The sequence below is a fragment of the Paenibacillus yanchengensis genome, assembly GCF_042684845.1.
GTDB classification, from domain to species: domain Bacteria; phylum Bacillota; class Bacilli; order Paenibacillales; family Paenibacillaceae; genus Pristimantibacillus; species Pristimantibacillus yanchengensis.
The window spans coordinates 115,343-173,013 of the sequence record NZ_JBHUMH010000016.1; the positions used below are offsets into that span (position 1 = coordinate 115,343).

The 57,671-nt window shown below is 39.0% G+C and carries 51 protein-coding genes (2 of these 51 running past the window's edge); 45 read left to right on the top strand and 6 right to left on the bottom strand.

Features of this window, described 5'->3' with window-relative positions:
- The 13 genes from ACFSTH_RS07680 to yajC all read left to right on the top strand — a co-directional run.
- Window positions 1-1,096, top strand: partial view of a homoserine dehydrogenase gene (locus tag ACFSTH_RS07680; RefSeq protein WP_377772649.1) — the 3' portion only. 191 nt of this gene lie to the left of the window's left edge; only the last 1,096 of its 1,287 coding nucleotides appear in the window; its start codon lies beyond the left edge, outside the window; it ends in the stop codon at window positions 1,094-1,096.
- A 3-nt stretch (window positions 1,097-1,099) separates the two neighbouring features.
- Window positions 1,100-2,092 (top strand): homoserine kinase, encoded by a 993-nt coding sequence (gene thrB, locus ACFSTH_RS07685; RefSeq protein WP_377772645.1) that lies wholly within the window; start codon window positions 1,100-1,102, stop codon window positions 2,090-2,092.
- On the top strand, window positions 2,089-2,964 hold the full coding sequence (gene pheA / locus ACFSTH_RS07690) for a prephenate dehydratase (protein WP_377772643.1): 876 nt from the start codon (window positions 2,089-2,091) through the stop codon (window positions 2,962-2,964). Before thrB ends, pheA begins: the two co-directional genes overlap by 4 nt.
- A gap of 52 nt (window positions 2,965-3,016) precedes the next feature.
- Window positions 3,017-3,898 carry a branched-chain-amino-acid transaminase gene (gene ilvE, locus ACFSTH_RS07695; RefSeq protein WP_377772641.1) on the top strand — a complete coding sequence of 294 codons (882 nt, stop codon included), beginning with the start codon at window positions 3,017-3,019 and terminating at the stop codon, window positions 3,896-3,898.
- Window positions 3,899-4,125: 227 nt separating this feature from the next.
- Window positions 4,126-6,414 carry a LysM peptidoglycan-binding domain-containing protein gene (locus tag ACFSTH_RS07700; protein ID WP_377772639.1) on the top strand — a complete coding sequence of 763 codons (2,289 nt, stop codon included), beginning with the start codon at window positions 4,126-4,128 and terminating at the stop codon, window positions 6,412-6,414.
- Window positions 6,415-6,527: 113 nt separating this feature from the next.
- The gene (locus tag ACFSTH_RS07705) at window positions 6,528-7,205 is read left to right on the top strand and encodes a BofC C-terminal domain-containing protein (protein ID WP_377772637.1); all 678 of its coding nucleotides are present in this window, start codon (window positions 6,528-6,530) and stop codon (window positions 7,203-7,205) included.
- A 197-nt stretch (window positions 7,206-7,402) separates the two neighbouring features.
- The gene (gene ruvC / locus ACFSTH_RS07710) at window positions 7,403-7,906 is read left to right on the top strand and encodes a crossover junction endodeoxyribonuclease RuvC (protein WP_377772635.1); all 504 of its coding nucleotides are present in this window, start codon (window positions 7,403-7,405) and stop codon (window positions 7,904-7,906) included.
- Window positions 7,903-8,532, top strand: a complete 630-nt coding sequence (gene ruvA / locus ACFSTH_RS07715; RefSeq protein WP_377772633.1) for a Holliday junction branch migration protein RuvA — start codon at window positions 7,903-7,905, stop codon at window positions 8,530-8,532. The genes ruvC and ruvA overlap by 4 nt, the downstream gene beginning before the upstream one ends.
- A gap of 18 nt (window positions 8,533-8,550) precedes the next feature.
- Window positions 8,551-9,555: a Holliday junction branch migration DNA helicase RuvB gene (gene ruvB, locus ACFSTH_RS07720; RefSeq protein ID WP_377772630.1), complete on the top strand. Its 1,005-nt coding sequence runs from the start codon at window positions 8,551-8,553 to the stop codon at window positions 9,553-9,555.
- Window positions 9,556-9,601: 46 nt separating this feature from the next.
- Complete coding sequence (locus ACFSTH_RS07725) at window positions 9,602-11,800, top strand: SpoIID/LytB domain-containing protein (protein ID WP_377772628.1); 2,199 nt, start codon at window positions 9,602-9,604, stop codon at window positions 11,798-11,800.
- A 9-nt stretch (window positions 11,801-11,809) separates the two neighbouring features.
- Entirely contained in the window at window positions 11,810-12,865 is a 1,056-nt protein-coding gene (gene queA / locus ACFSTH_RS07730) for a tRNA preQ1(34) S-adenosylmethionine ribosyltransferase-isomerase QueA (protein ID WP_377772626.1), read from the top strand.
- Between the two features lie 82 nt (window positions 12,866-12,947).
- Complete coding sequence (gene tgt, locus ACFSTH_RS07735; protein ID WP_377772889.1) at window positions 12,948-14,084, top strand: tRNA guanosine(34) transglycosylase Tgt; 1,137 nt, start codon at window positions 12,948-12,950, stop codon at window positions 14,082-14,084.
- 14 nt (window positions 14,085-14,098) lie between these two features.
- Complete coding sequence (yajC, locus tag ACFSTH_RS07740; RefSeq protein WP_377772624.1) at window positions 14,099-14,416, top strand: preprotein translocase subunit YajC; 318 nt, start codon at window positions 14,099-14,101, stop codon at window positions 14,414-14,416.
- A 57-nt stretch (window positions 14,417-14,473) separates the two neighbouring features.
- On the opposite strand, the gene ACFSTH_RS07745 is transcribed toward yajC, so the two are convergent.
- The gene (locus tag ACFSTH_RS07745; RefSeq protein ID WP_377772887.1) at window positions 14,474-14,860 is read right to left on the bottom strand and encodes a TIGR04086 family membrane protein; all 387 of its coding nucleotides are present in this window, start codon (window positions 14,858-14,860) and stop codon (window positions 14,474-14,476) included.
- 209 nt (window positions 14,861-15,069) lie between these two features.
- On the opposite strand from ACFSTH_RS07745, the gene ACFSTH_RS07750 reads away from it, so the two are divergent.
- Window positions 15,070-15,792: a DUF421 domain-containing protein gene (locus ACFSTH_RS07750; protein ID WP_377772622.1), complete on the top strand. Its 723-nt coding sequence runs from the start codon at window positions 15,070-15,072 to the stop codon at window positions 15,790-15,792.
- Here ACFSTH_RS07750 and spoVB read toward each other — a convergent pair.
- Entirely contained in the window at window positions 15,769-17,370 is a 1,602-nt protein-coding gene (gene spoVB, locus ACFSTH_RS07755; RefSeq protein ID WP_377772620.1) for a stage V sporulation protein B, read from the bottom strand. The genes ACFSTH_RS07750 and spoVB overlap by 24 nt on opposite strands.
- 25 nt (window positions 17,371-17,395) lie before the next feature.
- Between spoVB and ACFSTH_RS07760 the strand changes: the two genes are divergently transcribed.
- The 13 genes from ACFSTH_RS07760 to ACFSTH_RS07820 all read left to right on the top strand — a co-directional run bounded on the left by ACFSTH_RS07760 (window position 17,396) and on the right by ACFSTH_RS07820 (window position 32,843).
- Complete coding sequence (locus ACFSTH_RS07760; RefSeq protein WP_377772618.1) at window positions 17,396-17,836, top strand: post-transcriptional regulator; 441 nt, start codon at window positions 17,396-17,398, stop codon at window positions 17,834-17,836.
- 140 nt (window positions 17,837-17,976) lie between these two features.
- Window positions 17,977-19,224: a protein translocase subunit SecD gene (secD, locus tag ACFSTH_RS07765; protein ID WP_377772616.1), complete on the top strand. Its 1,248-nt coding sequence runs from the start codon at window positions 17,977-17,979 to the stop codon at window positions 19,222-19,224.
- A complete protein-coding gene (secF, locus tag ACFSTH_RS07770; RefSeq protein ID WP_377772614.1) occupies window positions 19,214-20,134 on the top strand; it encodes a protein translocase subunit SecF in 921 nt (306 codons plus the stop codon). The genes secD and secF overlap by 11 nt, the downstream gene beginning before the upstream one ends.
- Window positions 20,135-20,167: 33 nt before the next feature.
- A complete protein-coding gene (locus ACFSTH_RS07775) occupies window positions 20,168-20,542 on the top strand; it encodes a cation transporter dimerization domain-containing protein (RefSeq protein WP_377772612.1) in 375 nt (124 codons plus the stop codon).
- A gap of 25 nt (window positions 20,543-20,567) precedes the next feature.
- Window positions 20,568-22,550, top strand: a complete 1,983-nt coding sequence (gene recJ, locus ACFSTH_RS07780) for a single-stranded-DNA-specific exonuclease RecJ (RefSeq protein ID WP_377772610.1) — start codon at window positions 20,568-20,570, stop codon at window positions 22,548-22,550.
- A gap of 51 nt (window positions 22,551-22,601) precedes the next feature.
- Window positions 22,602-23,114, top strand: a complete 513-nt coding sequence (locus ACFSTH_RS07785) for an adenine phosphoribosyltransferase (RefSeq protein ID WP_377772885.1) — start codon at window positions 22,602-22,604, stop codon at window positions 23,112-23,114.
- 239 nt (window positions 23,115-23,353) lie between these two features.
- Window positions 23,354-25,537 carry a RelA/SpoT family protein gene (locus ACFSTH_RS07790; RefSeq protein WP_377772608.1) on the top strand — a complete coding sequence of 728 codons (2,184 nt, stop codon included), beginning with the start codon at window positions 23,354-23,356 and terminating at the stop codon, window positions 25,535-25,537.
- A gap of 42 nt (window positions 25,538-25,579) precedes the next feature.
- A complete protein-coding gene (dtd, locus tag ACFSTH_RS07795; protein ID WP_377772606.1) occupies window positions 25,580-26,026 on the top strand; it encodes a D-aminoacyl-tRNA deacylase in 447 nt (148 codons plus the stop codon).
- A 309-nt stretch (window positions 26,027-26,335) separates the two neighbouring features.
- Complete coding sequence (locus tag ACFSTH_RS07800; RefSeq protein WP_377772604.1) at window positions 26,336-27,112, top strand: MgtC/SapB family protein; 777 nt, start codon at window positions 26,336-26,338, stop codon at window positions 27,110-27,112.
- Window positions 27,113-27,534: 422 nt separating this feature from the next.
- On the top strand, window positions 27,535-28,791 hold the full coding sequence (hisS, locus tag ACFSTH_RS07805) for a histidine--tRNA ligase (RefSeq protein WP_377772602.1): 1,257 nt from the start codon (window positions 27,535-27,537) through the stop codon (window positions 28,789-28,791).
- A 45-nt stretch (window positions 28,792-28,836) separates the two neighbouring features.
- Entirely contained in the window at window positions 28,837-30,648 is a 1,812-nt protein-coding gene (gene aspS / locus ACFSTH_RS07810; protein ID WP_377772600.1) for an aspartate--tRNA ligase, read from the top strand.
- Between the two features lie 41 nt (window positions 30,649-30,689).
- Entirely contained in the window at window positions 30,690-31,427 is a 738-nt protein-coding gene (locus ACFSTH_RS07815; RefSeq protein ID WP_377772598.1) for a tRNA threonylcarbamoyladenosine dehydratase, read from the top strand.
- 105 nt (window positions 31,428-31,532) lie between these two features.
- On the top strand, window positions 31,533-32,843 hold the full coding sequence (locus ACFSTH_RS07820; RefSeq protein WP_377772596.1) for a replication-associated recombination protein A: 1,311 nt from the start codon (window positions 31,533-31,535) through the stop codon (window positions 32,841-32,843).
- A 22-nt stretch (window positions 32,844-32,865) separates the two neighbouring features.
- Here the strand turns inward: ACFSTH_RS07820 and ACFSTH_RS07825 are convergent, their stop codons facing one another.
- From ACFSTH_RS07825 to mnmA, 3 genes are all read right to left on the bottom strand, one after another.
- Window positions 32,866-33,951: a copper resistance D family protein gene (locus ACFSTH_RS07825; RefSeq protein ID WP_377772594.1), complete on the bottom strand. Its 1,086-nt coding sequence runs from the start codon at window positions 33,949-33,951 to the stop codon at window positions 32,866-32,868.
- Complete coding sequence (locus tag ACFSTH_RS07830; protein ID WP_377772592.1) at window positions 33,951-34,571, bottom strand: copper resistance CopC family protein; 621 nt, start codon at window positions 34,569-34,571, stop codon at window positions 33,951-33,953. The genes ACFSTH_RS07825 and ACFSTH_RS07830 overlap by 1 nt, the downstream gene beginning before the upstream one ends.
- A gap of 175 nt (window positions 34,572-34,746) precedes the next feature.
- Entirely contained in the window at window positions 34,747-35,868 is a 1,122-nt protein-coding gene (gene mnmA, locus ACFSTH_RS07835) for a tRNA 2-thiouridine(34) synthase MnmA (protein ID WP_377772590.1), read from the bottom strand.
- Window positions 35,869-36,024: 156 nt separating this feature from the next.
- Here mnmA and cymR point away from each other — a divergent pair, with 156 nt between their 5' ends.
- The 13 genes from cymR to ACFSTH_RS07900 all read left to right on the top strand — a co-directional run bounded on the left by cymR (window position 36,025) and on the right by ACFSTH_RS07900 (window position 49,666).
- Complete coding sequence (cymR, locus tag ACFSTH_RS07840) at window positions 36,025-36,444, top strand: cysteine metabolism transcriptional regulator CymR (protein ID WP_377772588.1); 420 nt, start codon at window positions 36,025-36,027, stop codon at window positions 36,442-36,444.
- A 26-nt stretch (window positions 36,445-36,470) separates the two neighbouring features.
- Complete coding sequence (locus ACFSTH_RS07845; protein ID WP_377772586.1) at window positions 36,471-37,625, top strand: cysteine desulfurase family protein; 1,155 nt, start codon at window positions 36,471-36,473, stop codon at window positions 37,623-37,625.
- Between the two features lie 21 nt (window positions 37,626-37,646).
- Window positions 37,647-38,189, top strand: a complete 543-nt coding sequence (locus ACFSTH_RS07850) for a PRC-barrel domain-containing protein (RefSeq protein ID WP_377772584.1) — start codon at window positions 37,647-37,649, stop codon at window positions 38,187-38,189.
- A 14-nt stretch (window positions 38,190-38,203) separates the two neighbouring features.
- Window positions 38,204-38,401 (top strand): hypothetical protein, encoded by a 198-nt coding sequence (locus ACFSTH_RS07855; RefSeq protein ID WP_377772883.1) that lies wholly within the window; start codon window positions 38,204-38,206, stop codon window positions 38,399-38,401.
- 183 nt (window positions 38,402-38,584) lie between these two features.
- Window positions 38,585-39,655 (top strand): AI-2E family transporter, encoded by a 1,071-nt coding sequence (locus ACFSTH_RS07860; RefSeq protein ID WP_377772582.1) that lies wholly within the window; start codon window positions 38,585-38,587, stop codon window positions 39,653-39,655.
- Window positions 39,656-40,009: 354 nt separating this feature from the next.
- Window positions 40,010-42,646, top strand: a complete 2,637-nt coding sequence (gene alaS, locus ACFSTH_RS07865; RefSeq protein ID WP_377772580.1) for an alanine--tRNA ligase — start codon at window positions 40,010-40,012, stop codon at window positions 42,644-42,646.
- Window positions 42,647-42,696: 50 nt separating this feature from the next.
- Window positions 42,697-42,960, top strand: coding sequence for an IreB family regulatory phosphoprotein (locus tag ACFSTH_RS07870; RefSeq protein ID WP_377772578.1), 264 nt, complete (start codon window positions 42,697-42,699; stop codon window positions 42,958-42,960).
- A gap of 25 nt (window positions 42,961-42,985) precedes the next feature.
- Window positions 42,986-43,402 carry a Holliday junction resolvase RuvX gene (gene ruvX, locus ACFSTH_RS07875; RefSeq protein WP_377772576.1) on the top strand — a complete coding sequence of 139 codons (417 nt, stop codon included), beginning with the start codon at window positions 42,986-42,988 and terminating at the stop codon, window positions 43,400-43,402.
- An 8-nt stretch (window positions 43,403-43,410) separates the two neighbouring features.
- Window positions 43,411-43,707 (top strand): DUF1292 domain-containing protein, encoded by a 297-nt coding sequence (locus ACFSTH_RS07880; protein ID WP_377772574.1) that lies wholly within the window; start codon window positions 43,411-43,413, stop codon window positions 43,705-43,707.
- 2 nt (window positions 43,708-43,709) lie between these two features.
- Window positions 43,710-44,021: a DUF1292 domain-containing protein gene (locus ACFSTH_RS07885; protein WP_377772572.1), complete on the top strand. Its 312-nt coding sequence runs from the start codon at window positions 43,710-43,712 to the stop codon at window positions 44,019-44,021.
- A gap of 98 nt (window positions 44,022-44,119) precedes the next feature.
- A complete protein-coding gene (gene mltG, locus ACFSTH_RS07890; protein WP_377772570.1) occupies window positions 44,120-45,229 on the top strand; it encodes an endolytic transglycosylase MltG in 1,110 nt (369 codons plus the stop codon).
- A gap of 238 nt (window positions 45,230-45,467) precedes the next feature.
- Window positions 45,468-47,600, top strand: a complete 2,133-nt coding sequence (locus tag ACFSTH_RS07895) for a methyl-accepting chemotaxis protein (RefSeq protein WP_377772568.1) — start codon at window positions 45,468-45,470, stop codon at window positions 47,598-47,600.
- A gap of 203 nt (window positions 47,601-47,803) precedes the next feature.
- Window positions 47,804-49,666 carry a peptidoglycan D,D-transpeptidase FtsI family protein gene (locus tag ACFSTH_RS07900; RefSeq protein ID WP_377772566.1) on the top strand — a complete coding sequence of 621 codons (1,863 nt, stop codon included), beginning with the start codon at window positions 47,804-47,806 and terminating at the stop codon, window positions 49,664-49,666.
- An 18-nt stretch (window positions 49,667-49,684) separates the two neighbouring features.
- Here the strand turns inward: ACFSTH_RS07900 and ACFSTH_RS07905 are convergent, their stop codons facing one another.
- Window positions 49,685-50,830 (bottom strand): AI-2E family transporter, encoded by a 1,146-nt coding sequence (locus ACFSTH_RS07905; protein WP_377772564.1) that lies wholly within the window; start codon window positions 50,828-50,830, stop codon window positions 49,685-49,687.
- Between the two features lie 238 nt (window positions 50,831-51,068).
- Between ACFSTH_RS07905 and ACFSTH_RS07910 the strand changes: the two genes are divergently transcribed.
- The 5 genes from ACFSTH_RS07910 to ACFSTH_RS07930 form a co-directional block, all read left to right on the top strand.
- Window positions 51,069-52,478, top strand: a complete 1,410-nt coding sequence (locus ACFSTH_RS07910) for a polysaccharide deacetylase family protein (RefSeq protein ID WP_377772562.1) — start codon at window positions 51,069-51,071, stop codon at window positions 52,476-52,478.
- Window positions 52,479-52,758: 280 nt separating this feature from the next.
- Window positions 52,759-54,105: an ABC transporter substrate-binding protein gene (locus tag ACFSTH_RS07915; RefSeq protein ID WP_377772560.1), complete on the top strand. Its 1,347-nt coding sequence runs from the start codon at window positions 52,759-52,761 to the stop codon at window positions 54,103-54,105.
- 197 nt (window positions 54,106-54,302) lie between these two features.
- Window positions 54,303-55,922, top strand: a complete 1,620-nt coding sequence (locus ACFSTH_RS07920; protein ID WP_377772557.1) for an arylsulfatase — start codon at window positions 54,303-54,305, stop codon at window positions 55,920-55,922.
- 128 nt (window positions 55,923-56,050) lie between these two features.
- Complete coding sequence (locus ACFSTH_RS07925; RefSeq protein ID WP_377772555.1) at window positions 56,051-57,400, top strand: ABC transporter substrate-binding protein; 1,350 nt, start codon at window positions 56,051-56,053, stop codon at window positions 57,398-57,400.
- 103 nt (window positions 57,401-57,503) lie between these two features.
- A protein-coding gene (locus ACFSTH_RS07930) for a hypothetical protein (protein WP_377772553.1) crosses the window boundary here: on the top strand, window positions 57,504-57,671 show its 5' end (the start). The gene runs 1,665 nt beyond the window's last position; the window shows 168 of its 1,833 coding nt (coding positions 1-168); its start codon is at window positions 57,504-57,506; the stop codon falls past the right edge of the window.

Consider the following 57,671-nt stretch of genomic DNA (forward strand, 5'->3'; position numbering starts at 1 on the left):
TTGGGAAGTTGTGCGCGATGCTGAAATTGATGTTGTCATAGAAGTAATGGGTGGAGTGGACCATACAAAGCAATATATTGAAGAAGCGTTACGTAGTGGGAAACATGTGGTAACTGCTAATAAAGATTTAATGGCGCTTCATGGACCAGAATTATTTGAAATTGCACGTCAACATGGTTGTGATATTTATTATGAAGCTAGTGTCGCTGGTGGAATACCGATTATTAGAACGTTATTAGATGGTTTTTCTTCCGATCGTTTAACGAAAATTATGGGTATCGTTAACGGTACTACAAATTATATTTTATCTAAGATGAGTCAAGAAGGTGCATCGTATAATGATGTGCTAGAAGAAGCACAACAGCTTGGATATGCGGAAGCAGATCCAACAGCGGATGTAGAAGGATTGGATGCCGCACGTAAAATGACAATTTTGGCATCACTCGGATTTAGATCACACTTTTCATTAGATAACGTACAAGTAAAAGGGATATCTAGCGTATCCAAAGAAGATATTGCTTATGCCAAAAAATTGGGTTACGAATTGAAATTGCTAGGTATTGCTGAACGAGAAGAAGATTTGATCAGTGTTAGCGTTCAACCAACAATGGTCAAACAAACTCATCCTATCGCTTCTGTTAACGGTGTGTTTAACGCTGTGTATGTATATGGCGAAGCGGTTGGCGAAACGATGTTCTATGGACCAGGAGCAGGTGAGCTTCCTACTGCGACTTCGATTGTAGCTGATTTAGTTGCTGTAGTGAAAAACATTAGACTTGGAGTATCAGGTAAACAAGCTAATTATGCCTACAAAGATATTAAATTGAAATCGGATGATCAAATTGTATCGCAATATTTTATGCTGCTAGAAGTAGCAGATAAAGCTGGCGTCTTGTCTAGCATATCGAAAGTATTTGGCGATTACGATGTTAGTTTGGATGCGGTATTACAACAGCCTAATCCAGCGTTACCAGAAGCGGAAATTATTATTATTACACATGATGCTAACAAAGCAGCAATCGACAAAGTATTAGATGTATTTACAACGATGGATGTTGTTCAAAAAGTCAAAAGTGTGTATCGAGTGGAAGGTTAAACGATGAAACAGATAAATCAAAATTCAGTATTAGTCAGAGTTCCAGCAAGTACAGCTAACTTAGGTCCAGGATTCGACACGCTCGGTATGGCGCTATCCTTATATGCTTGGTTAGAAATATCAGTAGCCGACACAACGACGTTCGAATTTTATGGAGAAGGTAATGAAGAACTGCCAAAAGATAAATCAAATTTAATTTATAAAGTAGCACAAATGGTGTTTTTGGAAGCTGGGGTAGCAGTTCCTGACTTGCACATCAAATTTTATAGTGATATTCCATTAACGAGAGGGCTTGGTAGTAGTGCAACGGCAATTATTGCCGCATTGATTGCTGCTAATGCCTTGATCGATTCGCCATTATCCGATAATCGCTTGTTTCAAATTGCGACTGCACTTGAAGGACATCCAGATAACGTAGGAGCATCTATGTTTGGTGGTATCGTGGTAGCGGCATGGGATGGCGAAAAAGCAGAGTATGTAAAATTAACGCCACCATCACAGTTAACGACTTTAGTTGTTATTCCTGAGTTTCATCTCGCTACCGAAAAAGCACGTCAGGTTATACCTGACGAGTTAGAAATGGCGGATGCTGTATTTAACGTTGGTCGTAGCTCTTTGCTAGTTGCCGCTTTAGCTACTGGTCAGCTACAGTTACTCGCTCATGCTATGCAGGATCGATTACACCAACCGTATCGAACGCCATTAATTCCAGGTATGTCACATATTCTTGAACAGTCTGTACAGCATGGAGCTTTAGGTGTAGCATTAAGTGGAGCTGGACCAACGATTATTACTTTTGTAGACCGAGATTTAGCGGCTACAAGTAAAAATCAATTAGAGCGTTTTTTATTGGAAACATTATCAGAGCAAAATATAACAGCGAGTACGCATTGGCTTGATCCGTGTAATAATGGTTCTGTCGTAATGAAGCAAGCAGTTAGTGAAAGTTTACAACTACCGTTTTTGGATAGAATTAAAGGAGAAATAAACGTATGAAATCAGTAGCATTATTGCCAGCTGGATCTGTATCAGATGAAGCAGCTCGTCACTTTTTTCATGGAGAGACGGTAGCGTGGAAGTATCATCGCCTTATTTCAGATGTGTTCTTATCAACGGTAAATAATATAAGCGATTATAGTATTATTCCTATTGAAAATACAATTGAAGGATCTGTTTCGCTACATATGGATTGGTTAGTTCATGAAGTGGACTTACCAATACAAGCGGAATGGGTCTATCCGTCTATTCAAAATTTAATTGGGAATCAAGCAGAATTTTTGAATGAAGCCGGACAAGTTGATTTTAGCAAAATAAAAAAAGTTATTAGTCATCCTGTAGCTATGGCGCAATGTTTACAGTTTTTAAATGAACATTTGCCACAAACGGAACGTGAGCATACGAGCAGTACAGCAGAAGCGGTTAAGATGGTTACCAAACAACCAGGACAAGGCATTGCTGCTATAGGTACACTAATTGCGGCTAGTAATAATGGGCTTGATGTGATGGCACGTAGTATAACGGATCATAATAATAATTTTACTAGATTCTTTTTAGTTGGTTCAAAGCCGTATGAAGCGAAACAATCAGACCGAGTTAAAACGAGCATATTGGTGACATTACCTGAAGATTATCCTGGTGCGCTCCATCAAGTATTGTCGGCTTTCGCATGGCGTAGAATTAACTTATCACGAATTGAATCTCGGCCTACGAAAAAGAAATTAGGAAATTATTATTTTTATATTGAAATTGAAATGGCATTGGATACAGTACTTTTGCCGTCAGCATTGCAAGAAATTGAAGCTATAGGTTGTCAAGTTAGAATATTAGGTAGTTACCCTAGATTTACATACGAGCAATTATGTAACTAGACCATATATATTACTTGTCAGCACATTATTACACGGAGGTGCAACTAATTAAATGAAGCAACAATGGATTTATTTAAATGGAGAGTTTGTTTCCAAAGAAGATGCAAAAATTTCAGTTTATGATCATGGTTTTTTGTATGGTGACGGTATTTTTGAAGGGATTCGAATATATGATGGCAACATATTTAAAAACAAAGAACATTTAGATCGTTTATATGATTCTGCGAAATCTATTATGTTAGATATTCCACTTACGATAGAAGAGATGGAAGCTGCTGTTATTGAAACTTTACGTCGTAACGAGATGCGTGACGGATATATTCGTTTGATTGTTTCGCGTGGTCCAGGTAATTTGGGACTTGACCCAAGACGTTGCCCAACAGCCTCTGTAATCATTATTGTGGAGCAATTAGCTATCTATTCAGAAGAAGCGTATCGGGATGGGCTAGTGTCAGTATCTGTGTCCCAACGCCGTAACATTCCAGATGCACTAAATCCGAAAATTAAGTCGTTAAATTATTTAAACAATATTTTAGTGAAAATCCAAGCTAATTTAGCAGGTGTCGGGGAAGCGATTATGTTAAATGCGCAAGGATATGTAGCAGAAGGATCAAGCGATAATATTTTTATAGTGAAAAACAATGTTGTCTATACTCCTCCATGTTATATTGGTGCATTAGAAGGAATTACACGTGCTGCTATTATGGAGCTTTGTGAACAGCTTGGCTATAAACTAAAAGAGGAACCATTTACACTACATGATGTTTACGTAGCAGACGAAGTATTTTTCACAGGTACTGCTGCTGAAGTGATTGCTGTTCGAGAAGTGGATGGACGCAAGATTGGATCAGGAAAAGCCGGTCCAATAACAACTCATTTATTACAAAAATTTCGTGAGCTTGTTAAAGTTGATGGGGTACGAGCGTTTGACTAATAAGATAGTAATGGGATGAAACGTTTGTACATATATAACGATATAGTATCATTATTTTAGCGTAAACCAGCAAAGTAACATTTTGCTGGTTTTTTAATTTCAGTATAAAAATATTTTTTTTCGAAAAATAGGAGAGAGTTGCCTATCTGTTGCATAGGATGTATGGACTGAAAAGAGGCATTCATCATGTAATATTATTTTGATAAGTGACAGGAGGTAATTTTTAAGTGAAGATTCATATTGTTAAGCAAGGAGAATCATTGTACCAAATTGCTCAGAAGTATAATGTTTCGTTGGAGCAAGTTATTCAAATGAACCCTCAAATTTCTGACCCTAATAAAATAACTGTTGGCATGAAAGTAAAGGTTCCGGCTACTCATTCTGGTAGTGGAAGTATGCATGGTGTAGAAATTGTTCAGCAGTATGCGATTAAACAAGGGGACACTTTGTGGAAATTATCGAAAGAGTGGGGAGTTCCGCTTGCTACAATGATTCATGCGAATCCGCATTTGAAAAATCCTAACGTATTGTTATTAGGCGAAATTGTTAATATTCCGAAAGCAAAAGGTGGTCAAACGACAATTGGTCACCCTAAACCGAATACGACGTATTCACCTAGTGCAACAACACATAAAGTAAATACGAGTATAAATCCGGCAGCGCAATCGACACCAAATAAAATATCTACAGCACCAACTCAAATAAAAAAGCAGTCGACACAGATTATCACTCCTGTTCCACCTGCTGTTGTAGAAAAACCAGCTCCGGCAAAAGTTGCACCAGCTGCTATTAAAAAGCCGAATGCGCCGATCAAGCCGCAAGCAACTCAAAAGCCGAATGCTCCGATTATGCCGCAAGCAACGCAAAAGCCAAATGCACCAATTATGCCGCAAGCGACGCAAAAGCCGAATGCGCCGATTATGCCGCAGGCGACGCAAAAGCCGAATGCACCGATTATGCCGCAAGCGACGCAAAAGCCAAATGCACCGATTATGCCGCAAGCGACGCAAAAGCCGAATGCACCGATTATGCCGCAGGCGACACAAAAGCCGAATGCACCGATACAGATGCAAGCGACGCAAAAGCCTAACGCTCCGATGCAGATGCAAGCAGCGCAAAAGCCTAACGCTCCGATGCAGATGCAAGCAGCGCAAAAGCCGAATGCACCGATGCAGATGCAAGCAGCGCAAAAGCCAAATGCACCGATGCAAATGCAAGCAGCACAGAAGCCGAACGCTCCGATGCAAATGCAAGCAGCACAGAAGCCAAATGCACCGATACAAATGCAAGCGACGCAAAAGCCGAATGCACCCATGCAAATGCAAGCAGCGCAAAAGCCGAATGCATCGATGCAAATGCAAGCAGCGCAAAAGCCTAACGCTCCGATGCAGATGCAAGCAGCGCAAAAGCCGAATGCACCGATGCAGATGCAAGCAGCGCAAAAGCCGAATGCACCGATACAGATGCAAGCAGCGCAAAAGCCTAACGCTCCGATGCAGATGCAAGCAGCACAGAAGCCAAATGCGCCAATGCAAATGCAAGCAGCACAGAAGCCAAATGCGCCAATGCAAATGCAAGCAGCACAGAAGCCAAATGCGCCAATGCAGATGCAAGCAGCGCAAAAGCCGTATGCTGAAAAAACGTTGCCTATTATGATGCCAGCTGAAAATATAGTGAATCCGCAACAATCAGAGTATTTGAATAATATTGAATTATTTAAACAATACAGTACTCCAGCAATGGAAGTTATGTCGAATGCAGAAGCGTATGCCAATCAAAAACCATCGGTGTATATGCAACAATACGAACAAAAACCAGCTCCAGCTCCATATGCTCAACCGCCGATGTATGCACAAACCTACCATCAGCCGTGTGGGTGTGGTTGCCATCAAGGTAATTATGATTATCAACCACAATATTCTTCTTACAGTAACATGTCCGCTTATCCTGCTGCAGCAAAAGGAAGTAACATGTCCGCTTATCCTGCTGCAGCAAAAGGAAGTAACATGTCCGCTTATCCTGCTGCAGTAAAAGGAAGTAACATGTCTCCATATGAACCAGTAACGCAATCTATGCCGAACAGTGAGTACTTTAACGCTATGTCTGCGATGTATCCACCTCCAGGGTATGGCTATAGTTACTATGCAGAGCAGCCGCAAGTATATGCGGAACAATTGCAGTACCGCCCGCAAGATGGCTATTTCTATGAAGGATGGCCTGCTACACCGGATTATAATTGGATGCCAGAACCGGTTATTCATTACTCAGGCGCTGCAAGTTCGGAATGTGATTGTGGGAAACGACAATCGGAGCAACAAAATCAATGGCAGCAATCGCAATACATGCCAGAACAAGAACCAGTAGAAGAAGTTAAGCTAGGACAATATTCACCTAAAAGTACAACGAGAAAAACCAAAAAAAAAGTAAATATTAAAAGTGTACCGTCATCAGCAAAAAACAAAAAAACTATAACGAAAAAAAAAACCGGCTCTCCTTGGTTGAAAAATAATCGTTAAATCGATTGACTATTTATCCGTCAAACATAGCTTCAACAAAACTTGTTTTAGTTGTGTATAGTAAATAAGCGGAAGAAGCATACTATACTAAACAAAATAAGGGAGGCTTCCATATGATGCTAACGAGCTGGTGGAAGCAGTTGAAGCGAAGATGGCGCAGAAATAAGTTGTCATTTTGGATAGTTGCCATCGTTGGTTTGATGATAGCTTTTACACCATTAAGTAGAGTGAGCACGGTTAGTGCAGCTAGTAAAGAACACGATGCAGCGATAGAAAATCAAGCATTGGATGATCAATCATTAAGTACTATGATGTCTGGAAAGAAAATATCGATAGAAAAACTTAACGATATGACGGAACCATTGCCTGTTTACTTTCAACAAATATATGCCTGCGGTGAGGATCAGCAGTTGCTTGGAACAATGGAGCCAAAAGAAATAGCTGAAGTAGTGATCGGTCACCCAGATTGGACTATCTTTTTCAATGAACAGAAACAGGTAGCTATTGTAAGAAGTTATGTAGACGATTTATCCAATTATTGCAAATCGAACGCCTATTTTGGATTAGATCGCAATGGAAACTTTTCTTTGTTTGATGGATTACCAGATCAAGAAAAAATAATGCGTACTTTTTTTCAAATCGATGTTCAATACATGGAAAGTAATTTGCCACAAGAGAGAATAACAGAGTTAACAAAAGGTATCCCAGTAACTGATATTGAGGAATTTAATAGCGTATTAGAAACGTTTAGTGATTTTGCGATGGAACGAAATAGTCAAGAGGATTATTAAAGATTCTGTTTATGCAATAGGTATAACTGGTGCGAATGCGATGAAGAAATGTTCATCTGCATTCGCTTTTTTTATTGTGTACATTAAAATAAACGGTAGTTAACAAGAGCTATGTCAAACGTCTGTTCTCATTAGACAGTATATTTGTTATAATGAAAGATGGCATATTATAATGAACGTGAAAAGGAGTTGGCAGCTTGCGTGTTTTAGGCATTGACCCGGGTATTGCAATTGCAGGCTTTGGTTTTATAGATTACATCGGGCATCGATTAACTCCTGTACAATATGGAGCTATTCAGACAGAAGCACATACACCAGAAGCAGAAAGATTACTGCAAGTGTATGATTCTGCTGCTGCACTGATGGATCGCTACAAACCTGATGCGGTTGCTATAGAAAAATTATTTTTTAATCGTAATGTTACGACTGCTTTTTCAGTAGGGCAAGCGAGGGGCGTTATTATTCTGGCTGCAGTACAACGAGGGATATCCGTTGCCGAATATACACCGCTTCAAGTGAAGCAAGGTGTAGTTGGTTATGGTAAAGCAGAGAAAAATCAAGTGCAAGAGATGGTGAAGATGCTGTTGAAATTATCTGCTATACCGAAGCCAGATGATGTGGCTGATGCACTAGCGATAGCAATATGTCATGCGCATTCCGCAGGGGTGATGAACAAATTAAATGAGGTGTCTCGGAAATGATAGATTTTTTGCGTGGCGATGTAGCGCATGTGGAGTCTGATTATATTGTAATCGAAGTGAATGGGATCGGTTACCGCGTATTTACGCCAAATCCTTATTTGTTTTCTATAAAAGATGAGAAGGTAGTCGTATATATTCATTATCATGTGCGAGATGATGCCACTTTATTATATGGCTTTTATACACGTAATGAACAAACGTTATTTCGTAAGCTGCTAGATGTTACTGGAATTGGTCCTCGCGTAGCGCTAGGTATTTTATCTGCCGGCAAACCTGAACAAGTGGTCCAAGCAATTCAACAGGAAAACATTGCATTTCTAACTAAGCTTCCTGGTATCGGTAAAAAAACTGCGCAGCGGATCATTTTAGACTTGAAGGATAAACTTGGCGCGTTAGTGACGGAAGACAGTTTATTATATAGCGATGGTCTGATGGCACTACCTATGGATGATTTAGCCGAAGCAGGCGATGAAAATTGGCAAGCAGCTCGCGAAGGATTAATTGCGCTTGGATATACGACCGCTGAACTTGATCGTGCTTATGTAAGCTTACAGCAACAGATGACAGGCGATGAATCGATCGATGTATTAATGAAAAAGGCATTGCAACAACTGTTCAAAGGTTAAGGAAAGGGGCGATAGCGAATGGATGAGCGGATTATTTCTGCAAACCTGATGATGGAGGATCAAGCTGTCGAGTTGAGTTTGCGTCCCCGCTATTTAGCAGAATACATTGGTCAAACAAAAGTGAAAGAAAATTTAACCATTTACATAGAAGCTGCTAAACTGCGTAAGGAAGCACTTGATCACGTGTTATTGTATGGACCACCTGGGCTTGGAAAAACGACATTATCTACTATTATTGCAAATGAACTAGGTGTAAATTTAAGAATAACATCTGGTCCGGCAATTGAACGTCCTGGAGATTTGGCTGCTTTGCTTACGAATCTACAAGAAGGCGATGTGTTATTCATTGATGAAATCCATCGGTTACATCGAACGGTAGAAGAAGTATTATATCCAGCGATGGAAGATTATGCACTAGATATTATGATTGGCAAAGGACCTGGGGCAAGATCGGTGCGATTAGATTTACCACCATTCACTTTAATAGGCGCAACGACACGAGCAGGTTTATTGTCAGCGCCATTACGAGATCGATTTGGTGTAGTTAGTCGGCTTGAATATTACAACGTAGACGAGTTGGCATTTATTGTTTCTCGTGCTGCGGAAATATTGGGTGTAAGTATTGTTGGAGAAGCAGCTATGGAAATAGCTATTCGTTCGCGTGGAACACCACGTATTGCTAATCGGTTACTAAAGCGGGTACGTGATTTTGCTCAAGTACGGGGCGACGGAATTATTACTCATACTATTGCACAGGGAGCACTTGAGTTATTACAGGTTGATCCACAAGGGCTTGATCATATTGATCATAAAATGTTATTAGCGATGATGACTACCTTCAGCGGGCGGGCTGTTGGTTTGGATACAATAGCAGCTACAATTGGAGAAGAGAGTCAAACGATAGAAGATGTAAATGAGCCATATTTGATGCAAATCGGATTTTTACAACGTACACCAAGAGGACGTATCGCTACTGATCAAGCGTATAAACATCTTGGTTTAACTCCGCCCGAACGTAATTAACAGATACAGCATATTTCGTAATGATTTTAGTTAGGAGTGGTTCATAGTGACAAAAAATAAGCGTCAAACAAGGCAGCAAAGATTATTCCGCTCAATTAAACGAATGATGATAAGTACTGTTGCGTTAGCAACGATCGTTTCCATGACACCAGCTTTATCACATAGTGAGCGAGTTATTGGACATGCTTCGGCAAACGAAACCGTACAAACAACAAAAAATTTTACTGATCAGCAAATAAGAGTAGCTTTGTTTTTAAACTTGCCTGGAAAATATACAAATATAACCAATACAGCAACTTTTTCATCGACTGGTGGAATGCAAATCGGAATGAAACGAGATGGCGGAGCAATCCAACCATTGTTCACGATAGATAGCCAACAGACGGTGCACATTGGTTTAAATGATTATAAAGTAAAAGTGCTAGAGACAACTAATATAGAAACGGCAAGAGCTGCATTAAAGCATTTACAAGCAGCGAAAGGTACTGGACTTATTCGTAAAAAAATAGCAAGTAGTGCCATGACATACGAAGTAGTAGAAGGTTCATATGAGACACTTGCAGCGGCTAATGGAGCTTTAAAACGGTGGCAAACAGATAGTAAACTGCTAGGGATAACGAAACAATTTAAAACTAGTGTATTAGGACCATACAATATGCAGTCTACTAGTTATGCTACAGAGCAAGCAGCCACCCAAGCGGCAGAGTTATTAACGGTAACGGGTCTTCCAGTAGCGATTGGGATGAATCAAGATAAAGTAACAGGAAACGTCGTGTACACTGTGTTAGTAGGAGCACAATCAACAGAGGCGGCCTTGAAAACAGTGGAACAAACGTTAAAGACATTAGCAAATGAGATAGTGTTTTCCAAAGTGGAATCATCAGAGCCATACATTATAGTTTATGATGATTACACAAATGGAGCGAGCAAAGGGGCAAAGGCGTTACAAATTGCTGGTTCAACTAATAAAGTACTCGTTACACCGAAATCTTCAGAGCAACCCATTAAATTGGTTGAGCGTTCTGCCAGAGAGTATAGAGGGCAATTTGAATTAAGTAAATTTAACGAGAAGCTAGCAGTTATTAATGAACTATCATTAGAGCAGTACTTATATTCTGTTGTTGCAGTAGAAATGTATCCATCTTGGCCAATGGAAGCGCTGAAGGCTCAAGCGGTAGCAGCACGCACGTTTGCTTTGCAAAAGGGACTTAATTTTCAAGTGGCACATGTAGTTGATACGACGTTAAGTCAAGTTTATAATGGTATAGCTGTGGAACAAGATACGACTACTCGTGCGGTTAATGAAACTGCTGGTTACGTCCTTAAACATAATGGCAAGTTAATTGAAGCACTGTATTCATCGAATGCCGGTGGAGCAAGTGCTGATTCTGTGGAAGCGTGGGGTTCTTCTATTCCCTATTTAAAATCAGCGAATAGCCCCGATGAAATTGCTGCACGTAATAAAGTACGCTGGTTCAAAGTGGCAACTAAAGATAATAAAGTAGGTTTTGTATCCGAGAAAGATGTTGCTGATAATGGCAAACAAACGATGGCTGGAAGCCGAATGGTGGATGTGTCAGGTAATAATATTTCATTGCGAACTAATCCTACCCCAACAGATACGATGCCAATTGTTGCTAGTTTGTCAAAGGGAGCAGTATTAACTGTATTGGAAGAAGTAGTAGAAACAAATCCGATGCATTGGCGGCGAGAAGCTAATGAGCCGGCAGAATTATTAACAGCTTTGAATGGACGAGCTAATCCGAAAGTGAAAGGTCCGATTGAAAAATTGGAAGTTACAAAACGGGGTCCTTCTGGACGAGTGATAGAAGTATCAGTCAATGGCACGAAAGTAAATATAACATCACCAGATCAATTTCGTTCTGCTTTAGGAGTGAAGGGATCACTACCTAGTACACGGTTTGATATCCAAAACGATAGTGAATATGTTGTACTTGGTGCTGATGGAAAAACAACGGTGAAAAATAGTAAAACAGCAGCAGCATATGCTGTAGATGCTAGTGGGAAGAAACAAGTTGTTGTTGCTCCTAATTTATATCAGCTTGCAGGTGATGGAAATATACGAGCAGTCAGCAAAAAACATACGTACAGTATAGTAGGAACTGGTTACGGACACGGTGTAGGTATGAGTCAATATGGTGCTTACGCTTTAGCAGAGCAAGGACAAGACTTTAAGTATATATTGCAGCATTACTACAAAGATGTTGCTATTGTGAAGGACTGATACACTTTAATGGACGCCAATTTATTCGATTTTGAACTGCCGGAACATCTGATTGCCCAAACGCCACTTATGGAGCGAACGGCTTCCCGTTTACTTGCACTGAATAGAAGTACTGGCGCAATCAATCATGGACAGTTTACAGACTTACAACAATATTTGCAGGAGGGGGATGTACTCGTTCTTAATAATTCTCGGGTACTTCCTGCACGTTTGATCGGTAGTAAAGCTGATACACAGGCAAAGGTAGAGTTATTATTACTGAAGCAGCTAGAGAACGACCATTGGGAAGTACTTGCTAAACCCGCTAAAAAAGTGAAGCAGGGAGCTACCATCATTTTTGGTGTTTCGGAGCAAGACCAAACAGCGTTATTAACGGCGCATGTTGTTGAGGAAGGCGAAATGGGAGCGAGAATTATTCGGTTCGAATACGATGGTATATTTCCACAATTGTTAGATCAACTGGGAGAGATGCCATTACCTCCTTATATTAAGGAGAAATTATCGGAAAATGAGCGTTATCAAACCGTATATGCAAAGCATGCTGGATCAGCAGCTGCACCGACAGCAGGGTTACATTTTACAGATAGCTATCTTCAATTGTTGCAGGAGCGAGGTGTTAAGTTAGCGTATGTGACACTGCACGTAGGACTAGGCACCTTTCGACCGATGTCTACTGACAATGTAGAAGATCATCAGATGCATGAAGAGTATTATGAGCTAGATGAAACGAATGCAACTATTATCCAGCAAGCGGTACAAGAGAAGCGACGAATAGTAGCGGTGGGGACAACATCTGCTCGTACATTGGAAACGATAGCTGGTCGGTTTGGACAGCAACCAATTACCGCTTGTAGCGGCTGGACCAATATATTTATTTATCCTGGTTACTCTTTTCAGCTAATTGATGCATTACTCACTAATTTTCATTTGCCGAAATCTACTTTAGTGATGCTCATTAGTGCGCTAGCGGGTCGAGAAAATGTTATGGCGGCTTATGAAGCAGCTATTGAACAGCAATATCGTTTTTTTAGTTTCGGTGATGCGATGTTTATTTATGAAGGATAAGTAGTTATAATGAATAGTAGAGCTATTAAAAGGCAACGAACACCATTAGTAACACTATAGATCAATAGGAAGCGAGAAGTGGATTGTGGCTGTAAAATATGAATTTATTAAGCAATGTAAACAAACTGGTGCAAGATTAGGACGAGTACATACACCGCACGGTATTATTGATACTCCAACCTTTATGCCAGTTGGTACACAAGCAACAGTGAAGACAATGAGTCCCGAAGAACTGAAAGCGATGGATGCTCATATCATTCTTAGCAACACCTATCACTTGTTTTTGCGACCAGGACATGACATTGTCAAACGTGCAGGTGGACTGCATAAATTTATGAACTGGGATCGTCCGATATTAACGGATAGTGGTGGATTTCAAGTATTTAGTCTAAGTGAAATGAGAAAGATTACGGAAGAAGGCGTACATTTTCGTTCGCACCTTAATGGAGATAAATTGTTTCTTTCTCCTGAAGTTGCTATGGAAATTCAAAATGCATTAGGTTCCGATATTATGATGGCATTCGATGAATGTCCACCTTATCCTGCCGAATATGATTATGTCAAAAAATCGACAGAACGTACGAGTCGTTGGGCAGAACGTTGTCTTGCAGCACATGCGAGAACAGATGACCAAGCGTTGTTTGGGATTGTGCAAGGAGGTATGTTTGCTGATTTGCGCGTACAAAGTGCTAAAGATTTGACTTCGATGGATTTTCCGGGTTATGCTATTGGAGGGTTGAGTGTAGGCGAGCCAAAACATCTGATGTATGAGATGTTAGAATGTACAGTTCCTCATTTGCCAGCGAATAAACCTCGCTATTTAATGGGAGTTGGCTCACCAGACGCACTGATAGAAGGTGCGATACGCGGCATTGATATGTTTGATTGCGTACTACCAACAAGAATTGCACGCAATGGAACGACAATGACGAGTAATGGAAGGTTAGTAATCCGGAATGCGAAGTATACAGATGATTTTGGACCGTTAGATCCCAATTGTAACTGTTATACATGTACGAATTATTCTCGTGCTTATATTCGTCACTTATTAAAAGCTGATGAAACTTTCGGTATTAGATTAACTACATATCATAATTTGCATTTTCTACTGCAACTCATGAAGGATGTACGTCAAGCGATTAAAGACGATTGCTTACTTGATTTTCGTAATCAGTTTTTTGCTGCGTATGGACTAAATGATAATGAAAAAGGATTTTGAGAGGAGGGAAAGAGATGTCACAATGGTTAGAAGCAGCTGATCCAGCAGCAGGCGGAGGAATTTGGGGTTTAATTTTGCCGTTTATTATTATGTTTGCCGTATTTTATTTTCTTCTTATCCGTCCTCAACAAAAGAAGCAAAAGCAACGAAATATGATGCTTGCTCAAATTAAAAAAGGGGACAAAATTACAACAATCGGCGGATTGCATGGTAGTGTTGCTGAACTTACAGATGATACAGTTGTAGTTCGTGTAAACGATACGACTCGTATGACATTTGAACGTTCCGCTATTAATGCAATTATTGAAAGTGCACCAGGTTCAGCTGAATAATGATCATAGAAATAAAGAAGAAAGACGCTGTTCGCAGCGTCTTTTTGTCGTTTATAGCTACGAACGTTTCAAATTAACGCCGATCATTCCACCAACTGCTGCACATAGAACAATGGTAGCAAGCAGAATGACACTTTGTAATGTAAAGCTAATATTAGCTGCCAAAAAACTGACGATGACAACTAGTAAAAAGTAAGTAACGCCCGTAATTCCTCCGTTATACCACCCTTTGGAGATGGAACGTTTGCCAGCTGCCGCACCACCAAAAAAAGCTGCAATCCCATGAATAACTTGTGTGTACAGAGACATATTACTTTCTTTCATAGCAGTTAAATGTAGTAACAATGATAGAATAAGTGCACCTGCTGCTAGCCACAAAAGTGCATAGACGATGCCAGCTAGTAGAGGTGATGCTAATTGGGAAGCTTTGGAATTACTATTCATCACATTCAATCCTCCTCGAATCTCTCATATTACACCATATGGTCAAGCTATTACTTTTAGTACTATTCGATTAGTAAAAAGCAAACATATACCAGCAAAAATTAAAGCAGTTGATGCATGTTGTTAGCGTCATCGGGTGAGAATAGCAGGTACACTACAAAAGACAACAAAAGTACAACATAACAAATAACAAAAATAGGAGGTACACAATGGAACTATTGATGTTATCTGCACGGACAGCAATTATTTATATCATCGTTTTTATTACGATGCGGATTATGGGAAAACGTGAAGTAGGACAATTATCATTATTGGATTTAATTATATCGTTGATGATAGCTGACATTGCTGTTGTTGCCATTGAAGATTTAGAACGATCGATCTGGGCAGCTGTTTTTCCATTGTTAGTGCTTATTTTCTTTCAAGTAAGTACGGCCTTTATTTCGATGAAAAATAGAAAAATTCGCTTATTTCTTGATGGAAAGCCAAGTGTGATCATCGCCAATGGAGATATTTATCATGATGTGATGCGAAAGCAACGCTATACTCTTGACGATTTGTTGTTACAGCTGCGAGAAAATCAAATTGCGTCTATTGACGAAGTTGCATTTGCCATATTAGAAACAAATGGCAAGCTATCCGTCATTCCAAAGGAACCAGAAGAACAACAAACACGGAACAAAAAAGCAGCGCAGATAAACATTCCAAAAGGTTATCGATATGAGATTTTACCTATCCCACTTATCATGCATGGTGAAGTACAAAATGAAAATTTGGAAAAACTAAATAAAAATAGATTTTGGCTAAAACAACAATTACAAGAGCGACAAGTGGATCAGTTTAAAGATGTCTTTTTTTGTTCCATCAACCAGCATGGCGAACTATATTTTAATTTAAAAGATAATAAATCACTGAAACCATCGTCCAATTAAAGGAATACGAACCATATCGAAGCGATCGATGATTTTCATAACAACCATTAGGAAAAGGTATAATATAATTCCTAGTGTACTTGCGATAATTAAGATGATCCATTCCTGTGTCAGAGGTAAATGAGCATGCATGAATTTTGCAGTAGCGCCCATTATCATCATCGCTGCACCAACTTTTAGAAAATCAAGGATGTTCATTTTAAATCCAATGTGGCGCATTAAACTAAATCCATGTAGCAACGTAACTAGAACAGTATTTATTCCAATTGCAATTAAAGCGCCATAAATACCGAGAGATGGTTGTGACGCAAGCTGAACAATTAAAAATAGTTTAACTACTGCACCGATGAGTGTATTTTTTAAAGCTGTTCCCGGTTTATCCAATGCTTGGAGTGCCGCTTGTAATGGTGCTTGCAAATAAACAAAAATGCCAATGGGAGCAATCATCTGTAGCATAGGAGCATATTCGGCATGAGCATAAAGGATACGACAGAGTGGTTCGGCAAACAAAGCCATAACGACGACAAATGGGGCACCAGTTACTAGTGCTAACCGCATCGATTGATGCAATCGTTTTAAGATCAATTTAGTATCACCACGTGCAGCAGCTTCCGATAGTGATGGGACTAATGAGACGGCTAATGATTGCGTTAAAGCGGTAGGTAATAGAAGAAGAGGCATGACCATACCTTGTAGAGCGCCATATTGTGCCGTTGCCACTTTGGTGGCTACTCCAGCTAATGCAAGGGAACGAGCAATAAATATCGACTCAAATAGATAGGATAAAGAGCCAACTAAACGACTGGCGGTAACCGGAATAGATAGACTTAGTAATTTTGGTAATACTTTTGGTCTAGGTTCATTTGCTTTTGCTTCAGCATCTTTTAAGTTGGTTGTAGTAGTGGCAGGTAAAGATTGATCTTTTCGTAGTCTTTTTTTCGTACTCCGCTTTTCACTAACATATTTCCAAAAGTAAATAATTAAACCTGCTAATTCCCCAATAGTGACACCGAGCATTGCGCCAGCAGCGGCCCATTCCAAACCAAACGGTAAAAATAAATAAGCAAACAAAAGAGTGAATACGATACGTACAACTGTCTCGCTAATTTGCGAAATTGCTGTTGGGATCATATTTTGCAACCCTTGAAAGTAGCCGCGAAATACAGCTGAGATAGCTACAATAATTAACATAGGTGCCATCATAAAAAAGCTGCGATATACTCGTTCATCCGGCAAAATATATTTTGTAATAAGTGGAGCAAACCAAAGCATGAGAATTGTTAATACGACGGCAATGGACATACTTAATAACATAGCAGTTCGGAAAATATGCTTGACTCGCTTTTCTTCTCCTTTAGTAATCGCCTCGGCAATCCATTTCGCTATCGCTAGCGGTATCCCTCCTGTAATAAAGGTTAGTAAAAAAACTAAAAACGGGTAGCTTAATTGGTATAAGCCAACTCCTTCCGCTCCAATAATTCTTGGTAAAATGACGCGTGGAACAAAGGCAAGTAGTTTGTTAATAATTCCGGCGACAAGTAAAATCATTGCTCCTTTAATAAATGATTGTTTTTTCATATTAAGCCCTCTTTCGGTCACGATTATGATGGCATCATTTAGCAAAACTGCCTGTACCATTATGTTTATGCTAGGCTTGTATCATTCCATGTCAGTCAATTTTAGAAAAAAGCAGGATTATGAAGGGAAGAAAGCGAATAAGTTCACAGGGATCGTCGTTAAAAGGTTCGAAATGCATGTAACAGCTGGAGGAAAGGACGGAGAAGCAATGCTGGACAGTGAACTAACGGAGATGATCGAGGAACTTTGTGACAGTAAAGCAGAAGAATTTAAGCTCATTGGTTATGAACATGTAACGGCAGAGGAAATATGGTCATGTGTAAGCGCAAAGTATAAAAAAGCAGGAAGACCAGCTTTGCATCAAATGGTTAATGATATCCTTTCGCTGAAAGTCACTCAGTTTATGAATTATTTGACGATGAGTGCTTATAAAGGGGAATTTAGCTTTGGAGATCAAAAGTGGTAAACTAGTATTGTGAGAATGAAAAGTCAATAATAAAGTCTTTTATTACGCCGGTTTTTATTATGGGGCGTATTTCTTTTTTGACTCGTTTTTACCACATCTGTATAATAGGAATATTGATAATTGAAGGAGGAATAAGCAGTATGAACGGGAAGAGATTTATAGCCTTCCTTGGAATCGTAGTGATATTGTTCGGTGTCATTGCGTGGACGAGCCCCTCGTTAGTGAAAGGGGTTAGACTTGGACTGGATCTTAAAGGTGGATTTGAAGTTTTGTACGAAGCAAAGACGTTTGAAGAAGGGGAGGAAGTTACTCCTGCTTTGTTAAAAGAAACACAGCGAAGTCTAGAAAAAAGAATTAATAGTACTGGTGTAGCTGAACCGGATATTACAACAGAAGGCACGAATCGAATTCGGGTGAAACTTGCTGGTGTAGAAGATGAAGAAGAAGTTCGGCAAATGCTAGCGAAACCTGTTCGCTTAACGTTCCGTGGACCTGATGGGAAAGTGGAGCTAGAGGGAAAAGATTTTAAACGTGGTGGAGCAAATGTAGTTCGTAACGAAATGAATCAGCCTATCGTTAGTATCGAATTAGTAGATGCTGATAAGTTCCAAGAAATTACTGGGCGGTTAGCAAAGATGCCGCAAGGTCAAAATTACTTGGCGATTTATTTGGATGAGGAAGAATTATCACGTCCTTCCGTTACACAGGCGATCCCTGGTGGCTCTGCAACAATTACGGGACAGTATACGTTGACAGAAGCAACAGATTTAGCAAACCTTATTAATTTAGGGGCACTACCGCTTGAACTTACTGAAATATATACGACTAGTATCGGAGCAACGTTAGGTATGTCCTCGCTTAATGATACAGTTAAGGCTGGCATTTGGGGCTCGTTACTCGTTTTATTATTTCTAGTAGCTATTTATCGAATTCCAGGTATTGTAGCCTCTATTTCTGTTATTACGTACACATGGTTATTAATACTAGTATTTAATTTATTAGATGTCACTTTAACGTTGCCAGGTATTGCAGCTTTTGTACTTGGAATCGGGATGGCTGTCGATGCTAATATTATTACTTATGAACGTATCAAAGAAGAAATGCGCAGTGGCAAAAGTATTTTATCATCGCTCAAAGCTGGTTCCAAAAACTCCTTACGAACGATTATGGATGCCAACATAACATCGATTATTGCTAATATCGTTATTTATTATATTGGTAATGGAGCGATTCGTGGATTTGCATTAACGATGATTTTAAGTATATTAGTTAGTATTTTGACTAATATTTTCTTCTCGCGTTTCTTAATTACACTAATTATACGCAGTAATGTATTTAAGAAGCCGACTTACTATGGTGTAAAGGAGTCAGAAATCCGTGAACTTTGAAACGAAAGTAAGATTTGACTTTATTAAAAACCGCAACAAATTTTTTCTGGTCTCTCTCATATTAATAGTTGTCGGCATCGTATCTTTATTATTTCAACAGCTGAACTTAGGCGTTGACTTTAGTTCCGGTACGAACATGGATATTGCTGTATCTAAGTCGATAACGAAAGAACAAGTGGATGAAGCGCTACAGCAAGTTGAGCATGATTATGTAGCTACTGTTGGTGGTACTAATAGTGACCGTGTTACTTTGCGGTTTAAAGAAGTGCTCGATCAAAATGCGACTAAAGCAATTATGACTACTTTAGAAGAAAAGCTATCGGCCGAAGTTTCAAGTGAAATTAACGTGGTTATTCCAAGTATGGCGAGAGAGCTTGGGGAAAAGACGATTTGGGCAGTATTAATTGCTAGTTTGGGGATTATGCTTTATGTCATGCTTCGCTTTGAATGGCGGATTGCACTAGCAGCAAACATATCGATATTGTATGATGGATTTATTGTTGTTGCTTTATTCTCTTTATTCCGCTTTGAAGTAGATATGCCGTTTATTGCAGCTGTTCTAACTACAATCGGTTATTCTATTAACGATAAAATTGTCGTGTTTGACCGAATTAGAGAAAATATGCGTTATTCTCCTGCCAAAAAACCGGAACAACTTGCCAATCTTATTAATCAAAGTATTTGGCAAACGATGGCCCGTAATATTTACACGGTGCTTACTGTATTCGTAGTAGCGCTCGCGATATTCCTATTCGGAAGTGAGTCGATCAAGTTATTTTCATTAGCGATGTTGATTGGTTTAGTGAGCGGGGCTTATTCATCTATTTGTATAGCGAGCCCACTTTGGTATGTGATGAAGAAAAACCAAAAAGTAAAGAAACAATCAAAACCAGCTTCAACATCATCATAAGCAAGAATACTAATTAGAGATGGAGAGCGAATAATGAACGTTTGGGAAAGATTGCTCAACTTCCTGTCTCCTACAGCAAGAGCACGAAAGTATATGTTAGAGCAGGCAGAAGAGGAGTCAGCGGAAATAACTCAATTTGTGCAGCGAGTTCCAGGAGTTATTATTGTTCAATCGGTGAAAACAAAGGAGCAAGGGCATTATGTTGTAGCCGAAGTCGTTATTCATGTTAATCCGAAAATTACAGTGATGCAGGGGCAAGAAATTGCTCGTAGAGTAAAGTTACTGCTTCAGCATCGCTTTCACCATCTGACAGAAGTATTAGTACATGTAGAGCCGTATGATGGTGGATATCCATACAATATGAATTATGAACCGAATGATGAGCAGGCACCAACATTGCTGCAGTAATCGGGCAAAGAGAGGGGAAGCCTGAATGATCGAACAGAAAACACGTTGGAATTTAGCTGCTTGGTCTACGGAGCAAGAGCAAAAAGCAACAATATTAGCACAGCAATTGCAATTATCTTTAGTTATTACTAGATTACTTGTTAAACGTGGGTATGATACGGTAGCGGCAGCAACACCATTTCTCTACGGTAACATGCAGCAATTACATGATCCATTTTTGCTAATCGATATGGATAAAGCAGTTGCTCGGATTAAAGAAGCATTGCTCAAACGAGAAAAGATAATCATTTATGGCGATTATGATGCAGACGGTGTGACAAGTACCGCTCTGCTCGTTCGTTTGTTTAGACAACTGGAAGCAGATGTTGATTATTACATTCCACATCGAGAGCGAGAAGGCTATGGCTTACATAAGCAGGCACTTGATCAAATTGTAGCCAGTGGAGCTTCGCTTGTTATAACGGTCGATACAGGCATTAGCGCAGTAGATGAAGTAGCATACGCTAATGAAATTGGACTGGACATTGTTGTTACGGATCATCACGAACCACCAGAGGAAATACCGGCAGCTTATGCAGTAATTAACCCCAAACGATCCGATTGCACGTATCCATTTAAAGGGTTAGCTGGCGTTGGTGTGGCATTTAAACTGTGTAGTGCAGTATTAGGTTATCCGCCGAAAGATTGGACCGATTTAGTCGGGATTGGTACGATTGCCGATTTGATGCCATTAGATGGTGAAAATCGAATATTAGTAAAAGCAGGATTACAACAAATGCAAGCGGCTCCTGTCGCTGGTGTTATTGCACTTGGTGCAGTTAGTGGTTATGAGACAAGTACTTTAAACTCCACTAATATTGCATTCGGATTTGCTCCTCGTATTAATGCTGCTGGCAGATTGGATGATGCTACAATTGCTGTAAAATTGTTAACGACAACTATCCAAGAAGATGCAGATCTGTTAGCGAATCAATTGAATAGTTTGAATAAAGAAAGACAAGCAATTGTAGAGCAAATCGTAAATGAAGCTGAGCAACAATTAGAAAGTAAACAGCACCAAGCGTTACCAGTCATATTACTTGCAGCTGAAGGATGGAATGTCGGGGTTATAGGAATAGTAGCTTCCAAACTGTTAGAACGCTACTACAAACCAGTTGTTATATTTTCCATTGATCCAATCAGTGGTACATGCAAGGGCTCTGCGCGCTCCATCGATGGATTCGATCTGTATGCTGCGCTCAAGCAGTGCGAGCATTTATTAGATCAATATGGTGGGCATCAAGCGGCTGCGGGTATGAGCATACATAAGAGCCGTTTACACGAGCTAGAAGAACAGTTGGCACAACTAGCAACCGAATGGGTACCGACAGAAAAATGGTCTCCGGAAATGATCATAGATATGACGTGTGCAATAAAGGATGCTACGATAGAAACGATTGAGCAGTTAACTTTACTGGAACCGTTCGGTCAAAGTAATCCAGTACCGAAGTTAATGTTTACTGATGTATTGCTCAAAGAAAGTCGGGCAATCGGCAAAGAAAGTAAACATTTGAAATTACAGCTTACGAGTAATCAGGAAAAATTGGATGCCATCGGGTTTAATATGGGTAGCTATGCCAATTCATTATTTTCTGGAGTTGCACTACAGGTAGTAGGCGATCTTTCGATTAACGAGTGGAATGGCAGGCGCAATGTACAACTGCAATTGTACGATCTAGCTACTCAGACATTAGATGCTTTTCCAACACGAGAACAATTTGTCGAATTGTATCAATTTGTGCGGAAGGAAAAACGAGTACTGGAAGAACGATTATATGATCTGCCTAGCAGAGATTCCGTTCGTATGACGCGTGAAATGATTCGTCTAATTATTGATGTGTTTGTTGACTTGCAGTTTGTTGAAAGACGTAGTGGCTACATTGTTGCAGCATCTGCCCCACAAAAACGAGAGCTGACAAGTTCAAGTGTATATCAACAAGCGGAGCAACGATTTGCAAGCAAAAGATGAAATGAACTATAAATCTTGAAGGAAGTGCGAACATATATGTCACAAGCACCTATTGATCTTAAATCTTATATTCGCGTAATCGAAGATTTTCCGCAACCCGGTGTGAGGTTTAAAGATATTACAACGATATTAAAAGATGGCGCTGTTTATCGTGCTGCTATTGAGCAATTAAAGCAAACGATTCAACATTTGCAGATTGATATTATTGCTGGTCCAGAAGCTCGTGGGTTTGTTATAGGAGCGCCGCTTGCATTAGAGCTAGGAGTTGGGTTTGTACCGATCCGAAAAAAAGGAAAATTACCAGGTGAAACGATTACTGCTGATTATAATTTAGAATACGGAGCAGATGTGCTTGCTATGCATAAAGACGCTATTCAACCTGGACAGCGAGTATTAATTGCTGATGATCTACTGGCAACTGGCGGAACTATTGCTACTTCTATTGATCTTGTTCGTCAATTAGGTGGCGAAATTGTCGGAGCAGTATTTTTGATTGAGCTTTCTTATTTGCATGGTAGAGATAAGTTAGATAACGTTGAATTGTATTCTTTGGTGACGTATTAATTTACGTGAGGTTGCAAGTTAAATAGATGATAGCCGATTGTTGTTTGTAGTATTTTTATAAGCAACAGCGGCTGTTTTTTTAGTGGAAAGGTTTTCATTGCCGTTTTTTGTTGGAAATAGCAAGTATATTATGAAACGCTGTTGACGATTCGCCTACATTACATGCATAATATTATAAAACTCGGAAAATGCAATTGCTGTAGTTCCGTAACCATAATTGATTTAGAAAGGGAAATTTCATGGGTATTGAGCAACTACTGGAAAAAGCTGCTGTCTACATGAAAGAGCAGGATCTTGCACGTATTAAAGATGCTTATCAATTTGCTGAACAAGCTCATCATGGGCAAATCCGCAAATCGGGTGAGCCATATATATTACATCCGGTAACGGTTGCCGAAATTCTTGTAGATATGGGAATGGATGTTATTACGATTGTGGCAGCTTTGCTTCATGATGTCGTGGAAGATACTACAGTTGATTTGCAGACGGTGCGTGAAAAATTTGGCGAAACTTGTGCGATGATTGTTGATGGCGTTACGAAACTGGAAAAGATGCGTTTCTTATCAAAAGAAGAACAGCAGAACGAGAATTATCGGAAAATGTTCGTAGCCATGGCGCAAGACTTGCGAGTTATTTTAATTAAATTAGCTGATCGACTGCATAATATGCGCACGTTAAAATTTCAATCAGAAGAAGCGCAGCGTCGTATAGCCTATGAAACTTTAGAAATATTTTGTCCGATTGCTCATCGTTTAGGTATTTCTGCGATTAAGTGGGAAATGGAAGATATTGCACTTCGTTACTTAAATCCGCAACAATATTATCGAATAGCTAATTTGATGAAGAAAAAGAGAGCCGATCGTGAGCAGTATATTGTCGATGTTATTGATAAAATTAAAGAGAAACTCGATGAAATGGCAATTGATAGTGATATATCGGGTCGACCGAAACATTTGTACAGTGTTTATAAAAAAATGACGACTCGTAATAAACAATTTAACGAAATTTATGATCTAGTTGCTGTACGTATTATTGTGGATAACATTAAAGATTGTTATGCTACACTAGGTATTATTCATACTCTTTGGAAACCAATGCCAGGTAGGTTTAAAGACTATATCGCTATGCCAAAACCGAATATGTATCAATCTTTACATACAACGGTTATTGGTCCGAGTGGTGAGCCTACAGAAGTACAGATTAGAACATGGGACATGCATCGTACGAGCGAATATGGTATTGCCGCACACTGGGCGTACAAAGAAGGTGCAGTCGTTGCTAGCGGCAGTTTTGAAGATAAAATGAGTTGGTTCCGTGAAATTATTGAGTTGCAGCATGAAGCGAAAGACGCATCTGAATTTATGGAATCACTGAAGATGGATTTTTTCTCGGATTTAGTTTATGTATTTACACCTAGTGGTGAAGTGATCGAACTTCCGTCAGGTTCTGTTCCACTTGATTTCGCTTATCGGATTCATACCGAAGTGGGGAACCGAACGATTGGAGCAAAAGTAAACGGAAGAATTGTACCGCTCGATCACAAATTATCTACTGGTGATATTATCGAAATATTAACGTCCAAACATTCTTATGGACCTAGCCAAGACTGGGTAAAGATAGCGCAATCGTCACATGCACGTAGTAAAATTAGACAATGGTTTAAGAAAGAAAAACGAGAAGAAAATGTTATCAAAGGAAAAGAACTGCTAGAGCGTGAATTAAAACGTATGGGTCTTGAGCCTTCATCTTGGTTGCAAGAGGACAAGTTAATGGAGGTAGCCGCAAAGTTCGCCTTTAACGATACGGAAGATATGATGTCAGCGATTGGTTTTGGCGGTATTACAGCTGCTCAAATCTGTACTAGGTTAACGGAGAAGCTACGTAAAGAAGCGGAAGAAGCAAGCCAAATTGAACTTAGTCATGAACCAAAGGAATTAAAAGCGGCTAACACGGAACGCAAAAATCGACCGACGCATGGAGTAACAGTAAAAGGCGTTGATAATTTATTAGTGCGCTTTGCACGTTGCTGTAATCCAGTTCCTGGCGATGTTATTATTGGTTATATTACACGTGGGCGTGGAGTTTCTGTCCACCGGATGGATTGTATCAATATTCCAATGGGCGATGATGACGAAGAAGCAAATCGTGTAATTGAAGTGGAATGGGAAAATTCGGCTGAAGCTAATTATAGTGTCGATATCGAAATTACCGGTTATGATCGCCGTGGCTTGCTGAATGAAGTTCTCCAGGCTGTGTCCGAATGTAAAACGAATATATCAGCGGTTACTGGTAGAACAGTCAAAAATAAAATGGCGCTAATCCACATTACCGTCTTAATTCAAAACATAGATCATTTGAATAAGGTAGTGGAGAAAATTAAGCGAATTAAAGATATTTATTCTGTTCAACGAGCGATGCAGTAGTATGAAATTGGTGTAGAGTAAGCAACAAAGGTGGAGACTAGGATGAAAGTAGTTGTCCAACGGAGTAAACGAGCAGCAGTGACAGTCAATGATGTTATTGTTGGTCAAATTCCATTTGGGTTAACGTTGCTAGTAGGTGTACAGCACGAAGATACAGAAACAGATGCCAAGTGGTTAGCAGATAAAATTGCGGGGTTGCGCATTTTTGAAGATGATCAGGAAAAAATGAACTTATCTGTTACTGATGTTAAGGGAGAAATATTATCCATCTCTCAGTTTACGTTATATGGCGATTGCAGCAAAGGAAGACGACCTAATTTTATGGCAGCTGCCAAACCAGAACATGCAGAGCAATTGTATGAGCAGTTCAACACGAGATTGCGCGAACTTGGCTTGACGGTTGCTACAGGACAATTTGGTGCGATGATGGAAGTGGAATTGATCAATGATGGTCCGGTGACGTTAATATTAGAAAGTCGCTCATCATGATATTGCCCATCTTGTCATACATTTGTAATGTTAGTTTAATAAAGACATAATAATATTGGTCTATACTATCTGTAGACCCCCTTTTTAATATATTTTTATTGCAACCTGCCTTGTCGCAGGTTTTTTTCTTTTTTACCTTGTGATGGATTTTGTTTGACCTAATAATCATTGCTACGTATAATTATGTATGGATAGATAGTAAAATACTAATACCTACATTCTAAAACCTGCTTTTCATTCGACTACTTTATAAAGTATGATATCGAATATAAAACAGGTTTTTTGTTATACTGATTGTTCGGGGGTGACATGTTGGCAAGTGTATGGACAATTACGGAATATGAATTAACAATACGTATTTTAATCTCGGCATTATGCGGTGGTTTTATCGGCTTGGAGCGTGAGCTTAATAATCATGCTGCCGGATTTCGAACGCACATACTCGTATGTATTGGTTCGACTTGTATTATGTTATTATCGGTTTATGGATTTGCGCAATTTGCCAATGAAAGCAATGTGCGGATTGATCCAGCTCGATTAGCGGCTCAAGTAATTACAGGAATCGGATTTCTCGGAGCAGGTGCGATTATGCGCACGGGATCAATGATCTCTGGTCTAACTACTGCTGCATCGATTTGGGTAGTAGCAGCTATCGGATTATGTATAGGTGCTGGATTTATGTATGTAGCGGGTTTAGCAACGGTACTTGTCGTTATTATTTTATTTGTATTAAATAAAATAGAGAGTGTCATGATGAGACGCTGGCGCAAAAGAGAAATTGTTGTACATTTAATTGATCGTCCCGGTGTACTAGCCAGTGTTACAAGTTTATTTGCACGTTATGATATTCAAATAAGCAATTTAGCGATGAAATCAGAAAGTCGTGTTTTAGATAATGGTAACAAAGTGGCAACGATGGAAGTAAAGTTTACGGTTCGAACGAAAAAGCCTAAATATTATTCTCATGCCATGGATTTATTAATAGCAAACAAAGATATTATCGGATTAGAATCAGAATATGAAGGGCAAATTAAAGATGATGGGAAAGAAATAAAGGATGATCGAGAAATGTCTAATCCGATGTAGGAGGCGCTAATATTAGCGTATTACGCTGTTGCTTCTATTGACTTTGTATAAACTGCATAGTAAAATCGGTAAATAAGACATAGCATAATAATTATTTGTTGATGAGAAAAAGTAAGCTGCACGTGTATACAGAAAGGAATGCCTTCGGCTGCAAGCATTCTTATAACGACAGACTGAATGAACATCTCGGAGAACAAGTGGTGAACGAAAGATAATTATCTTTTCAATAGCTACTTGCGGATAGCGGACGATAACCGTTTAAGCAAAAGAACCGTAAGTATAGGTGAAGCAATAATCGCTATTATACGTTGTTTTTTTGGAATTAGGGTGGTACCACGAGTCTATAACAACTCTCGTCCCTACAGTAATTATGCTGTAGGAACGGGAGTTTTTTTATTGCAAGAAAGATAGGAGGCTACATAGTGAAAATTCAAAAAATGCCTGGCACACAAGATATATTGCCTGGTACAGTAGAAAAGTGGCAAGCGATTGAAGCGAAAGCGAGAGAACTATGTCAACGCTACAATTTTAAAGAAATCAGAACGCCAATTTTTGAAGCTACAGAGCTGTTTCAACGTGGTGTTGGAGAGACGACTGATATTGTAGAAAAAGAAATGTATACTTTTACAGATCGCGGAAACAGAAGTGTTACATTGCGACCAGAAGGAACAGCTGGTGTTGTTCGATCTTATGTGGAAAACAAACTTTATGGAGAACCGGATGTAACGAAGTTGTATTATATCGGACCAATGTTCCGTTATGAAAGACCACAGGCTGGCAGGTATCGCCAATTACATCAATTCGGTATCGAAGCTTTTGGCTCGGAAGATGCAGCACTGGACGCAGAAGTTATTGCTTTAGGTTATTCGTTCTATACAGAATTAGGAATAAAAGATGTTCGTGTAGATATTAACTCTGTAGGTACACCAGCCATTCGTGCAGCTTTTCGAGAAAAGTTATTACAATATTTAGTTCCAATGAAAAATGAGCTTTGTAGCGACTGCCAAAATCGTATGGATCGAAACCCATTACGGGTATTGGATTGTAAACAAGATCAAGCAAAATTTGCAGCAGCACCGTCGATTTTGGACAGCTTGGATGAAGTGTGTACGACTCATTTTGAACAAGTGAAGCAGCATTTGCAGTTGATGGATATTCCATTTCAAGTAGACCACCGATTAGTACGTGGGTTGGACTATTATACACATACCGCTTTTGAGTACAAAGCAGCTGGTATTGGAGCTATTGATACGATTGGCGGCGGCGGTCGGTTTAACGGCTTAGTTGAAACGGTTGGTGGACCTGCACAATCTGGTATTGGATTAGCTATTGGACTAGAGCGCACGTTGCTTATTTTGCAACATCAAAACGTCGACCTACCTGTGGTGAATACGATTGATCTTTATATGATAGCACTTGGTGATGCAGCGCAAAGTAAGATTACTGCGTTAGCATTCGAGCTACGAAATGCGGGATTTACCGTAGAGCGAGACTATCAGAACCGTAAAATGAAAGCTCAATTAAAAGCAGCGGATCGTTTGCAAGCCAAGTTCACAGCTATTTTAGGTGACGATGAACTAGAGCGCGGAGAAATTATTGTGAAAAATATGCAAACTGGAGAGCAAGCAGCTGTTGCTTGGACAGAATTAGCAAATTGGTTACAATCGGCTAACGGTTAATTCAAATGATTCATTATAAATTGCGATAGAAAGAAGGCTAAAAAAATGTTATTGAAGACACAAGATTGCGGTACATTGACAAAAGCACAGGTTGGACAAGAAGTGATACTAAATGGTTGGGTACAACGTCGTCGTGATTTGGGCGGTGTACTATTTATTGATTTGCGAGATCGTACCGGTATTGTTCAAATTGTATTTAACCCTGATTTTTCTGGTGAAGCACTTGAAATTGCTGATCGTGCGCGTAATGAGTATGTATTGGCAGTAAAAGGTACTGTTGTTGAACGTGATCCTGAAACATTTAATGCTAATTTGCCAACAGGCGAAATTGAAATTCAAGCGACGACTATTGAAGTGATGAATACAGCGAAAACACCACCATTTCCAATCGAAGATGGGGTAGAAGTAGATGAAGCTATTCGTCTAAAATATCGCTATTTAGATTTGCGTCGTCCAGAAATGCAACAAACCTTATTACTTCGTTCAAAAGCGGCAAAAATATTCCGTGACTTTTTGGATGATCAACAATTTTTGGAAGTTGAAACACCGATTTTAACAAAAAGTACGCCAGAAGGAGCGCGTGACTATTTAGTACCAAGTAGAGTGCATGATGGAGAATTCTTTGCATTGCCACAATCACCACAAATATTTAAACAATTATTAATGGTGAGTGGAATTGAACGTTATTACCAAATTGCTCGTTGTTTCCGTGATGAGGATTTGCGTGCAGATCGTCAACCTGAATTTACACAAGTCGATATTGAAACATCGTTTTTGTCACAGGATCAACTGTTGGCGATGATGGAGCAATTGATGACACGTTTGCTTCGTGAAACGTTGCAAGTGGAACTGACACAACCGTTCCAAAGAATAACTTATGCCGACGCTATAAATAAATATGGTTCAGATAAACCAGATTTGCGTTTCGGATTAGAAATAGAAGATATTACTGATATTGCTGCTGGCAGTGATGTGAAAGTATTTGCTAGTGTTGCGGCAAGTGGTGGTGTTGTTAAAGCGCTCAATGCTAAAGGATGTGCGAGCTGGAGTCGAAAAGAGCTAGATGACTTGCAACCATTTGCTTCCCGTTATGGCGGTAAAGGTTTAGCATGGATTACAGTGAAAGATGGCGAATGGCGTGGTCCGATTGTTAAATTTTTAAAACCAGAAGAAATTGCGGAACTTACGACTCGTTTGCAAGTGGAAGATGGCGATTTGCTGACGTTCTCCGCTGATAAACCGAAAGTAGTAGCGGACGTACTTGGAAATTTACGTTTGAAATTGGGGCATGATCTAGGACTAATTAATGAACAAGAGTTCAAATTCGCTTGGGTTGTTGATTTCCCATTACTTGGTTGGGACGAAGATGCCAAACGTTATGTAGCAGAACATCACCCATTTACAAGACCAAAAGAAGAAGATTTGCATCTATTTGATACCGATCCAGGAGCGATTCGGGCGCAAGCTTATGACCTAGTGTTGAACGGTTATGAAGTAGGTGGCGGATCTATGCGTATTTATAAACGAGAAGTACAAGAACAAATGTTTAAAGCGCTAGGTTTTTCAAACGAAGAAGCGCAAGAAAAATTTGGTTTCTTGTTGGATGCATTTGAATATGGTACGCCACCGCATGGCGGCATAGCTTTTGGCTTTGACCGACTTGTAATGTTACTTGCTGGTCGTAAAAACTTGCGTGAAACAATTGCATTCCCGAAAACAGCAAGTGCGACAGATTTATTAATGAATGCACCATCGGAAGTAGAAATATCACAACTAGAGCAATTGCATATTCGTACCATTGTTAAACCGAAACCAGCACCTGCTGTAGCAGCAGCGACAGAAGAACAAGAGAAGTAATCAGCTAGGATGATACTCATATCAAGGAGGATCAAGGATAGATGGTGCATCAATTTTCGCGAACAGAGCTAGCAGTTGGTCCAGAAGGATTAGCTAAATTGAAAGGCAGCACGGTTGCAGTACTTGGTGTTGGTGGTGTCGGAGCGATGGCTGCCGAGGCATTAGCTCGAAGTGGTGTAGGGAAAATAATATTGATTGATAAAGATACCGTCGATATAACCAACATTAACCGGCAAATTCATGCCTTAATGAATACGGTAGGGCAATCAAAAACGGAGTTAATGCAAGATAGAATTAAGTTGATTAATCCAGCATGTGAAACTGTATGTTTGCATATGTTTTATACGGAAGAAACGTATGAACAACTATTTGCTCATCATTTGGATTATGTTATCGATGCATCTGATACGATTATTTATAAAGTTCATGTCATTGAGCAATGTTTGGCTCGGAAGATTCCGATCATATCCAGTATGGGTGCAGCGAACAAAATGGACCCGACTCGTTTTAGAGTAGCGGACATTTCGAAAACTCATACCGATCCGATTGCGCGAGTAGTTCGTACCAAATTACGCAAAGCAGGCATTACAAAAGGTGTTCCAGTTGTTTTTTCGGATGAGACACCGTTACAACCGCTGGAAGATGTTACGAAGCGAATTGTACCAGACAATGCTCCAGAAATTCGTAAAGCGAAGCAGCCTCCTGCTAGTAATGCATTTGTGCCGCCAGTCGCAGGCTTGATTATGGTAAGTGTAGTCGTCAAAGATTTGATCGTTTAAGCTTGCAACTGACACAGTTTTAAGAACGATCATCATAGCTACCTGCAAATGGTTAGTTATGGTGACCGTTCTTTTTCAAATTACATCTGTTAGGGGTGCAGCGTGATGGATTTATTTTCTTACGAAGAAAAATCAGTGACAGAGACGAGATTGTTAGCAGATCGTATGCGACCGATGACGTTAGATGAATATGTCGGACAAGAACATATTATCGGACCGGGTAAATTGTTACGCCGTGCTATTGAAGCGGATCAAATTACTTCATTAATTTTGTACGGTCCGCCGGGCTGTGGTAAAACGACGTTGGCTCATATTATTTCTTTGCGCACGGAAGCTACTTTTATTAAATTAAATGCAGTTGATGCTACGGTAAAAGATGTACGTGCTGTAATTGAGCAAGCGGCTAATAATAAAAGTTTATATGGCACGAAAACAATATTGTTTTTAGATGAGGTACATCGTTTTAATACATCTAGGCAAGATGCATTGCTACCTGCGATCGAGCAAGGAACGTTAATTTTTATTGGTGCTACGACAGAAAATCCATTTCACCATGTAAATGGCGCTTTGTTATCTAGGTCTACATTGTTTCAACTGGAGCCATTGCGTCAAGAACATGCGATGTTAGCGATGGAGCGGGCGCTTGCTGATCGGACACGTGGGCTTGCTTTTATGAATTTGCTGGTGGATGATGAAGCGTTAGATCATATAGCGGCTATGGCGGGGGGCGATATACGTAGAGCGCTCAATGCGCTGGAATTAGCAGCGATTACTACACCTTCACAAGCGGATGGTTCGGTTCATATTACGCTAGATGTAGCGCAAGAATGTGTTCGTAAACGTACGGTGAGAGCAGATACTTCTGCACAATACGATGTTTTATCTGCCTTTCACAAAAGTGTACGTGGATCTAGCGATGCTGCACTTTATTGGTTTTTTTATGCGGTTGAAAAATTAGGTATGGATCCGATGACATTTTTGCGACGATTAATTGTTGCATGTAGTGAAGATATTGGGCTTGCTAATCCGCAGGCGATGATACAAGCAGTAACTGCGATGGATGCCTATCATAAAATAGGGTGGCCAGAAGCGAAGTATAATATTGCGCAAGCGATTTTGTTTGCTGTAGAAAGCCCTAAGTCAAATACGGTCGCTACAGCAATAGCAAAAGTATCACATACTATAGAGCATTTGGCAGCAGAAGGTAATGATGTTCCGCTTCATTTGCGCGATACGCATTATAGTGGTGCAGCGCAGTTAGGTCATGAAGGCTATAAGTACCCACACGATTATCCAAACCATTATGTGAAACAACAATATTTGCCTAATGCTATCCAAGCGAAACGGTTTTATGAAGCATCAGAACAAGGAACAGAAGCGAAAATTAAACAAAATCAAAAAAATCGCAATCGTTAAACGAGATTGCGATTTTTTTGATTTAAGCAATGGCAAACATTAGACCAAAATATCCGAAAACAGTTGCTAATAATCCACTGCCGAGAGCGGCGTATGGGTACTGTTTGCGATATGACCACACAACGGTGTAGGCCATAATAGCAGCTGCGATCAGCATCAGTATACTTTCCATAGTAAACGTTAATGTCAATTGCAGATCGGGAGTGTAGTTTCCACGGTATAAACTAGTGAACATACCCGATGGAGAATAGTATTGTAACGTATCCTGCACATTATGAGGTGGTGCTTGCTCTCCCATAATAGCTGTTACAAACAATACTAGTAAAGCAATAATACTTTCCAATCGCAACCATTTGACAGGTTTGAAATGTGGATGCTGCTTGATAACAGTAGGGTAAATAAAGCCGTTACTTAATGCGAACAATAGTAGCGGAATTAATAACAAATGTTTGAGTAGCATCCACTGCCCATATGGTAGCATCCAAGCGTTTAAGTATTGTGGTGACACAATGGTCATAAGTACTAGACCCGCAACTATTGTAATCGTAACTGCGATAATTGCAACGGGTGAAAACCAACGTAAAAATGATGACCAATTATTATTATCCGTAGAAAACCAACTAATGACAAACAAAATTCCGATCCATACGGATACCGCCATAAAGTGTAGCGTATGGGCGATTAGCCCTTGGATAGGGAGAATAGAAGCCGAGTGACTACTGTAACCTAACCAAACAAATAAAAGTACTAATATAAATAAAGCAGCGTAGATTACTTTTCTATCGTTCCGAAATAATTTTAAACTGGTAATGAGTAGTAGTCCGATACTACCAATCGTTGTCCAGAGCCACGATTTTCCCATATTGAAATCCAGTATAATAACTTTCACCATTTCGCCATAGCTCATATCAAGACTAACTACATAATCACTGGTCAGTTGGTGGATTGGTGCAAACGATAAGATCGGAATAGCTATAATAGCAAGGGAAACTAGCCATGAAGGCACAGCAATCGCCGGACGTTTTGTTTCAGGAACGACGGATAATATAAGTGCTCCGGTTATAATTGCAAAGCTAATATAAAGTAACCCTTCTGTGACATACAACATTATTTTTTCCTCCGCGCTCCAATAACAAGCCCTATAATAACAATAACAATGACTGCTCCTATAATAAAGATCATACTATTTGATTTTTTCTCTTCTGCAACGGGAACTTCCGTTGTTTCTTCACTTGTATTGTTTACTGATTCCAGCTCATTTTCTTTCTCAACAGCATCAGCAGCATCGTTTGTCGTAGGTGCTTCTTCTTCATTTTCTACTGCATCTGTATTGCTAGTTGTGACTGGTTCAGTGCTCTCTTCAGCAGGCGTAGCTTCTGCTGCTTTTACTTCGAAAATATATTCGCCTTTTATGGCATGACCATCTGCTCCGATGATTGACCATTTTACCGTATATTCATCATTAGGTAGTGTATCACTAACGCTACCACTTAATACAGCGCCATCAACCTTCAAATTGTCGATTGCTACTTCTTCATTTTTACTATTAAATAATTTGAAGTTACTTAAACTTTCTATTTTTGTACTAAAAGACATCGAAATAGATGGTGGAGATGTATCCAGTATTGCCTGTTGTGCAGGGGTAGCTTCTTCTAAAGTAGAGTGAGCCATTGCCGTGGTCGGCAGCATAATCATGATGATGATAAAAAGAGAAATAAGTTTTTTCATTGCAGTGTAGACCTCCCAAATTAGTTAATTTCTTTTTCATTATATCAAATGAACGAAAGACAAGTAGCCTCAAACTGGTCGAATTTCCCTCCGAAAGTGAATGATTTATGACAAAAATCACATTGTAAAAGTAAAAAAGCGGACAGCATCGGTATCCAATGCAGCCGCTATAATGTTATTTAGCACTTGATAGTTGTTCTGCCTGTTCAATCGTTCCGCCACCTAAACAATGTTCACCGTCATAAAAAACGACTGCTTGTCCAGGTGTAATTGCTTTTTGTGGTTTAGCGAATTGCACATGATACGTTCCGTCTGCTTGTGGAGTAACCGTTACTTCTTGATCAGGCTGACGATAACGGAACTTAGCTGTACAGTTAATAGTCGTTCCCGCTGGTAGTGGAGATATCCAATTTACTTGGCTGGCAATGAGACTAGTGGAGTAGAGGCTTTCATGCTGTTCCCCTTGTACGACATATAAAATATTGTTCTCGACATCTTTATTAGCTACAAACCACGGTTCACCACTGCCTGTACCAGATCCGCCAATTCCAAGCCCTTGTCGTTGCCCCAGCGTATAGTACATTAATCCATCATGTCTTCCTTTGACATCACCTGTTCTTACATCTACCATATTACCTGGCTGTGCAGGTAAGTAGCTGCTCAAAAAAGTTTTGAAATCACGTTCACCGATGAAGCAAATACCGGTACTGTCTTTTTTTCGAGCAGTATATAGCCCAGCTTGTTCAGCGATTTTGCGTACTTCTGGTTTTTGTAGATGACCGATCGGGAACATCGCTTGGGCAAGCTGCTCTTGATTAAGTGCGTTCAAGAAGTAGGTTTGATCTTTGTTATGATCGACTCCACGCAGCAATCTTGTAGTCCCATCTTGTTCTCGTACAACACGAGCATAGTGACCAGTAGCTAAATAATCAGCTCCTAGCTCGTTTGCTTTTTGTAAAAACTCCCCAAATTTAATTTCACGATTACACATAACATCTGGATTTGGAGTTCTTCCTTTCTTATATTCATCAAGAAAATAAGCGAATACTTTATCAAAGTATTGTCGCTCAAAGTTGACTGTATAGTAAGGAATGTTAATTTGCTCACAAACACGGCGTACATCTTCAGCATCAGCTTCAGCAGTACAATGACCGAATTCGTCTGTATCATCCCAATTTTTCATAAATATGCCGATAACATCATACCCTTGCTCTTTAAGCAACAGCGCTGTTACGGAAGAATCTACTCCGCCGGACATGCCGACGACAACTCTTGTGGACGCATTATCTTTATTCATCAAAAAAACACCGCCTTGTCGTTTAAAACATCATTAATTGTACCATACTATGAAATAATTTTCATGAGAAAGTCATGCTTTTTGCACACGTTAGTATCTGGATATGTTAACATATAATCATACTAGGGATACAATGAATTAAAGAGGGGTGCCATCTTGAAAATATCAACAAAAGGTCGTTATGGCTTAACGATTATGATGGAATTAGCTATGAAACATGGAGAAGGTCCAACTTCTCTCAAAAGTATAGCAGAAAAAAATCAATTATCTGAACATTATTTGGAACAATTAGTTGCTCCACTCCGTAATGCAGGATTGGTGAAAAGTATACGTGGCGCATACGGTGGTTATATACTAGCACACGATCCAACGAGTATTACAGCCGGAGATATTATACGTATACTGGAAGGTCCTATTTCCCCGGTTGACTTTACGGAAGAGGATGATCCAGCCAAACGCGAACTATGGTTACGTATTAGAGATAGTGTAGCAGAAGTGCTAGATACGACTACTTTGGAACATATGATCACTTATCAAAGTGAAGATGCCAAAGATAGCTATATGTTCTATATATAATGTAAGTTATCAAGAGGATGGATGAGATGAAAGCAATCTATTTTGATCATGCGGCAACAACTCCAGTACATACAGAAGTATTAGAGGTAATGCAGCGCATTATAAATGCTGGTCCTATGAATAGTTCCAGCTCTCACGTCTTTGGTCGGCAGGCTAAGGCCGTCTTTAGTGAAGCTCGCGACCAGTTTGCAGCCAGTTTGGGCTGCAGTGCTGGCGAGCTTCTTTTTACTTCTGGTGGGACAGAAAGTATTAATACAGCGTTAATAAGTAGTGCGTTTGTACAGCGTAAAAAAGGTCGTAATCATTTAATTTCAAGTGCCGCAGAACACCATGCTGTACTACATACATTACAGTGGCTAGAAACAGAGCATCAATTTAAGCTAACGATACTTCCAGTTGATAAAGAAGCACGTATTTCGATAGCGGAACTGGAAGAAGTGCTGACTGAAGAAACAGCTGTCGTAACTATGATGCACGGCAATAACGAAATTGGAACATTACAACCGATTGTAGTTATTGGAGAAAAAGTAAAGCAAGCAGGGGCATTATTCCATGTGGATGCTGTTCAAACACTAGGTTATGAGCAATATCAATTGCGTGAAATGCCTGTAGATTTGATGAGCTTTTCTAGTCATAAAATTAACGGTCCACAAGGAGTAGGGGCGTTATATATTGCAGCTGGGACTGCTTTTGAACCATTATTTCATGGAGGAGCACAGCAAAGCAACAGACGTGCTGGTACCGAAAATATAGCAGGAATAGCAGGATTTGCAGCAGCACTGAAAATGGTGGAACAAAACAGGGAAAAAAAGCAACATTTTATGCAGCTACTACGTAATAGATGGATAGAACTATTGCGTGAACAGATCGTTCATATACCTATCATTGTGCATGGTAGTGTGGATGAGCAACTATCACATATTGTTAATATTAGTTTCGTTGGGATTGATACGGAAGTGATGTTAATGAGTCTTGATATGGAAGGAATTGCTGCATCTAGTGGGTCAGCCTGTACTTCTGGATCATTACAACGTTCTCATGTATTGCGAGCAATGGGCGTATCGGAAGACGAATTGACATCTGCTGTAAGATTTAGTTTCGGATTGGGGAATACTATAGAGGAGCTAGAATATGCAGCTCCAATAGTTGCGAAGATTGTTCATCGCATCAAAAAGCCATAAACGAAGGGCGCTGATCCGAAATTGAAATTAATTAAGTTACAGCAGATCGTAGGTGTTCCAGTTACTACACTTGATGTAGGCAAACAAGTTGGTACGATCAAAGATGCTTGGTTTGATGAATATTGGCAGTTACAAGGGTTAGTGATTGAATTTGCTAGTTGGTTTGCTACATCACTGAGAGTGATTCCATGGTCCGAAGTAGTCTCTTGTGGAGAAGACGTTATATTGATAAGTAGTGAAAGTAAAGTACAGCGTTTGAAACCGCAACAGATTACTCGTTCATTTTTTGGAGGTATATCCAAATTGAAGGATATGCCGATTGTAACGGTGCAAGGTACGCAACTCGGAAGAGTGTCGGATGTTTATTTTTTACCATTTCAGGGTACACAGATAGTAGGCTACGAGCTTACGGACGGTTTTGTTTCGGATTTGATGGAAGGTCGCAAATGGTTGAACGTTTCCAACAATAGTAATGACATTAAACTTGGAGATGATGCTATTATCGTGCCTCCTATCAGCGAAGCGGAATTGGAGCCAGTCGCAGCTTCCAATTTCATGAAGTAGGGAGATTTGTTATGATGATGAAGTGTCCAAATTGTAATTCGAAAGATATTGGTAAAATTGGATCACATCAATTTTATTGTTGGGGTTGTTTCATTGAATTGACAGTAAATGGAGAAAAAATGTCTGTCTATCAAGTGGAAGAAGACGGCACACTTAGTTCATTGGACGATTTGTTTTTTGAAGATGAAATAACACAAGTTCAACTGCACTAACCATTTGTGTGAAAAAGAATGTTTCATAAAGCATGCAATATATGCCCCAAGAACGGATTGCAATATTTTCAAGATGTCTATTTGCTTCCCAAATTTATATCCTAGTATGGATAGCGTAACTTGTACATATACTTTATATACAAGCCTGCTATGGTGGAAGTGAATAGGCAAGGAGAGAAAAGCATGGAACGTTTTACAAATAATCGTTTGTTTATGTGGTTAGTTTATTTGATACTCAGTTTAGTTGCGTTTTACTTATTGATGCAGCTGAAGCCAGTATTGCTAAATATATATGCTTTTTTGCGAGCGATATTTGGTCCGTTCTTGATTGCCATGATTATTTCCTATGTACTAAATCCGATAGTGTCGATGTTACATCATCGAAAGGTACCGCGTACTATTGCTGTTTTATTAATTTACGCTGTTTTTCTTACTTCGCTAGCGGTTATTTTAACGAATGCGATTCCGATGTTAATTACGCAAATCCAAGAACTCAATAAGTATATGCCAGAAATATCGATGCGAGCGCAAAATATTGTGTCAGATATTAATAATACGACGTTATTACCAGGTAGTTTACGTGATAGTGTCAATAATTTATTAATACAATCGGAACAAAAAATTAGTGAAGCGTTATTTGAATTTGTAAATAATATTGGCGCAGTAGTTAATGCCGTATTTATAGCGTTTATCATACCGTTTCTTGCGTTTTACATATTAAAAGACTTCGATGTATTTGAGCGTACCATTATTACTTATTTGCCTCGTTCTCATCGTAAGCATACGGTACGGTTACTTAAAGATATTGATCATGCACTGGGAAGTTATATTAGAGGACAGTTTCTTGTTTGTGTTATTGTTGGTATATTGGCTTATGGTGGTTACTTAATTATAGGTATGCCATATGCTTTATTATTAGCTAGCGTTGTAGCTGTCACGAACATCATTCCCTATATGGGCCCGTTTTTTGGGGCAGCGCCAGCTATTGTAGTGGCATTAACTATATCGTGGAAGATGGTTATTATGGTCGCGGTAGTAAATACGTTATGTCAAATGCTTGAAAGCAATATCATATCGCCACAAGTAGTAGGTCGATCGTTACATATGCATCCGCTATTTATTATTTTTGCTCTATTAGTAGGTGGGGAAGTAGCAGGTATTGTAGGAATGATCTTAGCTGTCCCAATCTTTGCTGCTGGCAAAGTAATTGTACAGCATATGTTTGCCTATTACGTGCGAAGAAAGATCATTTGACAGTATTCGCGCGAATAGCTATAATCTGTTCAGGAATATCGTTAAAACGTTGACGAAATAAGTAAATTATTGCTGATCATTCAGAGAAAAAGCTTCCAGAAATTATGTCGTCATAATTTTGGGCTGAGAGAGCTTTTATGATACAGAGTAGTTGAAAGCTGCTTCGGAGTGTGAAAGAACTTCACCGGTGAGACCCGTTATCGTCTAAACGAAGGAGATTGCTTACTATAAAGTATCTATTATTTTATGGCAATAACCAGGGTGGTACCGCGAGTTAACAATTCGTCCCTGTATGTTACAGGGGCTTTTTTATTTTCTTACAATAAATTCTTTTAATGGGAGGACATGGCGAGTATGAAAGCAAGTGAAATTCGTTCGAAATGGCTGGGATTTTTTGAGAGTAAACAACATAAAATTGAACCAAGTGCTTCTTTAGTGCCACATAACGATCCATCCTTATTGTGGATCAATGCTGGAATGGCACCGTTAAAACAATATTTTGATGGACGAGTAGTGCCAGAAAATCCACGCATGACAAACTCGCAGAAATGTATTAGAACTAATGATATTGAAAATGTAGGGAAAACGCGTCGTCATCATACTTTTTTTGAGATGCTAGGTAATTTTTCGATCGGTGATTATTTTAAAGAAGAAGCAATAGCGTGGGCTTGGGAATTTCTTACAGACCCAAAATGGATTGGGCTTGTGCCAGAAAGGTTATCTGTTACCGTTTACCACGAGGATGAAGAAGCATATAATATGTGGCACGAAGTAATTGGTATACCGGAACAACGTATATATAAATTAAAAGAAGATAACTTTTGGGATATTGGAGAAGGTCCATGTGGTCCGTGTACAGAAATCTTTTATGATCGCGGAGACAAATACGGAGATTTAGCAGATCCGGAATGTTGGCCTGGAGGAGAGAATGAACGTTTTCTAGAAGTGTGGAATCTTGTTTTCTCTCAATTTAATCACAATAAAGATGGCAGCTATACGCCACTTCCCAAAAAGAATATTGATACAGGTGCTGGGTTAGAGCGTTTTGCATCGATTTTACAAGATGTTGATTCTAACTTTGATACCGATCTATTTGTACCTATTATTGAAAAAGTAGCGGCATTATCTCAAGTTACTTATAAAGCTAATGTTGAAAGTGATATTGCAATGAAAGTAATTGCAGATCATATTCGTACAGTTGTCTTCGCAGTTGGCGATGGTGTTATGCCAGCGAATGAAGGTAGAGGGTATGTTATTCGACGGTTACTACGTCGTGCTGTTCGTTATGGAAAAACATTAGGATTAGATCGTCCATTTTTGTATCAATTAACTGCTACTGTTGGCGATATTATGGGTGAGTTCTACACAGAAATAGTGGAAAAACGTGAATTCATAGAACGAATTATTCGTTTGGAGGAGGAACGTTTTCATGAAACATTGTCAGACGGGCTATTGCTGCTTACTAATTTAGTAGAACAAGCGAAAGCTGCTGGACGTACAGAGCTTGTCGGTGCTGATGCATTTAAGCTATACGATACGTATGGTTTCCCACTTGATTTGACAGAAGACTTTGCTGCGGAACATGAAATGACGGTAGATCAAGCTGGTTTTGAACAAGCGATGCAAGCACAGCGTGAACGTGCGCGAGCGGCAAGAGCAGATGGCGGCAGTATGAAGGTACAAGGTGGAGCATTGTCTACGATTACGGAAAGCAGTGAATTTGTTGGATATAACGATCTAACCGTCACTACGAAAATTGTTGCTCTCGTAAGTAATGATGACTTAGTTCAGCATGTATCTACAGGAGATAGCGTTGCAGTTATTTTAGAGAAGACTCCGTTTTATGGTGAAAGTGGTGGGCAAATAGGTGATCGCGGGGAACTGATTGGTAACGGGTATACGTTAAAAGTAAAAGATGTTACTAAAGCACCTCATGGTCAGCACATTCATCATGCTGTTGTCGTTTCTGGTGAAGTATCCATTGGAGATCAAGTAGAAGCGAAAGTTAATCGATCATTACGTGAAAATATTATTAAAAATCATACAGCAACGCATTTACTCCACAAAGCATTAAAGCAAGTATTGGGTGATCACGTTAACCAAGCAGGGTCCTTAGTAGAAGGGGAACGATTGCGATTTGACTTTTCACATTTTGGTACGATAACAGATGCAGAGTTGCAACAAATAGAACAACTTGTAAATGAACAAATTTGGTTAGGTACGCCAGTCAATATTGAACAGAAATCGATAGATGAAGCAAAAGCACAAGGTGCGATGGCATTATTCGGTGAAAAATATGGTGATGTGGTACGAGTAGTAAGTATTAGCGATTACAGTATCGAACTTTGTGGTGGTTGTCACGTAGTTAACACGTCACAGATTGGTTTGTTTAAGTTGCTAGGTGAAAGTGGAATTGGTTCTGGTATTCGTAGAATAGAAGCCGTTACTGGAAAACATGCGTATGATTATTATGAGGGACAATTGAATATATTAAAACAAGCAGCAGCTCAATTGAAAACGAATGTTGGCGAAGTGCCAAAACGAATTGAAGGTTTGCTTGTTCAAACGAAAGAATTAACGCGTGAAAATGAGTCATTGCAAGCTAAATTAAGTCATATAGAAGCGGAATCTTTAACTAGCAAAGTAATACAGGTAGGCGAAGTTAAAATTCTTGCCACAGCAGTCACTGCTCCAACGATGGATGCGCTACGTTCTATTGTGGATGAGTTGAAAGTGCAGATTGCTAATAGTATTATCGTGTTGGGGGCAGTACAAGGGGATAAAGTAAGTTTCGCAGCTGCGGTATCAGCGCCACTCGTTAAGCAAGGTTTTCATGCTGGTAAAATAGTCAAAGAGGTAGCGCAATATTGTGGTGGTAGCGGTGGTGGTAGACCAGATATGGCACAAGCTGGTGGAAAAGATGTATCGAAGTTGGCTGATGCATTGAAACTTGCAGAAGAACTAGTTGTGAAGCAAGCAAATGTGATATGATATGAATATGAAAACATGTTGATATGCTTTGATAAAGTGAGGTGCTGTTCGTGAGTTCTATGGACCAAACGATGAAGTTTAACGTGAAAGCGGAAGGAGAAGAGACATCTTCAGAAGATATTTTGCTGGCTGTTCATGAAGCGCTTTTGGAGAAGGAGTATAATCCGATTAACCAGATCGTAGGTTATCTGTTGTCCGGAGATCCCGCGTATATTCCGCGGCACAACAACGCCCGAAGTTTAATTCGTAAGAAAGAACGAGACGAATTAATAGAAGAGCTAGTACGCTTTTACTTGCAGCAAAAAAAGCAGTAGTTATGATGAGGAGCGGCTAGTTGATATGAGAGTGCTTGGAATAGATTACGGGGATCGCAATATAGGTATTGCTGTAAGTGATGCTTTTAAGTGGACGGCGCAAGGGCTTGAAGTAGTAACAAAACGCCGAGATGAAGGTGAGCTAGAGCGAATTGCTCAGCTCATCCATGAGCATGAAGTATCCGAAATTATTGTCGGCTTACCAAAAAATATGAATGGCACAATTGGACCACGTGGAGAAATATCCATAGCGTTCGCCAAGCAACTTGAGGATAAGTTCGGTATTCCCGTTCACCTTTGGGATGAACGTCTGACGACTGTAGCAGCAGAAAAACTGCTGATAGATGCCGATGTCAGTCGAAAAAAACGCAAAGCAGTTATTGATAAGATGGCTGCAACGATTATTTTGCAAAATTATCTCGATTTTAATATGAAAAGGTGATGGTGAATATGTCAAAGGAAGAAATGCAGTATGAAGAGCCGGAAATTATATATATTCCGGATGAAGAGGGTAACGAAGAAGAATTTGAAGTTGTTATGAAGTTTGAAGTGGACGAAACTGGTGAAATGTATATGATGGTCGTACCACTGATTAGTGAAAACGAAGATGAAGATGAAGTGTATGCTTTTCGCTACGAAGAAGATGGCGATGATCTGAAACTTTATATGATAGAAGACGACGAAGAGTGGAATATGGTAGAAGAAACATTTAATACGCTTCTAGGTGATCTGGAGGAAGAAAACTAATTATGTCAGATCACAATGAGCCAGTTGAATTACTACACCGTATTATTGATGAGTATGGTTCGTCCATTGAATTGACTGGTGAGCAAGGAGAATTGTTGCAATATACTGTTGTGCAAGAATTCAAACAAAAGGGACAGAGTTATGTTGCATTACAAACAAAAGAAATGAAAAAGCAACATGAAGTAGATTTTTTTAAGGTGATCGAGCATCAAGGGGAGTTAGAAATTGTAACAATTGATGACGATGACGAGTGGGAATTTGTATCGGAAACTTATGATGATATAATTTTTACTCAAATGAAATTTCCTGATTAGCTAACTTATGCGGAAACAGCTTTGCCGTTTTGCTTGGCTTAAGCTGTTTTCTTTTGCTTTGATTCATTTCAATTTTCAGTAAAAGAAGGTGTGCATGTTTGGAAAAGGAACAAAAGAACAAGCGCATTCGTAAGCGGAAACCAGGACCTCGTATTTGGTTAATTAATTTATCCGTGTCGCTTACATTGCTTGCTCTCATGGTATTAACTGCCGCCGGAGGTGCCTTTTATCTATGGAATAGTTTACAGCCAACGAAAAAAGGTGAGCCGGTTGAATTCGAAGTTACAAAGGGAATGTCGGCCAACAAAGTATCAGACGAGCTGGAAAGTAAAGGTCTCATAAAAAATGCAACGATATTCAGCTATTATTTACAGTTTAAAAAAGAAGGATCACGTTTTCAAGCCGGGCATTATTCACTAACGCCTGGTATGGACAAGTCTGACATTATTGCGAAACTAAATGCAGGAGATACATTAAAGCCCAAAACAATTCGGTTTACAATACCAGAAGGTTTCACCGTTGCACAAATTGCTAACAAGCTAGCTGATGAGCAGTTGATTAATAAAGAGACATTTTTACAACTGACGAATACAAATCGTAGTTGGGGAGATGTGGAAGCGGTACAGAACTTGCCTGAAAATGCTAATTTGAAAAATCGTTTGGAAGGTTACTTATTTCCAGATACATATGAAATGAAGATCGGTAGTAATGAAGAAGATATTATTGCTCGATTGTTGTTAGAAATGGATCGTAAACTGAGTACACTACCTGATGGTTGGCAAGATGCATTAGACGATTTGGGATTAAACTTTCATGAAATGTTAATAGTAGCATCCTTGGTAGAGCGTGAAGTTGTTGCTGATGAAGAAAGACCGATAGTAGCGGGGGTTATTTTGAATCGATTGGCGAAGCCGATGCGTCTTGAAATTGATGCAACGATTCAATACGTTCTCGATGAACAAAAAGAACGGTTGTTGCTATCTGATTTAGAGATAGAAAGCCCCTATAATACTTATCGCAATGATGGGCTACCACCTGGACCGATTGCATCTCCAAGTTTGGCTTCTATTGAAGCAGTTTTATATCCAGAAAAAACAGACTACTTGTTTTACGTGACGAAGAAAGATGGCACACAAACCCATTATTTTGCTAAAACGTTTGAAGAGCATAAGAAAAACATAGCTAAAAGTAATGAATCGAATCAATAGAACTATTAAAATCTAGTATGTATAAAATGCATACTAGTTTTTTTTGGATTAATTGTATAAAATAACGATTTTATTTACTGGATTTATTTATTAAATTAATTTACTATGACTAAAGTATTAGTTTTTTTGAATTAGTATTACAAAAAGGGACTTTTTTCCGATATACTATATAGGAACAGAATTCTACAGTGAATACGGGATCATACACGGAAAAAATGGCAGAGGGCGGTGGCATTTGATGGTTGATAATAACAAAAAAAGTAAACGAGAGCAATCATCTAAGGTAAAAGTACAAAAAGTAGCACAACAATCGAGAAATATTCTGTTGCAGTTCAAAAATTCAGTCGGAATAAAATTATTTGGAATTATTTTCGTTAGTATTTTATTATGTGTACTTGTTATAGGTATAACAGCCTATTCGCAAGCGAAGAACTTAATTGAGCGTAATGTATCTGATGCCAGTTTACAAACAATAAAGCAGCTTAGTGATAATATGGATATCGCGTTCAAAAATTTTGAAGATTTATCATTACAAATATTAATGGACAAAGAGCTTTCTTCTGCAATGGATACATTATTTCGTGAAACAGACGACTATACTAAATTTCAAGCAACCCGTTTGTTAGGCGATAAGTTGAATGATTATACATTGAGTAACGGAACGATATCTTCGGCTGCGCTAATACCACTAAAAGGTGGACCTATTGCAACTTCTGGGTCAAGTAGTTTGGCTAATGCTTCAAAAATATTAGAGTTGCCTTGGTTTAAGGAAGCGGTTGAACGACAAGGTAGATCTTATTGGGTTGAACCACAATCAACAGGTATATTAAATGCAGATAATGGTCAATCGATAGCTTTGGCTCGAGTAATTAAAGGAGTGTCTGGGACAGGGGCTAATCCCCATATGCTTATACTGGAAATTCCTATTGAACGTATAACGGAACGATATAGCGATGTTAATTTAGGAGAAAACAGTATCATATCTGTCGTTAATTCTACCGGGCAATATGTTGCTCATGAAGATAAAACGGTGCTTGGTCAAGAAGCAAGTGTAGAATCTGATTTGTTTGCTGAAGAAGAATTAGTCAGAAGTGAAACACTGAAAAATCGAGACGGGCAAAGTGTACTTACTATATTCAAATCGTTTGATACTATACCTCATTGGAAGCTATTCGCAACGATTCCTGTAAGTGTGCTGGTGGAAGATGCGAAAGTAATTGCAACTGCTACTTGGATAACAGCGATATTTGCTGCGATATTAGCTGTTTTGATCGGATATGTTGTCATTCGTACGATAGCAAGACCACTTGTTCAATTATGTGAGTTGATGCTCAAAGGATCGAAAGGTGACTTGACAGTCAGAGCAACTGATACGAAGCGTCAAGATGAAATCGGTCAATTAGGAAATAGCTTTAACGTGATGATGACACAAATCAGTTCTCTCGCGATTCAAACGACTAGATCGGCAGCAGATGTGTTACATACTGCTTCTGAATTATCCGATTCTTCTCGAAAAACGGCAATAGCCGCACAAGAAATTGCTGCTGCTACAGAACAGATCGCTAATGGTGCGACTAGTTTAGCTACAGAAGCCGAGCAAGGCAGTGATATGACTAGTACGATGAACGAACAGATGCAATCTGTATTGGATGCGAATAGAGTGATGGTACAGTCCGCTGTTCAAGTAGAGCAAGCAAGTGAGCAAGGTACGAGTTATATGGGCATGGTAATGGAGAAAACAGGTAAGACAGAAGAGATGACTAGATCGATGGTCGAAAAAGTGAAGGCGTTACAAGAAAGCACTGGTTCCATCGTAAAAATTCTAGATGTGTTGACCAGCATTATGCAACAAACGAATATATTATCTTTAAACGCAGCTATTGAAGCGACAAGAGCGGGTGCGGCTGGACGTGGATTTATGGTTGTTGCAGATGAAATACGTCAATTAGCAGATCAATCCCGACAATCAATTGGTGTAGTTGCTCAAATAACAGAAACGATTCAACAAGAAATAGATGAAACAGTTAACGTATTGTCCGATGCTTATCCGTTATTTCAAGAGCAAATTTCATCAGTTAAAGAAGCGAATCAGATTTTCTTGTCTGTGCAAGGGCAGATGGGGCAATTTGTGGAGCGATTGGAAACAGCGACTGGTTCTATCGGGGAATTAGATAAAGCACAGCGTGTATTAAGCGACGCTATGACTAACGTAAGTGCAGTAGCGCAGCAGTCTTCCGCAACTGCGGAAGAAGTTGCTTCGTTAAGCCATGAGCAGCTAGGCATTAGTGAAAATTTAGTTCAACTGTCTACGAAGCTCGATGCCGTTTCACATGGATTGAAGGATGTATTACAGCAATTTAAAATTGAATAATTGTAGATAAACGGTCCATATCATTTGGAAAAAGATACTGGTGAACCTCATTTGGGTTCGCTAGTATCTTTTTGTTTTTTTTTACAATAGAAAGGAAGCTAGAATAAGTAACATCGTTGTACTATGCGCATCTCGATTAGGCAATACTATATAGAGATGATAGATGAGCCTAAGAAGAAATGAGCGAGAAAGGAATATAAACGATGATTAAGCGATTGAAGCAATTAACAGTTATAATAACTATTATTCTTTGTATATATATGATTAGATTAGCCTATTACCAGCTTGTTCCTAGCAGTTGGACTACGATTGGTCACTCGAAACAAGTGCCACAGCAATTAGCTCAATGGAAGAAAGTTGCTACTATTCAACGACAACAAGCGATTGTGCTAGATAGTGGACGTGGCAATTTTTATGATCGATTTGGTCAATCTATTACAGGGGAACAGTATTATACAGTTGCTTTTTTTCCGGCAATCATTAGTCGATGGCTAGATAGTAGTAAGGAACAAAGTATTGAACAAGTACAGCTACAATTAGCGCAGCTTGCGAATATTTTACAGACAAATCAAAAGGAGCTTACGAAATATATATTGAGTTTGCAATCGCCTTCCTTTTGGATGAGAGAAACTGACTCGTATCGAAAAGTACCAGCGGCACTGACTAATGAGCAAATAGCGGAAATTACTGCGCTACAGCTAGATGGTGTACGTATTTTACCGTATGAAAATCGTTATATTACAGCGTTCAAACATAAGCATATGATCGGTTTTGTTAGCGAACATCCCGAGTGGATCATAACTAATGATGCTTCGGCATTAATAAAGGGAAAACGAAAACTAACAGATTCCATTGGTGGTAGTGGCTTGGAGCAAACGCTGGAACCACTTATTCATAGCATTGGAGCAACGACAGCATCTTACTTTATGGATGGTAAAAAAATGCCGCTAGCTGGATTAGATGTACGTATTCGTCAACCACAAAATCGTTACTATCCGTTACAGGTGATGACGACGCTGGATCTTACTTTGCAAAATAAGTTGGAGCGCTATGCAGATCAAGTATCGTTGGGAGAAGGAGCAATTGTTGTTTTGGATATAAAAAATGCAGATATAATTGCGATGGTATCCAAGCCAGATTTACCTCCTGTTTTTCAAACGAGTGATGGTTCAGAATGGATTAATCATGCGTTAACAGCTATTGCCCCAGGATCAATTTACAAATTGGTAACAGCTGCTGCTGCACTTGAAGCTGGAGTTGTTCATGACGAAGAACGTTTTATTTGTAATGGTTCTTATGGTAAATATAAATTGACTTGTTGGAAAAAAGATGGACATGGTGCGTTAACTTGGCGTGAAGGAATGGCGCATTCCTGCAATATTGTCTTTGCTAATCTTGCTGAACGAGTGGGAAGTGCGCGATTACAGTTAACAGCAGAAGCACTTGGAATGACTGGTAAAGTGGGATGGATCAAGCAACAAAGTAGTACGAAAAAGAAAACTGGGAAATTACCGCAAGCTTTACGATTGTTACAAGAAGAAGAGTATGGACGTATCTATTTGACAGATGACGAGCAAGTTGACGGGGGAATGTTAGTACAGTCTAGCATTGGGCAGCGAGATGTGGCGATTACACCTTTACAGGCAGCTAATTTAGTCGTTACATTACTACATCAAGGACAAGTGTTGCAGCCGCGTAGTGTGCGAGAAATCCGTTACGCTGATGGACAGTTGATGGAAAGGATACAAGAACAAAGTACTCACCGAGCACGGATTAAGCCTAGCACAGCGTATGCGCTATTGGAATCTATGCAGTCTGTTATGCAGATCGGAACGGGAAAATCAATAGCTGGCGGAAAGTGGAAGCTAGCTGGCAAGTCTGGTACAGCGGAGCTCGAAAAGAACGGACAAAAAACGAAAGTGCATCAATGGTTTATTGGGTATGGTCCAATAGAACAGCCACGCTACGCTGTTGCCGTTGTTTCCAAAAACAGATCGGCAGCAAGCAATAACCAAGCGATGCAAATATTTCGCCAAGTTTTTGAGCTTGCTGCCGAAATGGAATAACGAGCATAATGTCGTTTGTTAATTTTCTTTTGAATCTTTACTTGTTGGATCAATAGTTGGGCTGACTGGAATATCATCAAACTCATCAAGAGGAGCTCGAATCCAAGTATGTAGATATCCTTGGTCATATAGTGATTTTAATAAAATAACTAATATTGGAGATATGATCACACCAGCAAAACCGAATAAAGATAAGGAAATGATCATAAAAGAAAACATAGTAAACGCTGAAACACCTAAGGAATTACCTGTAATTTTAGGTTCTAATATTTGTCTAGTTAACACAACAACTAACCACAGCGCCGTTAACCAAAGAGCAAGACTTGTCTGTCCAACGATAAATAAATAGGTAATCCAAGGGATGAACAGAGTACTAACTCCTAGAAGTGGTAAAATATCGAAAAAGGCTGCTACTAACGAAAAGGTGAAAGCACCTTTCACATTTAATATTAATAAGGCAATGAAAATAACGATAAATGTAACTGAAATAAGTTTTGCTTGTGCTTTGATGTAAGTAGCAATACCTTTAAATACATTTTCACGTAAAAATTGAAAAGCAATTTTAAACGTACGCGGTGTTTTTTCAGAAGTGATTTTTTTCCAAGATTTAATTTCAATACTAAGAAAATAAGCAAGAACAACACCGATTGCTAAATTGAAAACAAAGTTAGTGACAGTTGAAAAATAACCTACCAATGATTCTAATCCTAATCGAATCCATTCACCAATTTTACCAGAGATACTTTGTAAAAATTCTTTGGAGCTTTCCACCAAATTAATGTCGCTAGGTAATTTACCAATCTGATGTTGCAGTTCGTTTGCAATAACAGATATTTGTTGCGTCAATATTTTTTGGTACATAGGAAATTTATTAATCAGATCTGTTCCTTGTTTCGTAATAAGAAAGGCTGCTCCCGAAAATAATGCTAAAATAACTAATGTTAACAATACAATAGAAATACCTGACGCAATTGATTTTTTTACTCCCCACTTATTTAATCGTTTGGCGAGCGGCTCGATAAAAACAAAGATAACTAATGCAAATATGATTGGTGCGGCAATCCGATAAATATGACTGAAAGTAAACATGATTAAGTAGACAGTTAGTACAATCAATCCGATATCAAATGCAGTTCGCCAGTACTTTTTGTAGAACGGTAGCACCCTTTTACCCTCTCCTTTTAAATAATATAGTGACTAATACGTAAGAAACAGACAATCGTTACAATTAGTATTATAATAGAATTGAACTCTACTATCTATTCCTTTGTGAATTATGCTACAATTGACTCTAACGCTATAAAATAAAGATGAAATTGTAACATGTAATGAATGAATCTACTGTCAGTAGAATAAGGTCTATAGGTCGAACTATTTATTATAATTGGTGGGGAACGAAACTATGGAATTTTTAATACTTTGTTTTTTCTATGTCATGACCTTTTATGCTTTTCTACCGGGCTTAATTAGTCGTATATTCGGTTTTCGCGTTTTCAAAAAAGGAGAGACAAAAAAAGAAATTGCATTGACCTTTGATGATGGGCCAGACCCAGTTTATACGGAAAAACTATTAGATTTGTTAGCACGTTACAATGCTAAAGCTACTTTTTTCGTTGTTGGTGCGCATGCAAAACCATTTCCAGAATTATTGCAACGGATGCACCGGGAAGGACATACGATTGGTGTTCATAACTTTGAACATAAATCGAATTGGTTTATGCGTCCCAAAACGGTGAAACGGCATATTGATCAAACGAACGATATCATTGAAGCAGCAACTGGTCATAGATCTAATTATTATCGTCCACCCTGGGGAATTGTAAACCTATTTGACTACTCTAACCTAGGTCATATGCAAATTATACTATGGTCTGCTATGTTTAGCGATTGGCGCACTCGTGTTGGTGCTAAGCGGTTAGAAAAAAGAATGTTGAAGAAGTTACGTCCAGGCGAAGTATTATTACTTCACGATTGTGGAAGGACGATGGGGGCGGATGTGGATGCACCCGCTAATATGTTACTTGCTCTAGAGGCTTACTTGGAAGCAGGACAACAACAACAGTTTACATTTGTAGAGATTGGACAGTTAATAAAACTAACCGATCAAAAACGTGTAAATCAATTGTCTCCATTAAAAAAGACAATGATTGCATCATGGTTAGCATATGAGAAAATGTTTCACAAAGTATTTCGACTCAAGCAAGTCGGTACATCGCAGCAGCCGGTGATGCATTATCGCGTCATTACTTATAAAGGCGAACAAGTAGAATTACAAGAAGGAACGAATCTGAAAAAAGGCGACGATGTGATAGAATTGCATTTTGACAATAAATTACTATCCGGAATTGCTTTAAGATCAAAAACTCCAATTGCAGCTGCATTACGATTATTGCGTGAGGTAGAAGGTGCCTTACCACAATTAGCTGACCAAGTAAAAGTTGATACTACTGCTAGCCGAGCGAAAGCGGTTTATGGCGTAACAATGATTCATAAAGGTGCCGATCGATTAGGATTTATGATTAAACCCTTATCACAAAACTTATTTTCTTATATATCAAAAGTATATTTACATGTGTTAATGCGTGTATTAACGAAGCCTAAAAGTAGACGAGAAAAATCAAGTCGACATCATAAAATGAAGTTATCACCACAAATGTTATTAATGTCTATGCAGAAGCTTAATAGTTACACCTCTGCTGCTATACAGCATGTGCAAGAGGAAGCAGAAAGGATTAATCATGTGGTTGAAAGAAATCTGCATGAAGCACAGGATGCATCCGTTCCAGCTGATACGAAAACACCTGCAATTTAAAAAAGTAATTTATACTGATATGAAAAGCTTGGGGCTAATAATTCCCAGGCTTTTTTCGTCCAAATATATTCACAATTAACAAAAAAATAGGTAAAAAAAGTATTTAAAAGTATGAAAAAGTATTAAATAGGTAATGCAAGCGTTTTAAATGTGTCAAAAAAATCTCAATAAAGTAAAAATAGTACACTATCAGTGGGGAAATGTAACATGGTAATCTACAGATGGGTCGTATAAAGTTCATTACGATTACTAAAAAATAGTAACTAGGGGGTAGTGTAAGATGTACAGTATGAAAAGAAAATATAGTTTATTAGCTATATTATTAGTAGTGATAATGTTAGTTACTGCATGTTCAAAAACAGCTACAACACCGAATGGAAATAATACAGGGAAAGAAAATAAAGAGTCAGAAGTAGTAACGATAAAGTTTATGCATTGGTATAATCAAAAAACTGGTAACTGGGCGGAACTAATTGAAGAATTTGAAAAAGAACATCCTGGTATTAAAGTAGAGTCAATGCCGCTTGTTGATAATGTAAGCGCTGTCGAGTATTTAAAAAAACTTGATTTAATGACAGCTGCTGGAGATGATATGGACGTTGTTGCATTTCATACTTATGGAGAATTTGCGAAACGTGTAGAGATTGGAATGTTGGAGCCGATAGATAATTTATTATCAGAAAATAACGTGAACGTTTCAGAAGAATACAGTAACGACATTAAAATAAATGATAAGTATTTTGGATTACCTGCTAAAAACGTAATTCCTATGATACTACTTAATAAAGAACATTTAGATGCAGCTAATTTACCAGTTCCTACGGATTGGACATGGGAGGAATTTGCAGAATATGCTAAAAAATTAACGGAAGGGGAAGGAGCAAATAAACGCTATGGTACTTATTTACGTGACGGATATGCCCATTATGCAGTAATGGAAACTGGAATGCCTGATAAAAATTATATTGTGAATGATGATCATACTTATTACTCCGATAGTCCAGTATATAAGAACTCATTGGAGTTACGAAACAAAATAGAAAATATTGATAAATCGGGAGTACCATTGTCTGAGGCTATTTCACAGAAATTAGATTATCGTCAGCAATTTTTTAATGGAAAGGTAAGTATGATGGTTGCTGGTAGTTGGCTAATATCAGAGTGGGGTGAATTCGTACCTGACTTTACAATTGCTTGGGCACCGTATCCTCGAAACTCAGCTGAGCAAAAAGAAGTTTATATTAAGCCGCAAGGAGATGTTATGAGTATATCGAAAAAATCAAAAAATAAAGAAGCATCGTTTAAATTTATTCGATGGTTTACAACGAAAGGGATAGACATACTAGGTTCTAATTTATCAAGTTGGAAAGAATCGGATGTTACTAGTGCGGTTGACAAAGTTATTGCTAGTACTAAAAGACCGGAAGCTATCGATAAAGCATCGCTCATTCATTCCATAGAAAAGTCAATATCGGCCAAGACGATTATCCCTCCTGTATATATTACTGAAGCAGAAAAAGTATACGTAAATGAAGCGCAGTTATATTTATTAGGTACACAAGATATCGATACGACGATGACTAACATTAAACAAAAAGTAGAGAAAGTGATTAATACAAATAAATAGCATGTCATATTGCAATAAGGTTAATAATGAAACTTAGAGGCGTTTATCGATCTAAGTTTTTTGTTTCTTAGGTAAGTCTAAAGTCAAAATAATCTCAAAAAAGTAGAGTTTGTAGTCTATAAGATAAAAACTTTCTCGTGGTAGACTAAATTTAGTTAAGTGAAATAGTAGAAAATATATTACTAAAAGGACGTGACATGATGAGTGATAAAACTGCTGAATCTACAAAAAAACCTAATATAATAGTTATTTTGAATGATGATATGGGCTATTCAGATATTGGCTGTTATGGAGGAGAAATAGATACACCGAACTTAGATAGATTAGCTAATGGTGGATTACGGTTTACACATTTTTATAATACGGCCCGCTGTAGTCCCTCCAGAGCATCGTTGCTAACTGGACTACATCCTCATCAAACAGGAATAGGTGTGTTGGTCGATGATGATGGACCAGAAGGCTATCGTGGCAATTTGAACAAAAATTGTGTAACGATTGCGGAAGTATTGCGTGACTTCGATTACCGGACATATATGACTGGTAAATGGCATGTTGCAAATAATATTACCGATGTGAATGATTCATGGCCATTGCAACGCGGATTTGATCGTTACTATGGTATATTAGCAGGTTCTTGTAATTATTTTTACCCATGGACACTAACTCGAGATAATGACAATGTGGAAGCGGAAGCATTAGGTGGAGAATTTTATTTTACAGATGCTATTAGTGATAATGCTTCACAATTTATTAAAGATCATGTTGCAAAGCATGGAGATCAGCCATTTTTTCAATATGTAGCTTATACAGCACCTCATTGGCCGTTGCATGCGAAAGAAGAAGATATTGCGAAATATAAAGGAAAATTCGACGCTGGATGGGAAAAGTTGCGCCATGAAAAAATAAAAAGAATGAAAGATATGGGAATTATAAAAGAAGATTGGGAATTGTCTACTCGCGATGTTACGTACCATGCAGAAGAGTTGACGTGGGATGAAGTGAAGCATAAAGAATGGGAATTAAGAAGAATGGAAGTATATGCAGCTCAAATCGATCGAATGGATCAGGGGATTGGTCGCATAGTACAAACGCTAGAAGAGACTGGGCAACTAGAAAATACACTTATTGTGTTTCTAGCGGATAACGGGGGATGTGCTGAAGGGTTAGAACCGCTGCCATCTGATAATATACCTAAAAACTGGGGGAGAACAAGTGATGGATCTCCAGTAGCTTTCGGCAATCGTTCTGATGTAATGCCTGGTGCAGAAACGACGTTTCAAAGTTACGGTGCTTCATGGGCCAATTTGTCTAACACTCCATTTCGATTATACAAGTGTTGGGTACATGAAGGTGGTATAGCAACACCATTTATTGTTCATTGGCCAGAGGAAATTATAGCGGCTGGACAGTTACGTCATACGGCATGTCAGCTAACCGATATTATGGCTACGATATTAGATATTACGGGTGCACCGTATCCAAATCAATATAATGACCATCCTATTTTGCCACCTGAAGGCACGAGTATGCGCTCATTATTTAGTAGTGATGATCATGCACAGGACCGACTACTATTTTGGGAGCATGAAGGAAATGGCGCAGTTCGATCGGGTGATTGGAAGCTGGTAGGTAATTACCCTGGCGATTGGGAATTGTATAATATGGCAAAAGATCGTTCTGAAACTTGTAATTTGGCAGAAAACCATTCGGAAAAAGTCGCTTGGTTAAAGGCAGAATATGAAAAATGGTCGACCCGTTGTGACGTAAAGCCAAGGGAGAAAATTTTAGAATTGATGGAAAAAAGAAAAAAAGTGTAAATGTCAAAATAATCTCAACTAAGTAAAAGAAGTGCTCTATCTCGTGAGATTGCTCACATGGTATTCTACAATTAAGTCATAAGAAATTAGTAACAACTACAAACAAGAGAAACTGGGAGGTCACTACAATGAACAAAAGAAAGAAATTACTAAGCATGCTGACATTGTTAATAGCAACGACGATGCTAGTAGCAGCATGTTCGAAAACACCAGCAGAGCCGGAGAAAAATGGTGGTGAAAACGGGGGAGCAAGTAAAGAGGAAGTAGTTACAGTTAAGTTTTTACACTGGTATGATGAATCAACTGGACAATGGGACGAAATGATCAAGCAATTTGAAGCAGAACATAAAAATATCAAAATAGAATCTATGCCATTAGTAGATAACGTGAACGCAGTTGAATATTTGAAAAAACTTGATTTGATGACAGCTGCTGGTGATGAGATGGACGTTGTTGCTTTTCACACTATTGGAGAATATGCAAAACGTGTTGAAATTGGCATGATGGAACCAATCGATGAATTTTTAACAAAAGATGGTGTCAATGTAACGGAGGAATATACGACAGATCCGAAAATTGACGGCAAATATTATGGCTTACCTGCAAAAAATGTTGTACCAATGATCTTGCTTAATAAAGAGCAATTGGATGCCGCTAATTTACCAGTTCCTACAGATTGGACTTGGGATGAATTTGCTGAATATGCAAAGAAATTAACGGAAGGTGAAGGAGCAAGCAAACGTTATGGTACTTACTTCCGTGATGGATATGCTCACTATGCTATACAGGAAAGCGGATTGTCTGATAAAAACTTCATTGTAAATGATGATCATGTATATAACGGTGATAATCCTATTTATCGTAATTCATTAGTACTACGTAACCAAATGGAAAACATCGATAAAACAGCAGTACCTTTATCAGATGCTATTTCTCAAAAACTAGATTACCGTCAACAATTTTTTACTGGAAAAGTAAGTATGATGTTAGCAGGTAGCTGGTTGATTTCGGAGTGGGGTAACTTTACACCAGACTTTACTATTGCATGGGCACCACTACCAAGAAACACTGCTGATGCTACAGAATTATTTATTAAGCCACAAGGTGATGTAGTTGGTATTACTAAAAAATCTGCTAACAAAGAAGCAGCCTATACGTTTATTCGTTGGTATACAACGAAAGGTATTGAAATTCAAGCAGCAGCTTTACCAAGCTGGAAAGAAGCACCGTTAGCTACTGTAGTGGATAACATTGTGGCCAGCACGAAAAAGCCAGAAGCAATCGACAAAGTTTCATTGGTTAACGCGCTTCAAAAAGCAACACCTGCTAAAACAATAGTACCTCCTGTTTACCTTGCTGAAGCAGAAAAAGTGTTTGTTGATGAATCACAACTTTATTTGCTAGGTACACAAGATATTGATACAACGATGAAAAACATGAAAACTAAAGTTGAAAAAGTAATTACAACTAATAAATAAGAGTGCAGTTAGATCATTCCTATAAATAGTATGTATCTTTCAAACGGAAGGGTAATAAGTAGCATACTCTTCCGTTTGAAATAAGGAAAGGAGGAGGATACTTATGGAATATATGAAGACGAAACAACTTGTGGAACAATTGTGCAATGCAATATTGAACCATCAGGTAACGGGCTTTTTACCAGAATGGGAAGGCGGAATTGCTTGTCCATCATGTAAGAATATACACGGTCGCAGTGGTGATGCGATATTCCCGTTGTACTATACCGCG

Coding starts and splice junctions, on each gene's coding strand:
- ACFSTH_RS07800 (WP_377772604.1), top strand. CDS start 26,336: ATGTTGGCAAGTGTATGGACAATTACGGAATATGAATTAACAATACGT.
- ACFSTH_RS07885 (WP_377772572.1), top strand. CDS start 43,710: ATGTCAGATCACAATGAGCCAGTTGAATTACTACACCGTATTATTGAT.
- ACFSTH_RS07880 (WP_377772574.1), top strand. CDS start 43,411: ATGTCAAAGGAAGAAATGCAGTATGAAGAGCCGGAAATTATATATATT.
- ACFSTH_RS07915 (WP_377772560.1), top strand. CDS start 52,759: ATGTACAGTATGAAAAGAAAATATAGTTTATTAGCTATATTATTAGTA.
- ACFSTH_RS07910 (WP_377772562.1), top strand. CDS start 51,069: ATGGAATTTTTAATACTTTGTTTTTTCTATGTCATGACCTTTTATGCT.
- ACFSTH_RS07845 (WP_377772586.1), top strand. CDS start 36,471: ATGAAAGCAATCTATTTTGATCATGCGGCAACAACTCCAGTACATACA.
- ACFSTH_RS07925 (WP_377772555.1), top strand. CDS start 56,051: ATGAACAAAAGAAAGAAATTACTAAGCATGCTGACATTGTTAATAGCA.
- ACFSTH_RS07815 (WP_377772598.1), top strand. CDS start 30,690: ATGGTGCATCAATTTTCGCGAACAGAGCTAGCAGTTGGTCCAGAAGGA.
- mnmA (WP_377772590.1), bottom strand. CDS start 35,868: ATGAATAAAGATAATGCGTCCACAAGAGTTGTCGTCGGCATGTCCGGC.
- ACFSTH_RS07825 (WP_377772594.1), bottom strand. CDS start 33,951: ATGTTGTATGTCACAGAAGGGTTACTTTATATTAGCTTTGCAATTATA.
- aspS (WP_377772600.1), top strand. CDS start 28,837: ATGTTATTGAAGACACAAGATTGCGGTACATTGACAAAAGCACAGGTT.
- dtd (WP_377772606.1), top strand. CDS start 25,580: ATGAAAGTAGTTGTCCAACGGAGTAAACGAGCAGCAGTGACAGTCAAT.
- ruvX (WP_377772576.1), top strand. CDS start 42,986: ATGAGAGTGCTTGGAATAGATTACGGGGATCGCAATATAGGTATTGCT.
- ACFSTH_RS07830 (WP_377772592.1), bottom strand. CDS start 34,571: ATGAAAAAACTTATTTCTCTTTTTATCATCATCATGATTATGCTGCCG.
- alaS (WP_377772580.1), top strand. CDS start 40,010: ATGAAAGCAAGTGAAATTCGTTCGAAATGGCTGGGATTTTTTGAGAGT.
- ACFSTH_RS07790 (WP_377772608.1), top strand. CDS start 23,354: ATGGGTATTGAGCAACTACTGGAAAAAGCTGCTGTCTACATGAAAGAG.
- yajC (WP_377772624.1), top strand. CDS start 14,099: ATGTCACAATGGTTAGAAGCAGCTGATCCAGCAGCAGGCGGAGGAATT.
- ACFSTH_RS07775 (WP_377772612.1), top strand. CDS start 20,168: ATGAACGTTTGGGAAAGATTGCTCAACTTCCTGTCTCCTACAGCAAGA.
- recJ (WP_377772610.1), top strand. CDS start 20,568: ATGATCGAACAGAAAACACGTTGGAATTTAGCTGCTTGGTCTACGGAG.
- ACFSTH_RS07920 (WP_377772557.1), top strand. CDS start 54,303: ATGATGAGTGATAAAACTGCTGAATCTACAAAAAAACCTAATATAATA.
- spoVB (WP_377772620.1), bottom strand. CDS start 17,370: ATGAAAAAACAATCATTTATTAAAGGAGCAATGATTTTACTTGTCGCC.
- ruvA (WP_377772633.1), top strand. CDS start 7,903: ATGATAGATTTTTTGCGTGGCGATGTAGCGCATGTGGAGTCTGATTAT.
- secD (WP_377772616.1), top strand. CDS start 17,977: ATGAACGGGAAGAGATTTATAGCCTTCCTTGGAATCGTAGTGATATTG.
- ACFSTH_RS07820 (WP_377772596.1), top strand. CDS start 31,533: ATGGATTTATTTTCTTACGAAGAAAAATCAGTGACAGAGACGAGATTG.
- ACFSTH_RS07750 (WP_377772622.1), top strand. CDS start 15,070: ATGGAACTATTGATGTTATCTGCACGGACAGCAATTATTTATATCATC.
- ACFSTH_RS07745 (WP_377772887.1), bottom strand. CDS start 14,860: ATGAATAGTAATTCCAAAGCTTCCCAATTAGCATCACCTCTACTAGCT.
- ACFSTH_RS07760 (WP_377772618.1), top strand. CDS start 17,396: ATGATGGCATCATTTAGCAAAACTGCCTGTACCATTATGTTTATGCTA.
- ACFSTH_RS07860 (WP_377772582.1), top strand. CDS start 38,585: ATGGAACGTTTTACAAATAATCGTTTGTTTATGTGGTTAGTTTATTTG.
- thrB (WP_377772645.1), top strand. CDS start 1,100: ATGAAACAGATAAATCAAAATTCAGTATTAGTCAGAGTTCCAGCAAGT.
- ACFSTH_RS07705 (WP_377772637.1), top strand. CDS start 6,528: ATGATGCTAACGAGCTGGTGGAAGCAGTTGAAGCGAAGATGGCGCAGA.
- ACFSTH_RS07895 (WP_377772568.1), top strand. CDS start 45,468: ATGGTTGATAATAACAAAAAAAGTAAACGAGAGCAATCATCTAAGGTA.
- ilvE (WP_377772641.1), top strand. CDS start 3,017: ATGAAGCAACAATGGATTTATTTAAATGGAGAGTTTGTTTCCAAAGAA.
- queA (WP_377772626.1), top strand. CDS start 11,810: ATGGACGCCAATTTATTCGATTTTGAACTGCCGGAACATCTGATTGCC.
- pheA (WP_377772643.1), top strand. CDS start 2,089: ATGAAATCAGTAGCATTATTGCCAGCTGGATCTGTATCAGATGAAGCA.
- ACFSTH_RS07855 (WP_377772883.1), top strand. CDS start 38,204: ATGATGAAGTGTCCAAATTGTAATTCGAAAGATATTGGTAAAATTGGA.
- ACFSTH_RS07900 (WP_377772566.1), top strand. CDS start 47,804: ATGATTAAGCGATTGAAGCAATTAACAGTTATAATAACTATTATTCTT.
- ruvB (WP_377772630.1), top strand. CDS start 8,551: ATGGATGAGCGGATTATTTCTGCAAACCTGATGATGGAGGATCAAGCT.